The organism is Mesorhizobium sp. NFR06 (genome assembly GCF_900115245.1).
Lineage (GTDB): Bacteria > Pseudomonadota > Alphaproteobacteria > Rhizobiales > Rhizobiaceae > Mesorhizobium.
In genome coordinates this window covers 53,868-103,783 of record NZ_FOVT01000020.1, presented here as the reverse complement: position 1 = coordinate 103,783, position 49,916 = coordinate 53,868, and the positions used below count along the sequence as shown (strand labels likewise).

The 49,916-nt window shown below is 64.9% G+C and carries 51 protein-coding genes and 1 pseudogene (1 of these 52 only partly in view); 29 read left to right on the top strand and 23 right to left on the bottom strand.

From position 1 onward, the window contains the following. Positions 1–329: transposase (locus F3H96_RS26575; protein WP_149802847.1), on the top strand; the 329-nt coding region annotated here is incomplete at its 5' end. Positions 330–348: 19 nt separating this feature from the next. Continuing rightward, on the top strand, positions 349–642 hold the full coding sequence (locus tag F3H96_RS26570) for a type II toxin-antitoxin system RelE/ParE family toxin (protein WP_149804635.1): 294 nt from the start codon (positions 349–351) through the stop codon (positions 640–642). Positions 643–678: 36 nt separating this feature from the next. Here F3H96_RS26570 and gmk read toward each other — a convergent pair whose 3' ends face one another. From gmk to fabD, 7 genes are all read right to left on the bottom strand, one after another. Next, positions 679–1,353 (bottom strand): guanylate kinase, encoded by a 675-nt coding sequence (gene gmk, locus F3H96_RS26565; protein ID WP_149804634.1) that lies wholly within the window; start codon positions 1,351–1,353, stop codon positions 679–681. 4 nt (positions 1,354–1,357) lie between these two features. Further along, complete coding sequence (locus tag F3H96_RS26560; RefSeq protein ID WP_149804633.1) at positions 1,358–2,248, bottom strand: YicC/YloC family endoribonuclease; 891 nt, start codon at positions 2,246–2,248, stop codon at positions 1,358–1,360. Positions 2,249–2,487: 239 nt separating this feature from the next. Continuing rightward, the gene (gene mltG, locus F3H96_RS26555; RefSeq protein WP_149804632.1) at positions 2,488–3,756 is read right to left on the bottom strand and encodes an endolytic transglycosylase MltG; all 1,269 of its coding nucleotides are present in this window, start codon (positions 3,754–3,756) and stop codon (positions 2,488–2,490) included. Positions 3,757–3,913: 157 nt separating this feature from the next. Next, a complete protein-coding gene (fabF, locus tag F3H96_RS26550) occupies positions 3,914–5,176 on the bottom strand; it encodes a beta-ketoacyl-ACP synthase II (RefSeq protein WP_149804631.1) in 1,263 nt (420 codons plus the stop codon). 34 nt (positions 5,177–5,210) lie between these two features. Further along, a complete protein-coding gene (locus F3H96_RS26545) occupies positions 5,211–5,447 on the bottom strand; it encodes an acyl carrier protein (RefSeq protein WP_006203723.1) in 237 nt (78 codons plus the stop codon). A 204-nt stretch (positions 5,448–5,651) separates the two neighbouring features. After that, positions 5,652–6,389: a 3-oxoacyl-[acyl-carrier-protein] reductase gene (gene fabG, locus F3H96_RS26540; RefSeq protein WP_149804630.1), complete on the bottom strand. Its 738-nt coding sequence runs from the start codon at positions 6,387–6,389 to the stop codon at positions 5,652–5,654. 59 nt (positions 6,390–6,448) lie between these two features. After that, positions 6,449–7,390, bottom strand: coding sequence for an ACP S-malonyltransferase (gene fabD / locus F3H96_RS26535; protein WP_149804629.1), 942 nt, complete (start codon positions 7,388–7,390; stop codon positions 6,449–6,451). A 277-nt stretch (positions 7,391–7,667) separates the two neighbouring features. Between fabD and F3H96_RS26530 the strand changes: the two genes are divergently transcribed. Then, positions 7,668–9,596 (top strand): LTA synthase family protein, encoded by a 1,929-nt coding sequence (locus tag F3H96_RS26530; RefSeq protein ID WP_149804628.1) that lies wholly within the window; start codon positions 7,668–7,670, stop codon positions 9,594–9,596. 110 nt (positions 9,597–9,706) lie between these two features. On the opposite strand, the gene F3H96_RS26525 is transcribed toward F3H96_RS26530, so the two are convergent. Then, a complete protein-coding gene (locus tag F3H96_RS26525) occupies positions 9,707–11,335 on the bottom strand; it encodes a pilus assembly protein (RefSeq protein WP_149804627.1) in 1,629 nt (542 codons plus the stop codon). Between the two features lie 445 nt (positions 11,336–11,780). Here F3H96_RS26525 and rpsF point away from each other — a divergent pair, with 445 nt between their 5' ends. From rpsF to F3H96_RS26460, 13 genes and pseudogenes are all read left to right on the top strand, one after another. Continuing rightward, entirely contained in the window at positions 11,781–12,266 is a 486-nt protein-coding gene (rpsF, locus tag F3H96_RS26520) for a 30S ribosomal protein S6 (RefSeq protein WP_149804626.1), read from the top strand. After that, complete coding sequence (gene rpsR / locus F3H96_RS26515; protein WP_006203718.1) at positions 12,266–12,514, top strand: 30S ribosomal protein S18; 249 nt, start codon at positions 12,266–12,268, stop codon at positions 12,512–12,514. The genes rpsF and rpsR overlap by 1 nt, the downstream gene beginning before the upstream one ends. Positions 12,515–12,725: 211 nt before the next feature. After that, positions 12,726–13,310 carry a 50S ribosomal protein L9 gene (rplI, locus tag F3H96_RS26510; protein WP_149804625.1) on the top strand — a complete coding sequence of 195 codons (585 nt, stop codon included), beginning with the start codon at positions 12,726–12,728 and terminating at the stop codon, positions 13,308–13,310. 233 nt (positions 13,311–13,543) lie between these two features. Beyond that, positions 13,544–14,833: a cyclopropane-fatty-acyl-phospholipid synthase family protein gene (locus tag F3H96_RS26505; protein WP_149804624.1), complete on the top strand. Its 1,290-nt coding sequence runs from the start codon at positions 13,544–13,546 to the stop codon at positions 14,831–14,833. 68 nt (positions 14,834–14,901) lie between these two features. Continuing rightward, positions 14,902–15,222, top strand: coding sequence for a YnfA family protein (locus tag F3H96_RS26500; protein ID WP_149804623.1), 321 nt, complete (start codon positions 14,902–14,904; stop codon positions 15,220–15,222). A 111-nt stretch (positions 15,223–15,333) separates the two neighbouring features. Next, positions 15,334–16,299 carry a small ribosomal subunit Rsm22 family protein gene (locus F3H96_RS26495; protein WP_149804622.1) on the top strand — a complete coding sequence of 322 codons (966 nt, stop codon included), beginning with the start codon at positions 15,334–15,336 and terminating at the stop codon, positions 16,297–16,299. Between the two features lie 577 nt (positions 16,300–16,876). After that, positions 16,877–18,367, top strand: coding sequence for a replicative DNA helicase (locus F3H96_RS26490; RefSeq protein WP_149804621.1), 1,491 nt, complete (start codon positions 16,877–16,879; stop codon positions 18,365–18,367). A gap of 78 nt (positions 18,368–18,445) precedes the next feature. After that, the gene (gene radA / locus F3H96_RS26485; protein ID WP_149804620.1) at positions 18,446–19,849 is read left to right on the top strand and encodes a DNA repair protein RadA; all 1,404 of its coding nucleotides are present in this window, start codon (positions 18,446–18,448) and stop codon (positions 19,847–19,849) included. Positions 19,850–19,896: 47 nt separating this feature from the next. Further along, positions 19,897–20,586, top strand: a complete 690-nt coding sequence (locus tag F3H96_RS26480; protein ID WP_149804619.1) for a CvpA family protein — start codon at positions 19,897–19,899, stop codon at positions 20,584–20,586. Between the two features lie 113 nt (positions 20,587–20,699). After that, the gene (purF, locus tag F3H96_RS26475) at positions 20,700–22,181 is read left to right on the top strand and encodes an amidophosphoribosyltransferase (RefSeq protein WP_149804618.1); all 1,482 of its coding nucleotides are present in this window, start codon (positions 20,700–20,702) and stop codon (positions 22,179–22,181) included. A 51-nt stretch (positions 22,182–22,232) separates the two neighbouring features. Beyond that, complete coding sequence (locus F3H96_RS26470; RefSeq protein ID WP_149804617.1) at positions 22,233–22,976, top strand: SDR family NAD(P)-dependent oxidoreductase; 744 nt, start codon at positions 22,233–22,235, stop codon at positions 22,974–22,976. Between the two features lie 78 nt (positions 22,977–23,054). After that, positions 23,055–23,695, top strand: a pseudogene (locus F3H96_RS26465) (hypothetical protein). A 139-nt stretch (positions 23,696–23,834) separates the two neighbouring features. Continuing rightward, on the top strand, positions 23,835–24,059 hold the full coding sequence (locus F3H96_RS26460) for a hypothetical protein (RefSeq protein ID WP_149804616.1): 225 nt from the start codon (positions 23,835–23,837) through the stop codon (positions 24,057–24,059). A gap of 140 nt (positions 24,060–24,199) precedes the next feature. On the opposite strand, the gene F3H96_RS26455 is transcribed toward F3H96_RS26460, so the two are convergent. Beyond that, positions 24,200–24,706 carry an OsmC family protein gene (locus F3H96_RS26455; protein WP_149804615.1) on the bottom strand — a complete coding sequence of 169 codons (507 nt, stop codon included), beginning with the start codon at positions 24,704–24,706 and terminating at the stop codon, positions 24,200–24,202. A 313-nt stretch (positions 24,707–25,019) separates the two neighbouring features. Here F3H96_RS26455 and aguA point away from each other — a divergent pair, with 313 nt between their 5' ends. Then, entirely contained in the window at positions 25,020–26,126 is a 1,107-nt protein-coding gene (gene aguA, locus F3H96_RS26450; RefSeq protein WP_149804614.1) for an agmatine deiminase, read from the top strand. Between the two features lie 92 nt (positions 26,127–26,218). After that, a complete protein-coding gene (locus F3H96_RS26445) occupies positions 26,219–27,319 on the top strand; it encodes a polyamine ABC transporter substrate-binding protein (RefSeq protein WP_149804613.1) in 1,101 nt (366 codons plus the stop codon). Between the two features lie 13 nt (positions 27,320–27,332). Here the strand turns inward: F3H96_RS26445 and F3H96_RS26440 are convergent, their stop codons facing one another. After that, complete coding sequence (locus F3H96_RS26440; RefSeq protein ID WP_149804612.1) at positions 27,333–28,088, bottom strand: helix-turn-helix transcriptional regulator; 756 nt, start codon at positions 28,086–28,088, stop codon at positions 27,333–27,335. A gap of 191 nt (positions 28,089–28,279) precedes the next feature. Between F3H96_RS26440 and F3H96_RS26435 the strand changes: the two genes are divergently transcribed. After that, positions 28,280–29,782, top strand: coding sequence for a peptidase S10 (locus F3H96_RS26435; protein ID WP_149804611.1), 1,503 nt, complete (start codon positions 28,280–28,282; stop codon positions 29,780–29,782). Positions 29,783–29,937: 155 nt separating this feature from the next. Here the strand turns inward: F3H96_RS26435 and F3H96_RS26430 are convergent, their stop codons facing one another. Beyond that, positions 29,938–30,369, bottom strand: a complete 432-nt coding sequence (locus tag F3H96_RS26430) for a nuclear transport factor 2 family protein (protein ID WP_149804610.1) — start codon at positions 30,367–30,369, stop codon at positions 29,938–29,940. Between the two features lie 346 nt (positions 30,370–30,715). Between F3H96_RS26430 and F3H96_RS26425 the strand changes: the two genes are divergently transcribed. Beyond that, positions 30,716–31,600: a DMT family transporter gene (locus F3H96_RS26425; protein ID WP_149804638.1), complete on the top strand. Its 885-nt coding sequence runs from the start codon at positions 30,716–30,718 to the stop codon at positions 31,598–31,600. Between the two features lie 168 nt (positions 31,601–31,768). On the opposite strand, the gene F3H96_RS26420 is transcribed toward F3H96_RS26425, so the two are convergent. Continuing rightward, entirely contained in the window at positions 31,769–32,623 is an 855-nt protein-coding gene (locus F3H96_RS26420) for a LysR substrate-binding domain-containing protein (RefSeq protein WP_149804609.1), read from the bottom strand. Positions 32,624–32,735: 112 nt separating this feature from the next. Between F3H96_RS26420 and F3H96_RS26415 the strand changes: the two genes are divergently transcribed. Together F3H96_RS26415 and F3H96_RS26410 are read left to right on the top strand one after the other, a co-directional pair. After that, a complete protein-coding gene (locus F3H96_RS26415) occupies positions 32,736–33,143 on the top strand; it encodes a 4-oxalocrotonate tautomerase family protein (protein WP_149804608.1) in 408 nt (135 codons plus the stop codon). Positions 33,144–33,443: 300 nt separating this feature from the next. Next, positions 33,444–35,666, top strand: a complete 2,223-nt coding sequence (locus tag F3H96_RS26410) for an AMP-binding protein (RefSeq protein WP_149804607.1) — start codon at positions 33,444–33,446, stop codon at positions 35,664–35,666. 135 nt (positions 35,667–35,801) lie between these two features. Here F3H96_RS26410 and pssA read toward each other — a convergent pair whose 3' ends face one another. Then, entirely contained in the window at positions 35,802–36,545 is a 744-nt protein-coding gene (gene pssA, locus F3H96_RS26405; RefSeq protein ID WP_244620162.1) for a CDP-diacylglycerol--serine O-phosphatidyltransferase, read from the bottom strand. A 75-nt stretch (positions 36,546–36,620) separates the two neighbouring features. Continuing rightward, positions 36,621–37,319 carry a phosphatidylserine decarboxylase gene (locus F3H96_RS26400; RefSeq protein WP_149804605.1) on the bottom strand — a complete coding sequence of 233 codons (699 nt, stop codon included), beginning with the start codon at positions 37,317–37,319 and terminating at the stop codon, positions 36,621–36,623. Between the two features lie 177 nt (positions 37,320–37,496). On the opposite strand from F3H96_RS26400, the gene F3H96_RS26395 reads away from it, so the two are divergent. After that, positions 37,497–38,387, top strand: coding sequence for an SMP-30/gluconolactonase/LRE family protein (locus F3H96_RS26395; RefSeq protein ID WP_149804604.1), 891 nt, complete (start codon positions 37,497–37,499; stop codon positions 38,385–38,387). On the opposite strand, the gene F3H96_RS26390 is transcribed toward F3H96_RS26395, so the two are convergent. The 4 genes from F3H96_RS26390 to F3H96_RS26375 all read right to left on the bottom strand — a co-directional run bounded on the left by F3H96_RS26390 (position 38,363) and on the right by F3H96_RS26375 (position 42,724). Next, positions 38,363–38,704 carry an antibiotic biosynthesis monooxygenase gene (locus F3H96_RS26390; protein WP_149804603.1) on the bottom strand — a complete coding sequence of 114 codons (342 nt, stop codon included), beginning with the start codon at positions 38,702–38,704 and terminating at the stop codon, positions 38,363–38,365. The two genes, F3H96_RS26395 and F3H96_RS26390, sit on opposite strands and share 25 nt — an antisense overlap. Positions 38,705–39,021: 317 nt before the next feature. After that, positions 39,022–40,905, bottom strand: coding sequence for an ABC transporter ATP-binding protein/permease (locus F3H96_RS26385; RefSeq protein ID WP_149804602.1), 1,884 nt, complete (start codon positions 40,903–40,905; stop codon positions 39,022–39,024). Between the two features lie 25 nt (positions 40,906–40,930). Further along, entirely contained in the window at positions 40,931–41,248 is a 318-nt protein-coding gene (locus F3H96_RS26380) for a metalloregulator ArsR/SmtB family transcription factor (protein ID WP_149804601.1), read from the bottom strand. A gap of 99 nt (positions 41,249–41,347) precedes the next feature. Further along, positions 41,348–42,724 carry a LysM peptidoglycan-binding domain-containing protein gene (locus F3H96_RS26375; protein ID WP_149804600.1) on the bottom strand — a complete coding sequence of 459 codons (1,377 nt, stop codon included), beginning with the start codon at positions 42,722–42,724 and terminating at the stop codon, positions 41,348–41,350. A gap of 120 nt (positions 42,725–42,844) precedes the next feature. On the opposite strand from F3H96_RS26375, the gene F3H96_RS26370 reads away from it, so the two are divergent. Continuing rightward, a complete protein-coding gene (locus F3H96_RS26370; RefSeq protein WP_149804599.1) occupies positions 42,845–43,456 on the top strand; it encodes a TIGR00730 family Rossman fold protein in 612 nt (203 codons plus the stop codon). A gap of 46 nt (positions 43,457–43,502) precedes the next feature. On the opposite strand, the gene F3H96_RS26365 is transcribed toward F3H96_RS26370, so the two are convergent. Then, complete coding sequence (locus tag F3H96_RS26365) at positions 43,503–44,393, bottom strand: LysR family transcriptional regulator (RefSeq protein ID WP_149804598.1); 891 nt, start codon at positions 44,391–44,393, stop codon at positions 43,503–43,505. A 115-nt stretch (positions 44,394–44,508) separates the two neighbouring features. Between F3H96_RS26365 and F3H96_RS26360 the strand changes: the two genes are divergently transcribed. The 4 genes from F3H96_RS26360 to F3H96_RS26345 all read left to right on the top strand — a co-directional run bounded on the left by F3H96_RS26360 (position 44,509) and on the right by F3H96_RS26345 (position 46,909). Continuing rightward, a complete protein-coding gene (locus F3H96_RS26360; protein ID WP_149804597.1) occupies positions 44,509–44,799 on the top strand; it encodes a muconolactone Delta-isomerase family protein in 291 nt (96 codons plus the stop codon). Positions 44,800–44,938: 139 nt separating this feature from the next. Continuing rightward, complete coding sequence (locus F3H96_RS26355; RefSeq protein WP_149804596.1) at positions 44,939–45,709, top strand: pyrroline-5-carboxylate reductase; 771 nt, start codon at positions 44,939–44,941, stop codon at positions 45,707–45,709. Between the two features lie 233 nt (positions 45,710–45,942). Further along, positions 45,943–46,140 (top strand): hypothetical protein, encoded by a 198-nt coding sequence (locus F3H96_RS26350; RefSeq protein ID WP_149804595.1) that lies wholly within the window; start codon positions 45,943–45,945, stop codon positions 46,138–46,140. Then, the gene (locus F3H96_RS26345; protein ID WP_149804594.1) at positions 46,127–46,909 is read left to right on the top strand and encodes a glucose 1-dehydrogenase; all 783 of its coding nucleotides are present in this window, start codon (positions 46,127–46,129) and stop codon (positions 46,907–46,909) included. The genes F3H96_RS26350 and F3H96_RS26345 overlap by 14 nt, the downstream gene beginning before the upstream one ends. A gap of 18 nt (positions 46,910–46,927) precedes the next feature. Here the strand turns inward: F3H96_RS26345 and F3H96_RS26340 are convergent, their stop codons facing one another. The 4 genes from F3H96_RS26340 to F3H96_RS26325 all read right to left on the bottom strand — a co-directional run bounded on the left by F3H96_RS26340 (position 46,928) and on the right by F3H96_RS26325 (position 49,572). Continuing rightward, positions 46,928–47,410 (bottom strand): DoxX family protein, encoded by a 483-nt coding sequence (locus F3H96_RS26340; RefSeq protein ID WP_149804593.1) that lies wholly within the window; start codon positions 47,408–47,410, stop codon positions 46,928–46,930. A 235-nt stretch (positions 47,411–47,645) separates the two neighbouring features. After that, positions 47,646–48,107, bottom strand: coding sequence for a tetratricopeptide repeat protein (locus F3H96_RS26335; protein ID WP_149804592.1), 462 nt, complete (start codon positions 48,105–48,107; stop codon positions 47,646–47,648). 49 nt (positions 48,108–48,156) lie between these two features. After that, positions 48,157–49,128, bottom strand: a complete 972-nt coding sequence (locus F3H96_RS26330) for an MBL fold metallo-hydrolase (RefSeq protein ID WP_149804591.1) — start codon at positions 49,126–49,128, stop codon at positions 48,157–48,159. 237 nt (positions 49,129–49,365) lie between these two features. Continuing rightward, a complete protein-coding gene (locus tag F3H96_RS26325; RefSeq protein ID WP_149804590.1) occupies positions 49,366–49,572 on the bottom strand; it encodes a DUF680 domain-containing protein in 207 nt (68 codons plus the stop codon). Positions 49,573–49,818: 246 nt separating this feature from the next. Between F3H96_RS26325 and F3H96_RS26320 the strand changes: the two genes are divergently transcribed. Continuing rightward, positions 49,819–49,916: the start of a transporter gene (locus tag F3H96_RS26320; protein WP_149804589.1), read on the top strand. The gene runs 898 nt beyond the window's last position; the window shows 98 of its 996 coding nt (coding positions 1–98); its start codon is at positions 49,819–49,821; its stop codon lies off the right edge, out of view.

Below are 49,916 nucleotides of genomic sequence, written 5' to 3'. Positions count from 1 at the left end.
AGGCGCGTTTCGAACTCTATGTCGAGACCCAGCTTGCACCCGAGCTCAAACCGGGCGACGTCGTCATCCTCGACAACGTCGCCTTCCACAAGAGCGAGCGGGCGGCCGAACTGGTGCGCCAACGCGGTGCTTGGCTGCTGCCGCTGCCGGCCTACTCGCCCGATCTCAATCCAATCGAAATGGCCTTCTCGAAACTCAAGGCGCTGCTCAGAAAGAAGGCCGCGCGATCTTTCGACGCTTTATGCTGCGCTCTCAAGGACATATGCGACCTGTTCGATCCGATACAGTGCAGAAACTTCTTCAAAGCTGCCGGATATGAGGCCAATTAAACGCGACATGCTTTAAATCTTGAAAATCGTCTGGTCGGTCCTCGCGCTTTCGGATCGCGACGGGATATTCACGCATATTGAGGCTGACAGCCCCACGGCCGCGATCGCAATCGACGAGCGGATCGTCGCCGCTATCGGCCGCCTTCAAGACTTTCCCGAGAGTGGCAGGCTCGGCAGGGTTGCACAAACCCGAGAGCTTGTCATCGTCGGGACGCCGTATGTCGCAGCCTATCAGCTGACCGAAAATAGCGTTCGAATTCTGCGCGTGCTTCACGGAGCACAGCGTTGGCCGGACGACCTGCCAGACAGCTGATGCGGCCGTATGACCGAATAGCGGAAACGCGGCTGCCTACTGCGTCTTCTCGTCCAGCAAGCCAGAGACGAAATCGAACAGGCCCGGCCGCCTGTCGCGGCGCAGGCGCTCGGCGGCGACGATGGCTCGAACCTCGGCGAAGGCGCGGTCGAGGTCGTCATTGACGATGACGAAATCGTATTCCTTCCAATGTTCGATCTCGAGGCGAGCATTCTTCAGCCTGGTCTCGATGACGGATTCCTGGTCCTCGGCGCGACGCTTCAGGCGCGCCTTCAATTCCTTCATCGACGGCGGCAGGATGAAGATCGAGACGATGTCGGCGCGCATCTTCTCCTTGAGCTGCTGGGCGCCCTGCCAGTCGATATCGAACAGCATGTCGCGGCCTTCGGCCAACGCCACCTCGGCCGGCTCGCGCGGCGTCGCGTAGTAATTGCCGTGCACTTCGGCCCATTCGAGCAGCGCATCGGAATCGCGCAGCCGCTCGAACTCGCGCATGGTGCGGAAATGATAGTGGACGCCTTCGATCTCCGAGCCGCGGCGCGGCCTCGTGGTGACGGACACCGAAAGCTCGAGGCTGGGATCGCTTTCCAGAAGATTGCGCGCGATCGTCGACTTGCCGGCGCCCGACGGCGACGACAGCACCAGCATCAATCCGCGGCGGCGGATGCGCGATCCCAGATCCCTGGCGGCCGTCGGTTCCTTGGCAACCATCCCGTCACTCCAGATTCTGAACCTGTTCGCGAAACTGATCGACCACCGCCTTGAGCTCCAGTCCGATCGCGGTGACCGCGGCGGCGTTCGACTTGGAGCACAAGGTATTCGATTCGCGATTGAATTCCTGCGCCAGAAAATCGAGCTTGCGGCCGACGGCGCCGCCGCTGCCGAGGAGCACCCGCGCGGAAGCGACATGCGTCTTCAGCCGATCGATCTCCTCGCGGATATCGGCCTTGGTGGCGAGGAAGGCCGCCTCCTGATGCAGTCGGACCGCGTCGAGGTTGGCCGAGGCATCCATCAACAAACGCAGTTGCTCGGCGATGCGCTCGCGGATTGCAGCTGGCTCCCGCGACGGATCGGCCTCCGCCTTCAGCGTCAGCACCTCGATGGCGTCGATATGGCCGCCAAGCAGGGCGCCCAGCGCCGCGCCCTCGCTACGGCGCGCGTGCTCCAGCCCGGCAAGCGCTGCCTCGAGCGCCGACAGGATCGCGGCGTCAAGCGCGGCACGCTCCTCGTCGGTCTCGACGGCTTCGGGAATGTCGAGCACGCCGCGCAGCGACAACAGGCCGTCGGCGGTGGCGGGCTCGGCGCCGAACTGCTCCTGCAGGCGCTTCGCCAGCCCTGCCAGGTCCTCGAGGAAGGCCTCATTGACCACCGGCAGAGTTTGCCTGGCGGCGGCGCGTGCAACGGTCAACGTCGCCTGGAAGTTGCCGCGCGCGAAACGCTTCTGAACGGTCTGCCGGACGGCGGTCTCCAGCCGGTCGAAACCCTGCGGCAGCCTGAGCCTCACCTCGGCGCTCTTGCCGTTCACCGATTTCACTTCCCAGGCGATGGAAGTGCCCTCGCTTTCGGCGGCGCACCGCGCGAAGCCGGTCATGCTTTGCAGGTTCATTGCCGCTGTCGTTCCCCTTTCGCCGGCCAGGGCGTGCAAGGCCCGGCGCTAAGCACCCCAATAATCGCCGGACGATCGGCCGGCGCTCCCTCAAAACATGAATACGGCTTCGCGTCAAAGGACGCGTGCGGCAGGCTTGAAAGCGCATCGCGCCGAAACGGATTCAGGCGACGCGCTTTTGTTTTGATGCCTGTCGTCTTCCCAAAACCGCCACGGAACCTGGGCGACATGGATCGAGCCTACTGCGCGGCGTCGCCGTTCTCGTCGCCGTCGCCGCCGGAGCCCGCGCCGGCATCGCCATCGCCGGCATTGTCGTCATGCGCCGCCGGCGCCGTCGTCTGGCCGGAAGCCTTGGCGGCCGCATCCGACTGCTTTTTCTGCAGCGTCCGATAGCGGGCGACGTTTTGATTGTGCTCTTCCAGCGTCGCGGCAAAGACATGGCCGCCATTGCCGTCGGCGACGAAATAGAGATCGTCGGTCTTCGACGGATTGGCCACGGCCTCGAGCGCGGCACGGCCCGGATTGGCGATTGGCGTCGGCGGTAGGCCCTTGATCATGTAGGTGTTGTAAGGTGTCTGCTTGTCGAGGTCCGACTGGTAGATCGGCCGGTCGGCAGGCTTTCCCTTGCCGCCGAAGAGACCGTAGATGATGGTCGGATCGGACTGCAACCGCATGCCCTTGGCCAGCCGGTTGAGGAAGACGGCGGCGACACGCGAGCGCTCGTCGCTGCGGCCGGTTTCCTTCTCGACGATCGAGGCGAGCGTGACGAAATCATCGATATTGGCGATCGGCAGGTCGGGCGCGCGATGCGACCAGACGTCGTCGACCAGCTTCTTCTGGTCGGCGACCAGCTTTTCGACCATCTGCTGCCTGGTGGCGCCGCGGGTGAAGCGCAGCGTGTCGGTGGCGATGCTGCCCTCCGGCGGCAGGGTCGCCGGCATGTCGCCGGTCAGCGCCTCCTGATCGGCCACGCGCTGCAGCGCCTGCTCGACCGTCAGCCCTTCGGGGATGGTGAGCGAGTACATTACCGACTTGCCGCTCTTGAACAGTTCCATGATGTCGCGCATCGAGGCGCGTGGCTTGACGGCGTATTCGCCGGCCTTCAGCGCCGTTTCATTGCCGGTGGCGCGCACGCCGAGCCGGAAGATGCGGGCATCGCTGATCAGGTTGCGACGTTCCAGCTGATCGGCGATTTCCTGCACGCCGGTGTTCGGCTTGATCAAGAAGGTGTCGCCATTGGCGGAAGGTCCGGGCTCGACGAAAGCCTGCATGCCGAAATAAAGCGCGGCGCCCGAGGCGAGCACGACCAGGATCGCCACGGAAAGGAAGAAATTCAGGAACACGACGACCTGGCTGCGCGAGGCGCGCGAACGCTTCGACGGCGGCGGCGTGCCGGCTTCCGGGCGCAACGCCTCGGCCGCCGTCTTGGGCACGATCGGGCCATTTGTGCCTTGCCGTCCGATATCCCCGCCGCCGCCCGGATTTGTGCTCCCCGGATTTGTCCTCATGGCGCCCTACCGTCTGATCTTGCAACGAATCCCCTGGCCACAAGCTAGGGGAGAATTTGGCAAAAATGACGGCAGGTGGCGGGACTGCCGGCTGGTTGTCTGTTTCCGGGCAATCCCGGGCGCAAAGGCGCTTGCCTGGATTGCTCCGGCTGGCCCGTCAGCCATTGTAACGCTGGAACACGAGCGAGGCGTTGGTGCCGCCGAAGCCGAAGGAATTCGACAGCGCGATATCGATCTGGCGCTGGCGCGGCTTGTTCGGCACGAGATCGATCGCCGTCTCGCGTTCCGGATTGTCGAGATTGATGGTGGCGGGCGCGACGTTGTCGCGGATGGCAAGGATCGAGAAGATCGCCTCCGCGGCGCCCGCGGCGCCCAGCAGATGGCCGACCGACGACTTCGTCGACGACATCGAAATCTTGGAGGCGGCATTGCCGACCAGCCGCTCGACCGCGCCGAGCTCGATCGTGTCGGCCATGGTCGACGTGCCGTGGGCATTGATGTAGTCGATGTCGGCCGGCGAAAGCTTCGCCCGGTTCAACGCCGCGGTCATGCAGCGGAAGGCGCCATCGCCATCCTCGGCAGGAGCGGTGATGTGATAGGCGTCGCCGGTCAGCCCGTAGCCGGTGACCTCGGCGTAGATCTTGGCGCCGCGCGCCCTGGCATGCTCGAGCTCTTCCAGGACCACGACGCCGGCGCCTTCGCCCATGACGAAGCCGTCGCGGTCGCGGTCATAGGGCCGTGACGCTGTTTGGGGACTGTCGTTGCGCTCGGTGGAGAGCGCGCGGCAGGCGGCAAAGCCCGCAATCGACAACCGGGTGATCGGCGCCTCGGCGCCGCCCGCCACCATGACATCGGCATCGCCCCACATGATCAGCCGTGCCGCGTCGCCGATGGCGTGCGCGCCGGTCGAGCAGGCGGTGACGACCGCATGGTTCGGGCCTTTCAGGCCGTGGCGGATGGAGACCTGGCCCGAGACCAGGTTGATGATCTGCCCGGGGATGAAGAAGGGGCTGATGCGGCGCGGACCGCGTTCCTTGAGGATCATCGCATTTTCGGCGATGCCGTCGATGCCGCCGATGCCGGAGCCGATCAGCACGCCGGTGGCGCACTGGTCCGCATGCGTCTCTGGCTTCCAGCCGGAATCGGCCAGCGCCTCGTCGGCGGCGGCGATGCCGTAGAGGATGAAATCGCCGATCTTGCGCAGTTCCTTCGGCTCGAGCACGGCCTCCGGATTGAAAGTGCCGTTGGAGCCGTCGCCGCGCGGGATGATGTGGGCGATCTTGCAGGCAAGATCGTCCACCTCGAATTCGGTGACGCGGCGGGCGGCGCTGCGGCCGGAGAGCAGTTCGCGCCAGCTGTGCTCGACGCCCATGCCGAAAGGCGAAAGCAGGCCAAGGCCCGTGACGACGACACGCCTCATCGCAGGTCCTCCCCGATAATGCCTGCGAAATAACTCAGGCCGAGGCCTTGTCGATATACTTCACGGCGTCGCCGACGGTCAGGATGGTCTCGGCCGCATCATCCGGAATCTCGACGCCAAACTCTTCTTCGAACGCCATGACGAGTTCAACCGTGTCGAGGCTGTCCGCGCCCAGATCGTCGATGAAGCTCGCCTGCTCCGTCACCTTGTCGGCATCGACGCCCAGATGCTCGATGACGATCTTCTTGACGCGCTCTGCGGTGTCACTCATTTGGGGCAATCCTCGTCTTAGGTTGTCTATCTTCGTTAGCGGGCGGAATGCCGCTAATCAAGCTGAAAGATGGTCTTGCGGGTAACGCAACGCCACAGGACCGGTTTTTGCCCGAACCGCCGGGTTGCGGGCCGCATTACACGAAAAATGACGGGCGTCCAAGCCGAAATGGCGGTTTTCACAGGTGCTCGGCCCGTCGCCCAATCAGATCATCGCCATGCCGCCATTGACGTGAATGGTCTGGCCGGTGACGTATGCCGCCTCGTTGGAGGCGAGGTAGGCGACGGCGGAAGCCACCTCTGCGCTGGTGCCCATGCGCCGGGTCGGGATGGCGGCCATGATCGTCTCTTTCTGCTTGTCGTTGAGCTTGTCGGTCATGGCCGATTCGATGAAGCCCGGGGCGACGCAGTTGACGGTGATGTTGCGGGTGGCGATCTCCTGCGCCAGCGACTTGGAGAAGCCGATCATGCCGGCCTTGGAGGCGCAGTAATTGGTCTGGCCGGGATTGCCGGTGACACCGACCACGGATGTGATGTTGATGATGCGGCCATGGCGGCGACGCATCATCGGATGGGTCAGCTCGCGGGTGAGCCGGAACACGGCGGTGAGGTTGACCTCGATCACCGAATCCCAGTCGGCGTCCGACATGCGCACGAACAGGCCGTCCTTGGTGATGCCGGCATTGTTGACCAGGATGTCGACGCCCTCGAGGTCGGCTTCCGCCTTCTGGCCGAGCGCCTTGACCTCGTCACGGTTCGTCAGGTCCGCCGGAAACAGTTTTACGCGGTCGCCGAGTTCGCCCGCCAGCGCCTCAAGCTTCTCGACGCGGGTGCCGTGCAGGCCGACGATCGCGCCCTGGCCGTGCAGCACCCTGGCGATCGCCTCGCCGATGCCTCCCGATGCGCCGGTGACGAGCGCCTTGCGGCCGGTCAATTCGAACATTTTTATCTCCCGATTTCAGAGAGCACCCTTCGCACGGATGCGGTCAAATCGCCAGCGTGTCAGCCCAAAGCAGCCAGCGCCGCCTCGACATCCGCGGCCGTGCCGACGGCGCCGGTGGCGATATCGCGGTTGATGCGCCGCGCCAGGCCCGACAGCACCTTGCCGGCGCCAACCTCGTAAAGCGTCGTGACGCCATTGGCGCCGAACCATTCCACCGTCTCGCGCCAGCGCACGCGGCCGGTCACCTGAGCGACCAGGCGGCGGGCGATCTCGTCCGGATCGCTGGTCGGGGTCACGGTGACGTTGGAGACGACCGGGGCGAGCGGCGCCTGCTTCGCCACGCCTGCCAGCGCCTCGCGCATGATGTCGGCGGCCGGGGCCATCAGCGCCGAGTGGAAGGGTGCGGAAACCTGCAGCATCAGCGCCCGCTTGGCGCCCTTTTCGGTGCACAGCTTGGCCGCCAGCTCGACCGCGGCCCTGGCGCCCGAAATCACCAGCTGGCCGCCGCCATTGTCGTTGGCGACCTGGCAGACCGAGCCTTTGGCGGCTTCCGCGCAAGCGGCTTCGACGTCGGCCTGTTCCAGCCCGATAATGGCGGCCATGGCGCCCTCGCCCGCCGGCACCGCCGCCTGCATGGCGTTGCCGCGGGTCCTGAGCAGCCGCGCCGCGTCGCCCACCGAAACGAAGCCGGCCGCGGCAAGCGCGGAATATTCGCCCAGCGAGTGGCCGGCCACGTAGGCGACCTTATCCTTCAGCGAGAAACCCCGCGCTTCGAGCGCCCGCATCGCGGCCAGCGACACCGCCATCAGCGCCGGCTGGGCGTTGGCGGTCAGCGTCAGCGTTTCTTCCGGTCCTTCCCAGATCAGCTTCGACAGTTTTTCGCCTAGTGCTTCGTCCACTTCCTCGAAGACGCGGCGCGCTTCGGGGAATGCGTCGGCGAGGTCCTTGCCCATGCCCACGGCCTGGCTGCCCTGGCCCGGAAAGGTGAATGCGACGGCCATTTTGAAGTCTCTCCAAGAGGCTGGTGTCCCTGCCTCTGGCGCAAGGCGGACGGCCAAGTCAAGCCCGCGGGCGGCTATTCGGCCCGCATTTCAGCCGCAAAACCGCGCCGGTTGCCTGTTCCAAAAGGCTTTTTGACGATCACACCTGATGAAAACCGCTCACGAATCGTTTGCTGGCTCTTCTTATTTCCGCCACAGGCGCTAGCTTTGCGTGACAATTCAATGACACAACCGTGACGCGAGCGGAAGGCGTGTTGCGTGGGCCGGGGGAACCAGAGTGGCAAGGATCAGAAAAGGCGCGGCCAAGCCCGTGCCGCAATTTTTGGAAGACGATCCGTCCACCGGCTATCTGCCGGGGCGAACCTGGCCGACCGTACGCTACGGCCTGGCGACACTTCTTGCCTCAGCCCTGCTTGTATTCGCGATCGAATGGATCGTGCGCGGCGATTTCTTCGGCACGGTCGATTTCTTCCTGCAGCCCTTCAAGCCCGGCTGGACCACCATCGCGGTCTTCGCGCTGGTCATGGTCGGGCTGGACGCCATACTCGGCCGCAGCCATCAGAGCCTGATGATCGTGGCGCCGCTGACCTTGGCGCTGGCCTTTGTCGGCCACCAGAAATCGCGTTATCTCGGCGATCCGCTCTATCCGACGGATTTCCTGTTTGCCCGCCAGATCATGGCGCTGATGCCGCTTCTGGTGCGCGAGCGCCCCTGGACCGCCGTCATGCTGGCTTCCGGCATCGTCGGCGGCCTGACGCTGCTCGTCTATGGCTGGCGGCTCTGGCGCCGGCGGGTGCCGATCCTCAGCCGCAAGGGTCGCCTGGCGCGGCTGGCGCTTGCGGTGCCGCTACTCGCCTTCTTCGTCTCGATCATGGACTACGCCACCTTCTCGTGGACGCGCGACCGGCTGCAGATCATCCCGATCATGTGGGACCAGAAGGAAAACTACGCCTCCAACGGCTTTGCGCTCGCTTTCGCACTCAACGTGCCGATGGCGCATGTCTCGGCGCCGCCCGGCTATTCGCAAAAGACCATGGACGCGATCATGCGCCCGGACGTCGTCGCCTCGGTCCCGGACGAGAAGCCCGACATTATCGTGGTGATGAGCGAATCCTTCTGGGATCCGACCAAGCTGCCCGGCGTCACCATCAAGCCGGACCCGATCCCGACGGTGCGCGCGCTGCGCTCCGGGTCGATGTTTTCGCCCGAATTCGGCGGCATGACCGCCAATATCGAGTTCGAGGCGCTGACCGGCTTTTCCAACGCCTTCCTGCCGGCAGGCTCGATCCCCTACCAGCAATATGTGCGCACGCCGACGCCGTCGCTGGCGACCTTCCTGAAGAGCGAAGGCTACCGGGCGCGCGCCATCCACCCGGGCACCAACTGGTTCTGGAACCGGGGCGCCGTCTATGCCGATTTCGGCTTCAACGACTTCCGTTCGGAGGAGACGCTGCCGCCGATGGAGAAGCGCGGCCCGCTCGCCTCCGACGCGGCCATGACCGACGAGATCATGCGCGAAGCCGACGCCAGCGACGATCCGGTGTTCCTGTTCGCAGTCAGCCTGCAGAACCACGGTCCCTACGAGCCCTATCGCTACTATAACCCGACGCATTCGGTCGACGCGGCGATCAGTTCGTGGGCACGGGAATCGCTGCTTTCCTATGCCGAGGGCTCGGCGGACGCAGACCACGGCCTGCAGCGGCTGATCGACTGGGCGAAGGCGCGCCAGCGCCCGACCGTCATTGCCTTCTTCGGCGACCATCTGCCGCCGCTGGGACCCGTCTATGTCGAGACCGGCTTCCTCAAGGACAATGTCGCGCCCCGTAAGGAGCCGAGCGCCGACGCCGCGCTCGAGCACCACAACACGCCTTTGATCATTTGGTCGAACCGTTCCGGCCCGGTGGAAAATCTCGGCGCCGTGAGCCCGGCCTTCCTGCCCTACCACATCCTGACCACGGCCGGCATCACGCACCCCTACTACACCGGCTTCCTCGGCGCGCTGCGCGAACACTACCGCGTGGTCGACCGCAATCTGCTGTTGTCGCCCTCGGGCGAGGCGACGGCGGACTGGGGCAGGCAAAAGCAGATCGATCCTAAGATCAACGACTTCCGCCTCATCCAGTACGACATGATGTTCGGCAAGCGTCACACCGCGCCCGACTTCTTCCCCGAGACAGTGGCCAAGCTCGTCGCGCATACGAGTTGAGCAGGTGGGCCGGATCGGCCCAGCTGATGGCCGATCATTGAAGCGAAACAGAAGTTGAAAAGCTGGCGGACCATTCCGCCACGACCGCCCTCATCCGGGCGCAACCCTCGTCAGTTCGTCAGCTGCAGCCTGGAGAACTTGTTGGCGATCTGCAGGAACACGTTCGGCAGTTTGGCGGGATCGTTGACGGCATAGTAGTCGCTCGGATCCGAAGCGCACGCGCTATAGAGCGTGCGGTTGGCGGCGGTGTCGGCCTGCAGCACCAACGTGTAGATCTGCACGCCGCCGTTCTTCAATTGCGTACAAACGCTTTTGGTCCATCCATCGACATTGCGGGCCGCCGCCGTCTGGTTGTCCGACCCGAAGCGGCCATCCGCCAGATAGCCATAGGGCGTGTAGTCGGACTTGGTCGCCTGTTCGCTGGCGCCATAGACGACATTTTCACCGTCGGTGAGCAACAGCACGATCTTGCTGACGCCGCGCGTCTTCCACGGTGCAGCATCGGTGTAGGGCGGGCTGGGCGACAGCACCCGCATGCCCCATGACAGGCCTTCGGAGACATTGGTGCCCGAACCGTTCCACTCGGTCATCGCACTTGCCGCCTTGCGCAGCTTGTCGAAATCGTCCGTGAGGGGAACGATGGGTGTAGGGCAAGCGCGGTTCGGGCCGACAGTAATGGTGGAGCCCGTCTCGGTGATGAGCTCCTTGGCGGGCGCGACATATTTGGCGACCTTTTCCTTGTTGGCATCGCCGGCGGTCCCACTGAGATCGATGCCGAGAATATTGCTGTCCTGCTTGGAGAGCTTGGTCTTGTCGCTGATGTCATCGAGATAGGAATTGTTGTAGTATCTAGGCGAATTGCCGTAGGAATTGGACGGCCTCTGGGCATCTCCCGGATCGTCCGGTGCAAAATACGGAACAAACAGCGTGTCTGGCCTGGCCGGGTCGGGCGCGACGTCGGAAATGTTGTAGGCGCCCGGCCGCGCCTCGACGCAACCTTTCCATCCGGTGCCGTTCCATCCAGCGTCGGTCCATCCGGTCTTCTTGAGCTGCTTGAAAAGCGCCATGTGATTGGGACGTTTGCCCTCAATGACGGGGAAGTTGATGCCGTTGGTGGAGGACTTGCCGTCCATGTCGATCCAGGACGGATCGAATTCGTCGCCGTTGACGTTGACCGCGGTCACGAAGGGAACCAGCGAGGCACGCACCTGGCGCGTCGGCGATTTCGTCGCTTCGAGGGTGTCGAGCAAGGAGTTCGTCGCCGTTCTCAACGCCGTCATGCGCGCTCCGGCCATCGAGCCGGTATTGTCCAGCACCAGAACGACCTCCAGTTGATTGTTCGATTCGACAGCCGAGGCATCGACGACGATGTGCTTGTTTTGGCCAAACAGGAAGGCGAAATTCAGATTGACGTCCGCCGAGGCAACCGCCTTGGTCTTGATGAAGTTAACGCCCTTCTCGACGGTCAACGTCGCCTGGGCGTTCGCAAGTTCGCCATGCCCGACGATGTTGGCCTGAAAATAGCGGTCAAAGGCGTCGGTGCGGGTAATGTCGAGATCGCCGAGATGCGAGGAGGCCAGATTTGCGGCGTCGAGCGCGTTCTGCAGGTTGCTCTTGGCTCGCATGACGGTGGAGACGTCGGCCGCGAAGGCCACGGCAGACAGGATGGCAGGCAGGCCCAAGCCCGTCAGAAGCGCCAAGTTGCCGCTCTTCGAGCGCCAGAATTTGTTGAGAAGCATCTTACCCCCGGAAAAGCTGGCCGTTTGTGGTGCGCCTGCTTGCTCGGCATTTGCGCCTTCCATGATGAAATGACCGTTGACGGCGGGGCTCAATCCCATGCAGCCTGACATTGTGGTTAAGGGCCGGTTTCCGGAAAATCGCCGCGCTCTGCTGGCGCTGCCGCTTGCTTTTCCGCCCCTGCGGCATCAAGAACGCCACTTGCCCTTGCCTTATCAGCGAATTGCTGTATGAACGCCGCCAATCTGCCGGTCCCAGCTGGGGGCTGAACGGAGGGCCGGAGGTTTTTAACCTTCGTGTGAAGCCAGAAGTGCTTCCGCCTCCCGTGTCTCCGCTCTCGACCGTCTCGTCATGCTCCTTTCTTCCCCGATTTTCCGGGTCAGAGAAGTTGCAGAGGCTTTTGCCGCCGGGAACCGGGAGAGAAACGAAGAAAGGCACTTAAACATAATGGCTCTTTACGAACATGTGTTTCTTGCCCGGCAGGACCTGTCGCAGCAGCAGGTTGACGCGCTTGTCGAACAGTACAAGGGCGTCATCACCGCGAATGGCGGCTCGGTCGGCCGGATCGAGAACTGGGGACTGAAGTCCCTCACCTACCGGGTCAAGAAGAACCGGAAGGCTTACTACACGCTGATGGACATCACCTGCCCGCCGGCCGCGCTCAACGAAATGGAGCGCCAGATGGGTCTGTCGGAAGACGTCCTTCGCTTCCTCACCATCAAGGTTGAGGCGCATGAGGAAGGCGCCTCGGCGATGATGCAGAAGCGCGAAGAGCGTTCCGAGCGCGGCGGCTTCGGCGACCGCGATCGTGGCCCGCGCTCCTTCGGCGACCGCGACCGCGGCGACCGTGGACCGCGTTCGTTCGGCGACCGCGAAGGCGGCGACCGTGGCTCGCGCCGTCCGCGCGAAGGCTTTGAAGGGGGTGCAGAATAATGGTCGACATCAATCAGATCCCGACCCGGCGCCCGTTCCATCGCCGCCGCAAGACCTGCCCGTTCTCCGGCGCCAACGCACCGAAGATCGACTACAAGGACGTGCGTCTTTTGCAGCGCTACATTTCCGAGCGCGGCAAGATCGTGCCTTCGCGCATCACCGCCGTCAGCCAGAAGAAGCAGCGCGAGCTCGCCAAGGCGATCAAGCGTGCGCGCTTCCTCGGCCTGCTGCCCTACGTGGTTCGCTGATATTTCGAGCGGGCGGCTTGCCGCCCGCTCTTTCCGACGCTTCGGGTGCGTCGAGCAGATAGCAAATCCCGAGTTGGGGCCAATTGCCTCTAACTGCCTACAGACAGGCAGGACAGCGACAAAAGCGGCGACGCCGCGCCAAGCTTCCTGACCTGTTCCAATTCATTCAGCCTCGATCGAACGGTCGGCGCACAGACGAAGGAACAAAACCATGGAAGTCATTCTCCTCGAGCGTATTTCCCGCCTCGGCCAGATGGGCGAGACCGTCAAGGTCAAGGACGGGTTCGCCCGCAATTTCCTTTTGCCGCAGGGCAAGGCGTTGCGCGCCAATGAAGCCAACAAGAAGAAGTTCGAGGGCCAGCGCGCCCAGCTCGAAGCCCGCAACCTCGAGCGCAAGTCGGAAGCCGCGCAGATCGCCGAGAAGCTCGACGGCAAGAGCTTCATCGTCGTTCGCTCGGCCGGCGAGACCGGCCAGCTCTACGGCTCGGTGTCGACCCGCGACATCGCCGACCTCTTGACCGCCGAAGGCTTCACGGTCAACCGCAACCAGGTCGAGCTCAACCAGCCGATCAAGACCATCGGCCTTTCCAATGTGGCGATCGCGCTGCATCCGGAAGTCGAGGTCACCGTGACGCTCAACGTCGCCCGCTCGGCCGACGAGGCGGAGCGCCAGGCCAAGGGCGAGACGCTCACCACCGCCGAAGCCATCTATGGCGACGACATCAACGACAACGCCCGGCCGGAGAATTTCTTCGACCCGAACGCCGAGTTCGAAGGCGGCGAAGAGAACGCCTGATCGGCACGTCTTCCGAAGCATCGCTTCGGTTCGCCAAGCCTCCAGAATTTTCTGGACTAACGCCCGGGTCTTCGACCCGGGCTTTTTTGTGCCAAACGGAACTTTCCGACACCCTATATCTTGTGCACATTACAGCGTGGCGCGTCGATTGGACGCGGGCGACGCGCTGTGGCACTTTCGTTCTGGCATTCCAGTCCGATTACCGGGTGATCCGACTGAGGGGACATTTGGTCATGAATATCCTGTTGAAACACGTTCTCGAGCGCCTGGTGCGGGCCGGCGACCTGAAGGTGACCGGACCGAAGGGCACGACGCACAAGTTCGGCGACGGCAGCGGCGAGCCGGTGCATATCCACATCAAGACCATGCATGCCGAGCGCGCCATCAGCTTCGACCCGATGCTGGCGGTGCCCGAAGCCTATATGGACGGCGAGCTGGATGTGCTCGAGGGTGGCGTTCTCGGGCTGATGCGCATCGCGTTCCAGAACATGGGCTCGAGCGGCATCGACGTGTCCTGGTCGAAGGCGATCGAGGGTCTGCGCCATGCCTTCCGCCGGCTGCAGCAGATCAATACCGCCGCCCGTTCGCGCCGCAATGTGCAGCGCCACTACGACCTGTCGGGCGAGCTCTACAAGCTCTTCCTCGACGAGGACATGCAGTATTCCTGCGCCTATTTCGAACAGCCCGACATGACGCTCGACGAAGCGCAGCTGGCCAAGAAGCGCCACATCGCGGCCAAGCTCCGGCTCAAGGCCGGCCAGACGGTGCTCGACATCGGCTCCGGCTGGGGCGGCCTCGGTCTCTATCTCGCCAAGGCCTTCGACGTCGACGTGCAGGGCGTGACGCTGTCGACCGAGCAGCATGGCGTCGCCACCGACCGCGCGCATGCGCAAGGCCTGCAGGACCGCGTGCATTTCGAGCTCAAGGATTACCGCGCCCTCAACGAGCGCTTCGACCGCATCGTCTCGGTCGGCATGTTCGAGCATGTCGGCGTCAACCATTACCGAACCTTCTTCGACAAGGCGGCGACGCTTCTGAAGCCGGACGGCGTTATGCTGCTCCACACGATCGGCCGTTCCGGCGTGCCGTGGGCGACCAGCGCCTTCGTACGCAAGTATATTTTCCCCGGCGGCTACGTCCCGGCGATGTCGGAAGTCCTGCCGGCGATCGAGAAATCCGGTCTTGTCGTCACCGACGTCGAGATCCTGCGCCTGCACTACGCCGACACGCTCAAGCATTGGGGCCAGCGCTTTGCCGTCAACCGCGACAAGGCCAAAGCGATCTATGACGAGCGCTTCTGCAGAATGTGGGAATTCTACCTCGCCGCGTCGGAAGCCGCCTTCCGCTGGCAGGACCTGGTGATCTTCCAGTTCCAGATCGCCAAGACGAACGACTCGCTGCCGGTGACGCGCGACTACATGGCCAAATGCGAGAAGGCGCTGGAACTGCGCGACATCGGCCACCAGGAGCCGGCGCCGCCAACCCGCGCCAAGCCGACCCGCCGCCGCAAGGCGGTGGAATAGACGCGCATTTGCCGCTTGCCATCGCGGCTTGACGCCATGACAAAGGTCTCGTTCGCGAGACCTTTTTCATGACCTACCTCATCTACACCGCAGCCGCCCTCGCCGAGATCGCCGGCTGCTTCTCGTTCTGGGCCTGGTGGCGGCTGGAGAAGTCGCCGCTCTGGCTTTTCCCCGGTCTCGTCTCGCTGGCGCTGTTCGCCTTCCTGCTGTCGCTGGTCGACACCAATGCGGCAGGCCGCGCCTACGCCGCCTATGGCGGCATCTACATTGCCGCCTCGCTCGGCTGGCTATGGCTGGTCGAGAGCCTGCGCCCCGACCGCTGGGACCTGGCGGGGGCGGCGCTCTGCGTCGTCGGCGCCTCCGTCATCCTGCTCGGGCCCAGAGCATGATGCCGAAACGTGTGAAGCGGCTTTCGGACGACAACATGCTCTATCTCTTTCACTTAGAATTGGATGATCTCAGGTCGATTCGACCTGAAATCATTTAAGGAGCCTTGGCCAATGGAACTCCCCGCACAATTGCGGCAAGGCGTCGACAGCATGCTGGAGAAGGTGCCGATGCCGGCGCTGAAGCAGGCGGCACGCACGCTTTCGGAGCGCTACCGCGCCGAGTTGCGCGACGGCCGCCTGCACATGGGCGAGGACATGGCGGTCAAGGCCTATCTGGCGACGCGGTTGCCCGCCACCTATGCCGCCGTGCGCGCCAGCCTCGAGGCGCTGACCGGGGCCCGCCCCGATTTCCGGCCGGCGAGCCTGCTCGACATCGGCGCCGGACCTGGCACCATGCTTTGGGCCACGACAGACGCCTGGCCCGCGCTCGAACGGGCGGTTCTGGTCGAGGCAAGCGCGGCTGTGCGCAAGGCCGGGCAGTCGCTTGCCGAGGGCGCAATCGCGACCCGCACCGACTGGATCGCCGGCGACGCTACGATCGATCTCGACGGCATCGAGCCCGCCGACCTGGTCAGCGCCGCCTATGTGCTGGACGAGATCGCTCCCGCATCGCTGCCGAAGCTCATCGACCGCCTCTGGCGGCTCGCGGCCGACACGCTTCTCATCGTCGAGCCCGGCACGCCTGCCGGCTGGCAGCGCATCCTCGCCGCCCGGCAGCAACTGATCGCGGCCGGCGCGCATGTGCTTGCGCCTTGTCCGCACGGTTCGCCCTGCCCGCTCGCGCCGCCCGACTGGTGCCATTTCGCGCGCCGTGTCGCCCGTTCGCGCCTGCATCGCCTGGTCAAGGAAGCCGACGTGCCGTGGGAGGACGAGAAGTTCATCCACCTCGCCGCTTCGCGCCAGCCGGCCCCGGCGCGCCCGGCGCGGGTGATCGCGCCGCCAAAGGGCGGCTCCGGCAAGGTGGTGCTGAAACTGTGCCGGCCGGACGGCAGCGCCGGCGAGCAGCTGTTCAGCAAGCGCGACGGCGATGCCTTCAAGGTAGCGCGGCGGACGGACTGGGGCGATTCGCTGGCCTAGGCCGCCGCCCATGACGACGACGTCAGCATCGAAAAGGATCGCGGCGTCGATGCGTCGACAGCTGGCTTTGAAGATTGGCCGACGCGCCCGTGTCGTCGCCAACCTTCGAGATTGGCCGAAACGCCCGTCAAGTCGTCATCCACGGCGGAGCAAGGAGCGAAGCGACGCGGCGTAGACCCGAGGATCCATGCCGTTACCTATGAGCTTCGCAGGGGCGCAGAACGACCTCTGTTCTGCACCGCCTTTACTCGTCGCGGGATGTCACGGCATGGATCCTCGGGTCTGCGCGTCCGCTTCGCTCCCGCTCCGCCCGTGGATGACGAAGGTCGGACGGCGAGACCTCCCAACAGCACCCGCTCAACCAAATTGTTCTTGCTTCGTTCTGTATTTGCAACTAAGAATCGCAACTTGCCGAGTCAACCGGAATCGAGCCACCGGAATTCTGTCCTGTGGACGATGCACGGCTCCTGTGAACAACGGGAATCCAGCCCTCATCGACGCGCAGTGTTGCAGAAAGGTCAGCACCGAATCTTCCCGCTCTGATATCGAGGAAGGCGGGATCGAAATCGGGGACATCATGGCAGAGGCGGCACGAAAATTCGGCGTGGCGGAAACACCGCTTTATCGCGAGGCACCGAACAACATCGAGGCCGAGCAGGCGTTGCTCGGCGCCATCCTTGTCAACAACGACGCCTTCTACCGCGTCTCGGATTTTTTGAAGCCGGCGCATTTCTACGAGCCGCTGCACCGCAGGATCTTCGAGGTCGCGGCCGAGCTGATCCGCATGGGCAAGATCGCGACGCCGATCACGCTGAAGACCTTCCTGCCGGCAGACGAGAAGGTCGGCGACATGACTGTGGCGCAATATGTCGTGCGGCTTGCGGTCGAGGCCGTCACCATCGTCAACGCCACCGACTATGGGCGCGCAATCTACGACCTTGCCACGCGCCGCGCGCTGATCACCGTCGGCGAGGACATGGTCAACATCGCCTATGACGCGCCCGTCGACATGGCGCCTTCCGAGCAGATCGAGGACGCCGAGCGGCGGCTGTTCGAGCTGGCCGAAACCGGCCGCTACGATGGCGGTTTCGAAAGCTTCAACGACGCGGTCAAGACCGCCGTCGACATGGCCAACGCCGCCTTCATGCGCGACGGCCACCTGTCGGGCATCGCCACCGGTCTGCGCGACCTCGATCGCCGCATGGGCGGCCTGCAGCCATCCGACCTGATCGTGCTTGCCGGCCGCCCCGGCATGGGCAAAACCTCCTTGGCCACCAACATCGCCTTCAACATCGCCGAGGCGTATCAACCGGCGCAGCAGGCCGACGGCAGCTTCAAGGCGGCCAATGGCGGCGTCGTCGGCTTCTTCTCGCTCGAAATGTCGTCGGAGCAGCTCGCCACCCGCATCATCTCCGAGCAGACCGAAATTTCGTCATCCAAGATCCGCCGCGGCGAGATCACCGAGATGGATTTCGAGAAGCTGGTCGCCTGCTCGCAAACGATGCAGAAGATCCCGCTGTTCATTGACCAGACCGGCGGCATCTCGATCGCGCAGCTCTCGGCCCGCGCGCGGCGGCTGAAGCGCCAGCGCGGCCTCGACCTCATCGTCATCGACTATATCCAGCTGATGCAGGGATCGAGCGCGCGCGCCTCGCAGAACCGCGTGCAGGAAATCACCGAGATCACCACGGGCCTGAAGGCTTTGGCCAAGGAGCTCGCGGTCCCGATCATCGCGCTGTCGCAGCTGTCGCGTCAGGTCGAAAGCCGCGACGACAAGCGCCCCCAGCTCTCCGACTTGCGCGAATCCGGCTCCATCGAGCAGGACGCCGACGTGGTGCTGTTCGTCTATCGCGAGGAATACTACCTCAAGAACCGCGAGCCGAAGCTCGGCACCGACGAATACATCAAGTGGGAAAACGAGATGAACGAGGCGCGCGGCAAGGCCGAGGTGATCGTCGCCAAGCAGCGCCACGGACCGACCGGCTCGGTCAGCCTCGCCTTCCACGGCGAGTTCACCCGGTTCTCGGACCTGGCGGAAGAGCATCATCTGCCGGAGAGGTTCGAGTAGGCGCTTGGTAGCGACTGCTACAAGAATGACGGGCGTCGGCGCTCTAGGGCGCGCGTCGCTCAGGGAGAAGGTAGCAGAGTGGCCAAATCGCGCGTTCAGTTCATCTGCCAGAATTGCGGCTCGGTGCATCAGCGCTGGGCAGGCAAATGCGATGCCTGCGGCGAGTGGAACACGCTCGTCGAGGAAGGCACGTCCGGCGGCATCGGCTCGGGGCCGGCGAACACGCGTAACGCCCGCAAGGGCCGCGCCGTCGTGCTCACCAGCCTGTCGGGCGACATCGAGGATGCGCCGCGCATCGTGTCGGGCATCGGCGAGCTCGACCGCGCCACCGGCGGCGGCTTCGTGCGCGGCTCGGCGCTGCTGGTCGGCGGCGATCCCGGCATCGGCAAGTCGACGCTGCTGACGCAGGCAGCCGCCGCGCTCGCCTCGAAGGGCCATCGCATCGTCTATGTCTCGGGCGAGGAAGCGGTGGCGCAGATAAGGCTCAGGGCGCAACGCCTCGGCGTCGCGAACACACCGGTGGAGCTTGCCGCCGAGACCAACGTCGAGGACATCCTGGCGACCATCGCCGACGGCAAGCGGCCGGACCTCGTCATCCTCGATTCCATCCAAACGCTGTGGACCGACCTTGCCGATTCGGCGCCAGGCACCGTCACCCAGGTGCGTGCCGCCGCCCAGGCGATGATCCGCTACGCCAAATCCACGGGTGCCGCGATCGTGCTGGTCGGCCACGTCACCAAGGAAGGCCAGATCGCCGGACCGCGCGTCGTCGAGCACATGGTCGACGGCGTGCTCTATTTCGAAGGCGAAGGCAACCACCACTTCCGCATCCTGCGCACGGTGAAAAACCGTTTCGGGCCGACCGACGAGATCGGCGTGTTCGAAATGTCGGACAAGGGCCTGCGCGAAGTCTCCAATCCTTCCGAGCTGTTCCTCGGCGAACGCCACGCGAAATCGCCGGGCGCCGCGGTTTTCGCCGGCATGGAAGGCACCAGGCCGGTGCTGGTCGAGATCCAGGCGCTGGTCGCGCAATCCTCGCTCGGCACGCCGCGCCGCGCCGTCGTCGGCTGGGACGGCGCGCGGCTGTCGATGGTGCTTGCCGTGCTCGAGGCGCATTGCGGCGTCCGCTTCGGCCAGCACGACGTCTATCTCAATGTCGCCGGCGGCTACCGGATCTCGGAGCCGGCGGCCGATCTCGCGGTCGCCGCCGCATTGGTTTCGTCGCTCACCGGTCTTGCCCTTCCCGCCGATTGCGTCTATTTCGGCGAAATCAGCCTATCGGGCGCGGTGAGGCCGGTTGCGCATGCGCAACAGCGCCTCAAAGAAGCCGAAAAGCTGGGTTTTGGAAGCGCGGTGCTGCCGCTTGGCAGCGAGGAAGTTGCCGGGGGGATCGGGGCCGGCGCGTTCCAGCCCACCGAGCTTGCCGACCTTGTGGCGCGCATAGCCGGCTCACGGCGCGGCCGCGCCGATGAGGGGGAGTGATACGGCTCGTCGGGCCGTGAACAAGAGATCGGAGTGGGGCCAAAGACATGCCGATTACGCTGCTTGACGGAATCCTCGTCGGCTTCACCCTGGTCTCGGCGATGCTGGCCATGGTGCGCGGCTTCTCGCGCGAGGTGCTGTCGGTGATTTCCTGGGCGGCGGCGGCGGCGGCGGCGTTCTTCTTCTACAAGCCCGTCCTGCCCTATGTTCAGCCCTATATCGACAACGACAAGATCGCGATGGCGGCTTCCGCGGGCATCGTCTTCGTCATCGCGCTGATCGTCGTCTCGGTCATCACCATGAAGCTCGCCGACTGGATCATCGATTCGCGCATCGGCGCGCTCGACCGCACGCTGGGCTTCCTATACGGCGCGGCGCGCGGCATCCTGGTGGTTGCGGTGGCGCTGCTGTTCTTCAACTGGCTGGCCGGCGCCAAGGCGCCTGCCTGGATCGCCAACGCCAAGTCGCGGCCACTGCTCGAGGCGATCGGCGCAAAGCTCGAAAGCGTGCTGCCGGAAAACACCGAGGAACTGGTCAACAAATACACGCATAAGGGCACGCCGCAGGCCGGCGCGCCGGCGACGACCGACCAGCCCGCTGCCGAGCCGCCGGCTACCGGCGACGACAACGCCACCGCGCCCGACGACAGCGAGGGCGAGGCCCCGGCCGACAACGAGCCGGCGCCAGCCCCGGCTCCCGCTCCGGCCCCGGCTCCCGCTCCGGCGCCGGCTAACTGAAATCGGGCCGGCCGCAGCGCTGGCCCGGGGCATTTTGTGAATGGTTTAGGACTTGCGTTGCGTTCTGCGAGAGATCGCCCTATATGGCGGCTTTAGCGGAGCTTGAGCACCAGATGGCAGACTCAGCGGCAGACGCAGGCAAAGTCCTTTCCGCCGAGGCCGACGATCATTTCCACGACGAATGCGGCGTGTTCGGCATCTTCGGCCGCCAGGACGCGGCGGCCATCGTCACGCTCGGCCTGCACGCCTTGCAGCACCGCGGCCAGGAGGCGGCCGGCATCGTTTCCTATGACGGGACTCAATTCCACGTCGAGCGCCATGTCGGCCTGATCGGCGATACCTTCACCAAGCAACGCGTCATCGACAGCCTGCAGGGCAACCGCGCCATCGGCCATACCCGCTACGCCACCACCGGCGGCGCCGGCCTGCGCAACGTCCAACCTTTCTTCGCCGAGCTGGCCGAAGGCGGCCTTGCGGTCGCCCACAACGGCAACCTCACCAATGCGCTCACCGTGCAGCGCGCGTTGCAGAAGCAGGGCTCGATCTTCTCATCGACCTCCGATACCGAAACGCTGCTGCATCTGGTCGCGACCAGCAAGGAGCGCGACTTGAACTCGCGCTTCATCGACGCGATGCGCCAGGTCGAGGGCGCGTTCTCGCTTGTCGCGATGACGGCCAAGAAGATGATCGGCTGCCGCGACCCGCTCGGCATCCGCCCGCTGGTGCTTGGCGACCTTGACGGCGCCTGGATCCTCGCCTCCGAGACCTGCGCGCTCGACATCATCGGTGCCCGCTTCGTGCGCGACATCAAGCCCGGCGAGATGGTGGTGATCACGTCCAAGGGGATCGAGAGCCTGTTCCCGTTCGAGCCGCAGAAGACCCGCTTCTGCATCTTCGAATATGTCTATTTCGCCCGGCCGGATTCCTCCGTCGAGGGCCGCAACGTGTACGAGGTGCGCAAGCGCATCGGCGCCGAGCTCGCGCAGGAAAACCCGGTCGAGGCCGACATCGTGGTGCCGGTGCCGGATTCCGGCACGCCGGCCGCGATCGGCTTCAGCCAGGCTGCGGGCATTCCCTTCGAGCTCGGCATCATCCGCAACCATTATGTCGGGCGAACCTTCATCCAGCCGGGCGATTCGATCCGCCACATGGGCGTCAAGCTCAAGCACAACGCCAACCGCCACATGATCGAGGGCAAGCGCGTGGTGCTGGTCGACGATTCCATCGTGCGCGGCACCACCAGCCAGAAGATCGTGCAGATGGTGCGCGACGCCGGCGCCAAGGAAGTGCATATGCGCATCGCCTCGCCGCCGACTAGCGCGTCTTGCTTCTACGGCGTCGACACGCCGGAGAAGTCGAAGCTGCTTGCCTCGCGCATGTCGGTCGAGGAGATGGCCGAGTTCATCCGCGTCGATTCGCTCGGCTTCCTGTCGATCGACGGGCTCTATCGCGCCGTCGGCGAGGCCGGGCGCGACAACGAGCAGCCGCAATTCTGCGACGCCTGCTTCACCGGCCAGTACCCCACCCGCCTGCTCGACTTCGAAGGCCACGACAATGTGCGCACGCTGTCGCTGCTGGCGAACAGCGGGGCGTAGGGTTGCCGGACTGAATTTGCCTGCGCGCGCCCACCTTACGAAGGCTTGCATATGACCCTCGACCTTTCCGGCCGCGTGGCGGTCGTTACCGGCGCCTCGCGCGGCATCGGCTACTTCATCGCCAGGGAGCTGGCGGCGGCCGGCGCGCATGTGATCGCGGTTGCCCGCACCGTCGGCGGACTGGAAGAGCTGGACGACCAGATCAAGGCCGATGGCCGCGGCCAGGCGACGCTGGTGCCGCTCGATCTTTCCGACATGGCCGGAATCGACCGGCTGGGCGGAGCAATCCATGAACGCTGGGGCAAGCTCGACATCCTGGTCGCTAACGCCGCCGTGCTCGGCGTGATCTCGCCGATCGGCCATGTCGAGGCCAAGACCTTCGAGAAGGTGATGACCATCAACGTCACCTCGACCTGGCGGCTGATCCGTTCGGTCGACCCGCTGCTCAGGCTCTCCGATGCCGGCCGCGCCATCATCATGTCCTCCAACGCGGCGCACTCGGCGCGCGCCTTCTGGGCGCCGTATGCTGCCTCGAAGGCGGCGGTCGAAACGATGATGCGTTCCTGGGCGCATGAGACCGAGACCCTGCCCCTGAGGGTCAACGCCGCCGACCCGGGCGCCACCCGCACGGCGATGCGCGCGCAGGCCATGCCCGGCGAAGATCCGGAGACGCTGCCGCATCCTTCCGAGATCGCCCGCCGCATCGTGCCCCTGGCAAGCCCGGAGCTGAAGGAAACCGGGCTGATCTTCCAGGCCAGGCACAACCGCTTCGTCGCCTACAGGCAGCCGGAATAAGACGCGACCCGGGACGGATGAAATAGGCCTTCGGCTACGTTCTTCGAACGTAGAACATTCGAAAACCGGAGGACCGATATGCGCAGACTTCTTCTCGTTGCGGCCATCGCGACAGCCGTAGCTCTTGCCGCCACGGCGGGCGCCGCGTTCTCGCAAGACGCAAAGATGAGCTTCTTCGTCACCAGCGTCGGCTCCGGCAAGGGCGCCGATCTCGGTGGGCTGAAGGGCGCCGACGCGCATTGCGCCTCGCTGGCTGAAGCGGCCGGCGTCACCGGCAAGACCTGGCATGCCTATCTCTCCTCCAGCACGCAGGATGCGCGCGACCGCATCGGCAAGGGCCCATGGTTCAACGCCAAGGGCGAGAAGATCGCCGACGATGTCGCCTCGCTGCACGGCAGCGCCAACGGCATCACCAAGAAGACGGCGCTCGACGAGAAGGGCGAAGTGGTCAACGGCCGCGTCGACACACCGAACCGTCACGACATGCTGACCGGCTCCAAGCCCGACGGCACCAGGATCGCCGACCAGACCTGCGGCGACTGGACCATGAGCGGCGGCGAGGGTGCTGCGATGATGGGCCATCACGATCGCACCGGGCTCGACGATTCGGCGGCGGCGAAATCCTGGAATTCCTCGCATGCCCGCGCGGCGGCTGCAGCCAGGAGGCGCTCAAGGGTACCGGCGGCGACGGCCTGTTCTACTGCTTCGCCGTGGAGTGAGCCCGGGGGCCTGATTGCTCTTCTTCACGGGTCTGTGAACGGGGCGGTGGAAGCGTGTGCCGCCGCCCCGCTTTCGCCATCCCCGTGGAGTTGGTAGGATCGGTCCGACTCCGACATTCGAGCAAAGCGAGGAATTTCCATGGCTGCCACCCCCAGCGTAGCGTTGGTCTGGTATCTGGTGATCGCCGGCCCGCAAGGCGGCATGGTGGTGCTGCCCAGCACCTTCGACACCCGCGAACAGTGCACCAACGCCGTCGCCGAATATCAGAAGCAGCCGACGCCGCAGGGCTGGGCAGTGCAATGCGTGCCGAGCGCCTCGCCGTTTACCGATGAAGGGGATGCCGAAGAGCCCTCGGCGCAGTAGGGCTGCCCTAACCCGACCTCCGCCTCGCTCGGCAGACCTCTCCCCGGCGGGGAGAGGAGTTTGCCAACGCTGGCGCCAACCTCTTCTCCCCACCGGGGAGAAGGTGGCCGCGTGGCGGCCGGATGAGGGGGCGTCGGGCTTTAGCGTTCAGCACTCACTTTCAATGCCGGCTTGCTGTTGATCGTCTGGAGCACCACGCAGTAGCGCTCGGTGAGCTTTATGAGCGAATCGATGCGCTCCTGTGGCTCGTCGGTGTCGAGACCGAATTTCAGCCTTATTTCGCGGAAGCCGACCGGCGCGTCCCTGGCGACGCCGAGCGTGCCGCGAAAATCGAGGTCGCCCTCGGCCTCGACGGTGGCGTTGCCGAGCTTGAATTCCAGCGCCGTCGCCACCGCTTTCAGCGTCACGCCGGCGCAGGCGACCAGCGCTTCGAGCAACATGTCGCCCGAGCACAGCTCGAGGCCCGAACCGCCGGTGGCCGGATGCAGCCCCGCAATGGCCAGTGCCCTGCCCGTCTCCACCTTGCAGGCGATCGACTGATCATCGAGCGTGCCGCGAGCTCTCAACGTGATCAGCGCCCTTGCGGCGTCCTCGCGATAGGCATCCTTCAGCGGCGCCTGCATGGCCTTGAGTGCGGTCGCGTCCATTGCCTGTCCTTTTCGTCGACTGCTTCCTGTATCGGCATCCACCGTCCGGCCGAGATTTGCCTCGATCGGCCTGGAAGGCAATCGCATTTATCCCGTTGCTGTTCAGACCTGTTGCGCTTGATCTTTTCAAGAAGACGGTCAAGCGCTGCATCTCTTTGTTTCGGCGCGATTTTCCGGGCCGTGAACGTTCCAGATTCTCCATGAACTGCTTTTCCCGGCGGCGCGCCCATATCCCAAATGGGACATTGACGGACGATGCCCCGAAAACGTCTCATCCAGGCGAATGTCGTCTTCCATTTCCGGTGATCCCGCAATGCCACGTACCCTTTCGACGAAGCCGAAACAGGATGGGTTTCGCGCGCCCGGCGAGTTCGAACCCAAATCGGGCTGCTGGCTGATCTGGCCGGAGCGGCCCGACACCTGGCGTCTCGGCGCCAAACCGGCGCAGAAGCTGTTCGCCAACGTCGCCGCGGCGATCGCACAAAGCGAGCCGGTGACGGTGGCGGCTTCCAGCCGGCAGTGGCAGAACGCCAGGGCCCGGTTGCCCGACCACGTGCGCGTGATCGAGATGTCCACCAACGATTCCTGGCTGCGTGACAGCGGTCCGAATTTCGTCATCAACGATCAAGGCGCCGTGCGCGGCGTCGATTGGACCTTCAACGCCTATGGCGGTTTCGACGGCGGGCTCTACTCGCCATGGGACCTGGACGACCTGGCGGCGCGAAAAGTGCTCGAAATCGAGCGGATGGATCGCTATCGCGCGCCGCTGATTGCCGAAGGCGGGGGGCTGCAGTGCGACGGCCAAGGCACGCTCATCACGACGGAGCAATGCCTTCTCAATCGAAATCGCAACGCCCATCTCGGCAAGGCCGAAGTGGAACGGCAACTGGGCGACTATCTCGGCGTCGACGCCATCATCTGGCTGCCGCGCGGCTTCGCCTTCGACGAGACGGACGGCCATATCGACGATGTCTGCTGCTTCGTGCGGCCGGGTGTGGTCGCGTTGAGCTGGACCGACTACCGGGAAGACCCACAATATGAAATCGTGCGCGAGGCCGAGGAGACATTGCGCTCAGCCCGTGACGCGCGTGGCCGCGCCCTCGAGGTGCATCGCCTGCCGCATCCCTTGCCGATCGAGATGACGCCGGAAGAAAGCGAAAGCGTCGATCAGCTCGATTCGACCTGGGCGCGGCCGGCCGGCAACCGGATCGCGGCGAGCTACATCAACTACTATCCGGGCAACAGCGTCGTGGTCGTGCCGGAGTTCGGTTCCGATCTCGACCTTAAGGCGAAGGCAAAGCTGGCCGAACTGTTCCCCGACCACAAAATAGTCGGCATCGAGAACTCGCGCGAGATCCTGCTTGGCGGCGGCAATGTCGCCTGCATCACCCTGCCGGTCTATGCGCCGCAACGGCGGTGAGAGAGGAAGCCGCCGGCCAGACCGGCAGCGAAAAGCGGAATGGAGGCTGCGCAATCAACCCATGCCAGCCTGAAGCGAGAAGGAGGACACTCATGCGCGCCCTAATCCTGTCAACGCTGCTCGCCGGGCTTGCCTGCGGCATCGCCAGCACGGCCTCGGCGGACGAGGAAAAAGTCGTCAATGTCTACAACTGGTCGGATTATATCGCGCCGGACACAGCCGAAAAGTTCGAGAAGGAGACGGGCATCAAGGTCCGCTACGATGTCTATGACGGCAACGAGGTCCTCGAGACAAAGCTGCTCACCGGCGGCTCCGGATATGACGTGGTCTATCCTTCGGCCTATCCGTTCCTGAAGAACCAGGTGAAGGCGGGCGCTTTTCTCGAACTCGACAAATCGAAGCTCGCAAATCACGCGAAGATCGATCCGCAAGCGCTTTCGCTGATCGGGGGCGCCGACCCGCAAAACAAGCATGCCGTGCCATACATGGCCGTCACCGACGGCATCGGTTACAACGTCACCGCAGTCAAGCAACGGCTGCCCGACGCGCCGACGAATTCCTTCGCCATGGTCTTCGACGTCGACGTCGTCAAGAAGCTCTCCGATTGCGGGGTGGCGATGATCGATGCGCCGGCCGAAGTCATCCCCATGGCGCTCAACTATCTGCATATCGACCCAAGATCGACCAATCCCGACGACCTCGCCAAGGTCGAGGAATTGATGGGCAAGGTGCGGCCTTACATCCGCTATTTCCATTCGTCGAAATACATCAACGACCTGGCGAACGGCGACATCTGCGTCGTGCTGGGCTGGTCAGGCGACATCCTTCAGGCAAGAACCCGTGCCGCCGAATCCGCCAAGAAGCTGGAGATCGCCTATTCCATTCCGAAAGAAGGCACGCTCATCAACTACGATACGATGGCAGTGCCGAAGGATGCGCCGCATCCCGACAACGCCATGGCCTGGATCAACTTCAACCTGCGGCCCGATATCGCCGCGGCCAACTCCAGCTATGTCTCCTACGCCAACGCGATCCCTGACTCCCTGCCGTTGATGGACAAGGCGATCGCCAGTGATCCGGGCGTCTTTCCTCCCGATGACGTGAAGGCCAAGCTGTTCGTGGTCACCATCAGCGACGCAAAGCTGCTGCGGTCGCAAAACCGCATGTGGACGCGCGTCGTGACGGGTCAGTAGGCCCGTACGGACGTCAGTCTCGCGCGGCGTCACGAACGGCCGCCAGCAACTCCACCTGGGAGTGCACGCCGAGCTTGCGGTAGACCTGTTTGATGTGGTTGCGGGCCGTGCCCGATGAAATGGAGAGGCTTCGCGCAATGGTCTTGGCGTTGCCGCCGTCGATCAGGTGCCGCGCGATCTCGCTCTCGCGCGGGCTCAGCCGCGATCGCGCGACCTCGATTGCCGCGCCCTTGTCCCGGAGGCGGCACAAGTAAAACAACTTTTCCAGGATGAGCTTGGTCGCACTGCTCGCGGCGCAGGCGAGCGCCAGATCCCGCTCGCCGAAGGGCGGCGCCCCGTTGCGGCGCAGAAAGGTGACATAGCCAGCTGTCAGCCTGTCGAGATTGAACACGCCGGTTATCTCGTCGAAGCTGTCGGAAGGGCCGTAGAATTCGCGATAGTAAGGCGTGAGCTGGAAATCGCCCTTGCGGAGAGCCGATAGCGGCAACAGGAAATCCTGACGGGTGCTGGCGAAGCGCTGGAAGAAGGGATCCAGTCGATAGACGCGGGCATCATAGTCGCGGTTCCAGCGATCGGGGCCGGCGTCGTCGATTGTCAGGGACGTGATGTCGCGGCGATAGAAGCCGACATAGACGCGATCGGAATCGAACAGCACGCCGGCCGCCGCGGTGAAGCGGGCCGACAGTTCTTCGGGCGTCGCGGCGCCAGCCGCGGCAGCGACACCACCGCTCCAGCGCCCAAACTGGTCGAGAGAGAAATTCGAGAGCATTCACACCTAGCGTAGCGCGTGCCGCCGCAAGTTCAACCTGGCCGAATGCCAGCAAGGCCAAGCGGTGCGGTGGCGGTAGAGTTGCTGCGCGGAACTCGACTTGGCGACGCCGAACCGCCGACCATCCGTCATTGCCTTTGACTTCGATCGCCCTGACCATACTTTGCAGGAGTCGTTCCTGCGGAGGCGTCATGCGGCTTACTCTAAAACTTGTCCCCCTCGTTCTACTGATGCTCGCCGCCTTCGCGCCGCCGGCCCTGGCTGAAACCGCGGAACGGCCGGCGCCGACCGGCGGCGTGCTGTCGCTGTTGCCACCGCCGCAGGTGACCGAGCATTCGCTCACCCTCGCCGGCCGGAAGCTCGATTACCAGGCCAAGGCCGGCACGCTGTCGCTCTTATCCGGCAAGGGCGAGGTCACGGCCGAGATCTTCTACGTCGCCTACACGCAGCAGTCGCCCACCCCGGCGAAGGATCGGCCGATCACCTTCGTCTTCAACGGCGGACCGGGCGCGGCGTCGGCTTACTTGCATCTCGGCGCGATCGGGCCGCGCATCGTCGAGACGGCCGCCGACGGCGAGTTCCTGCGGCCGCCGCAAAAGCTCATCGACAATCCCGACAGCTGGCTCGACATGAGCGACCTCGTCTTCGTCGATCCGGTCGGCACGGGCTACAGTCGCGAGGCGCCGGGACATGAGCCGAAGGAATTCTGGAGCGTGGACTCGGACGCCAGTTCGCTCGGCGCCTTCATCCGGCTCTATCTGGCGCAGAACGGCCGCACGGGATCGCCGCTGTTCCTCGCCGGCGAGAGCTATGGCGGGTTTCGCGCGGCGCTGCTTGCCCGCACGCTGCAGGAGGATGTGGGCTTGAGCCCCAGCGGCATCGTTCTGATCTCGCCGGCGTTGGAGTTCATGCTGGTGCGCCCCGATCAGTTCGACCAGTTGCACTGGGCGCTGGAGCTTCCCTCGCTGGCGGCGACCCGCCTGAAGGGCGATGGCCTGACCGGCGACGCGCTGCGCGACCGGCTGGCCGAGGTCGAGCACTACGCGCTCGGCGATTACCTGACGGCGCTGAACAGTGGGCTGGAGCAAGGCGGCAAGCTGGCCAGCGGGCGCGTTTCGGAGATCACAGGCCTGCCGCTCGACCTTGTCGAGCGCAATTTCGCCCGCATCCCCACCGGCCTTTTCGTCAAGGAATTCCAGCGCGCCACGGGCAAGGTGCTCAGCCCCTATGACGCCACCATCGGCACCGCCGACATCGCGCCGCAAAGCGCGCGTGACGCCGGCCCCGATCCGGTGCTTGACCGCAGCGTTCCGGCGCTCACCTCGGCCTTCGTCGCCTATGCTCGCGATGAATTGAACTACCGCACCGACGTCAGCTACCGGCTGCTCAATGGCGAGATCAGCCGCAACTGGGACTACGGCGGTTCGGGGCAAGGCTATGCCGGCGTCATGGACGACCTGCAGCGGGCGCGCTCGCTCAACCCTGCCCTTGGTGTCGTCATCGTCAACGGCTATACCGACCTCGTCACGCCCTATCTCGCCTCGCGCTACCTGGTGAACCAGCTTCCTTCGCTGTCCGACGCCAAGCCGATCCGCCTCGACGTCGTCGATGGCGGCCACATGATGTATCTGAGGCCGGACGGGCGGCGCGCGCTGAAGGAGGCCGCATCGGAGCTCTATCAGGCGACGCAGTGAGATCGCGGCGTTCCCCTATCGGAGGAGCGCGCGAGTCATCATCGCGATAGACCAATGGCGGCATTCGGAAACGACTCTGTGCCAGATTTCGCGAGCTTTGAGCGCATAGCCCAGGCCAAGCCACTGGCGATCTCCGCCGCGATGCGGTGGTGAGGTCACGAACCGGTTCCACTGCCGGCCGTTGAGGGACGGCGCCCGGAAAGGGTTTCAACCGCGTCTTCGATGCCGACAATCTGCCGCTCGACGTCCTCCAGATACAGTCGCCCGGCCACAATCTGACCGTCAATGATCTCGAACAGCGTGACCCCACGCACCTCGAAGGGTTGCCCGTCGGAGCGAGTACCTGACCAATGCCATTCGATCCAGGTCGTGTCACCGTCTTGGACCGAGCGCGTGACCGCCGCGTGGAAGTCAGGTATTCCGGTGAACATGGCCTCCCAGTTGGCGCGCATCCGGTCGCGGCCGACGAAGGCTCTGCCTGGGTGCGCCGGCTGTACGCTTCGATAGTTCTCGTGGATGAGAGCGGTGACGGCGTCGAGATGATGCGCATTCATCGCCGTCACCAGTCGATCGATCACCTCAGTCATCGAAACTCCGGGACTTATGCAGCGCACGCACTAGCGCGCCCTCTCCGTGGTCCGCGCCGATCAAGCCTCAAAACTACCTGATTGGGCTGTGACCGTCCAGCATTGCAAGGCGCCGCACATGCGCGGCCGCCTCCTCAGCGACCACTGCCAAGTGGCTTTGTTCGTGCAAGCGTAAGCATCAGGCGAAAGTAGGCTCGCCGGCCCCTGCCCCAACGCAAGGCCGAAGCTGGCGCAGCGGCATGCCGGTTGGCCGTGGGATGATGATCCCCTGCTGACAGAAGGGTGTCAGGACAGAAAGCGTAGTCTGGCGACAATGACGGACTCTCTCGACAAGCCCGACACATTTATGCATGGCGCGGCCAGCATAGCCGCCGAACGCACGCTCGGCATCGTGCTGGTCTCGGCTTCGGCTGTCGCTTTCGCGCTCACCGGCGTGCTGACCAAGTCGATCCATGCCGATCCGCTGACCATCACCTGCTGGCGCGGTTTCTTCGGCTCGATCCTGATCACGCTCTACGTGCTGTGGCGCCGGCGCCGCTCGGGCGGGCGCGAGAGCCTGCGGCTCGGCTGGCGCGGCTGGCTGCTGGCGGTCGAGGGCGCCGCCGCCAGCATCGCCTTCATCTCGGCCTTCAAATTCACCTATGTCGCCAACGTCGCGGTCATCTACGCGACCTCGCCCTTCATCGCGGCACTGCTCGCCTTCCTTTTGGTGCGGGAGAAAATCCGGCTGCAGACGATGGTTGCCGCCGCGGTGTCGCTCTGCGGCGTCGCCATCATGGTGGGCGCCGGTCTCGGCAGCGGGCATCTGTTCGGCGACGGACTGGCGCTTTTGATGACGGCCGGCAGCGCGCTCTACATGATCATGGTGCGCGCCTTTCGCGATTCACCCGTCGTCTGGGCCGGCGCCGTCTCTGCCTTCCTGCTTTTCGTGCTCGGCTGGTTCGTCACCGATCCGCTGGCCGTCTCAACCCGCGACGTGCTGCTGCTTGCCGCCTTCGGCTGCTCCTTCGCGCTTGCCTCGATCCTGTGGACGGAGGGTTCGCGGCTGATACCGTCCGCCGAAGCCGGCCTGCTCGGCTCGGCCGAGGTGCCGTTCGCCATCCTGTTTGCCATGCTGTTCCTCGGCGAAGTTCCGCCGATGGCCAGCGTTCTCGGTGGCGCCATCGTGCTTTGCGCGGTATTCGCCCATGCCGGACGCGATTGGCTGAGAGCGAAATCGGCGCGTTCGTAAAATTATTTTGCAAGTCACGGAACCATCATTGGCGTGAGGCATTATCGCATCGACGGGTCACCCCCCAAGTCCCCCCAAACCCCTCGACCCGTCCGACTAGAAGCCGACCCGCAAAAAGGTCGGCTTTTTCTTTGGGCGATTGCTGGGCTGACGTGCTGCAGTTTGCGTTCAGGACGGCAAGGCCAGGCCGCCGCCAAGAAGCTCCGCCAGATCCCGCGCCGGACGGCTGGCCTCGCGGCCGAGCCGGATGGCAAAGTCGGTCACCGGCAATGACGGGAGGTCGAGATCGGCAGACGCCTCCACGATGCCGGAATGGGCGAAACGCCGGGTGCGCGGCGTCAGCGCGATGCCGGCGTTGACCGCGGTCCGCAGCCCGGCAAGGCTGGCGCTGCCGGCGGCGATGCGATAGCGGCGGCCGGCGGCGTCGAGCGCATTGAGCGCGGCCTCCCGGAAGCCGCAATAGGGGTCGAGCAGCGCCAGCGGCACCGCTTCCTGCCGCGTTGCCAATCCTTTTTCCGAGCAGAGCCACAGCATCGGCTCGCTGATGAGGGCCGTTTCATCCGGCGATGGGGCATGGCGCATGGTGATCGCAAGGTCCAACTGGCCTGCCTGCAAGGCCGACCCAAGCTCCAGGGAGCGGCCGACGCGCAGCTCGATCCTGACGCGCGGGTGGCTGGCGGCGAAGGCCCTGAGCAGGTCCGGCAGGCCCTGATCGGCAAAATCCTGCGTCGTGCCGATGGCGATGCGGCCGCCGGCGCGCGCGCCTTTCAGCGCCAGCCAGGCCTCGGTGTGGACGGCAAGGATGCGCCGCGCATGGCCGACAAGATCCTCGCCCGCCGGCGTCAGCCCGCGACCCCTGCCCTGTGGAACCAACAACGGCTCGCCGACGATCTCTTCCAGCCGCTGCATCTGCGCGGTCACCGCCGACGGTGTGCGGCCGACTGCGGATGCGGCCTTCGCGAGCGAGCCCGCGTCGACGAAGGCGAGGAAGGTTTTCAGGAGATCGGGATCGAGCGCTTCCATACTTCGATGATATCGAATCATTTATCAAAAACAATTCGATTTTATTGATGTAAAGACAGTGACATGATCCTCCCATCGAAGGCGCAAGGCGCCCACCACGAAGGAGAGAAAGATGCCGATCATCAATGTCAGCGCCACCGGCAAGCCGGACGCCAAACTGTCCGCAGCGATTGCCAAGGAGGTCACCGAGACCACCGCAAAGCTGCTGCGCAAGGATCCGACCATTACGGCGGTCGCTGTCAATTACATCGATCCGCAGCACTGGTTCGCCGGCGGCAAGTCGTTGGCCGAACACGGAACCAACACGTTCTGGCTCGACATCAAGGTCGTCGACGGCACCAACACCAAGCTCGAGCTCGAAGCCTATCTCAAGGCGATCTTCGAGGCTTTCGACGGGCTGCTGGGCGGCGTGCATGAGGAAAGCTACGCCTTGGTGCATGAGGTGCCGGCCGCCGCCTATGGCTTTGGCGGCAAGAGCCAGGAGTTCCGTTTCATCAGCGGCAGGCTGAAGGCGGCGTAGCGCCGTCTTCCTCTTCTCCCCTTGTGGGAGAAGGTGGCCGAGCGAAGCTCGGTCGGATGAGGGGGTGTTGGACGGAGTGCCGCATCGCAAGCTAAGCGCCTCAAAGTGCTTGATTTTCCAGCGCCTCATTTCTTCCAACACTCCTCATCCGTCTCGGCGCTATCGCGCCGATCCACCTTCTCCCACAGGGGGAGAAGAGGGCGTCGCGCCCCCAACATTGACGTTACCCCCCATTCCGCTACCCTCTACCGCCGAAGCGGTCGCTCAAGAGCCGCGCTGGAGGAGACTGGGAGAAGCGGCATGATCCTGACCTTGGCGCTGCTGGCGGGCCTTGTCTTTGCCTGGCTGCTGATCGCGGTGATCGAAAGGTTCCGGCTCGACCTGCGTTTCACCCAGGCGCTGCTCTACGTGCCGTTCAAGCTCGCCTATCGCATCGCCGACAACCGCATCCGCATCGCCCGCAGCGCGAAGACACCGGTGATCTATGTGGTCTCGCACCAGTCGCGCATCGAGCCGGCGCTGATGCTGTCGCTGCTTCCCGACGACACGCTGCACATACTGGACGAGGCTTCGGCGCGCTCGCCCTGGCTGGAGCCGTGGCGCGAGCTTGCCCGTACGATCGCCTTCAATGCCGAGCACGTCTTCGTCAGCCGCCGGCTGGTGCGCGTGCTGAAGGGCAAGGGACGGCTCGCGGTCTATCTGCCCGACAACGTCGAGCCAGACGTCAAATCCTTCCGGCTGTTTCGCGCCATCACCCGCATCGCCATGCAGGCCGACGCGCGCATCGTGCCGATCTTCGTCGCCGGCACGCGCGACCTACCGCTATCGATGACGCCGGCCGACAAGGCGCCCCGGCACTGGTTCCCGCGCCTGTCCGTGAGCGTGCTGGAGCCGATGACCATCGCCGAGCTGGTGGCGCGCAACCCCGACATGGCCTCCAACACCAACGCGCTGTTCGACCGCTTTGCCGAGGCGCGGCTCTACGGCACCAATCTCGATCGTGGGCTGTTCCTCGCCATGCGCGACGCCGCCGACCGCATCGGCCCTTCGCAGCCGATCATCGAGGATGTGATTTCGGGCTCGCTCAGCTATCGCAAGCTGTTCATCGGCGCGCGCGTGCTCGGCCGCCATTTCGAAACCGTGACGGCGCCCGGCGAAGCGGTCGGCGTGCTCTTGCCCAACGCCAATGGCGTGGTGCTGTCCTTCGTCGGCCTGATCTCGGCGACCCGCGTGGCGGCAATGATCAACTACACGGCCGGCCCGGCAAGCGTGACCGCGGCGATCCGCACCGCCGTCATCAGGACGGTCGTTTCCTCCCGCGCGTTCATCGAGAAGGCGGGCATCGACGACATCGTCGCAGCGGTCGAGGCGGGTGGCGCGAAAATGCTGTGGCTGGAGGATGTGCGCGCCGGCGTCACCGTCCTGGACAAGGTCGCCGCCGCGCTTCTGTGGCGCTTCCCGCTGCAGCGGCAGCAGGCGGGCAAACCGGCGGTGATCCTGTTCACCTCCGGCTCGGAAGGCACGCCGAAGGCAGTTGTCCTGTCGGACCGCAACCTGCTTGCCAACGTCATGCAAGCGGAGGCGCGCGTCTCCGTCTCGCCGGCCGACATCCTGCTCAACGTGCTGCCGGTGTTTCATTCCTTCGGCCTAACCGGCGGCACCATCCTGCCGCTGGTGCTCGGGATAAAGCTGTTCCTCTATCCTTCGCCGCTGCACTACAAGATCATCCCCGAGATCGCCCGCAAGGTGAAGCCGACCGTGATGTTCGGCACCGACACCTTCCTCGCCAACTACGCCCGTACCGCAAAGGACGGCGACTTCTCCAGCCTGCGCTTCGTCGTGGCGGGCGCGGAAGCCGTCAAGCCGGAGACGCGGCGCACCTACCGCGAGCGCTTCCAGGCGTCGATCGTCGAAGGCTTCGGGCTGACCGAGGCCGCGCCGGTGGTGGCGGTCAACACCGCCATCCACAGCCGTGACGGCACGGTCGGGCGGCTGCTGCCGGCCATCCGCATGAAGCTGGAGCCGGTCGAGGGCATCGCCGAGGGCGGCCGGCTGTGGCTCGACGGGCCGAACATGATGATGGGCTACATGACCGCCGACCGCCCCGGAGAACTGCAGCCGCTCGAAGGCTGGCACGACACCGGCGACATCGTCTCGATCGACCGCGACGGTTTCATCACCATTCGCGGGCGAGCCAAACGCTTCGCCAAGATCGCCGGCGAGATGGTCTCGCTCGGCGCCGTCGAGATGCTGGTGCAGTCGCTGTGGCCGGAAGAACGCCACGCGGCGGTGGCGGTGCCCGACAAACGGCGCGGCGAGCGCATCGTCCTGGTCACCACCGCCGGTGACGCCAATCCGGAAGAGCTGCGCCAGTTCGGCAAGAAGGCGGGCGCGGCCGAATTGATGGTGCCCAACGACATCATCAAGGTGGACGAGATCCCGGTGCTGGGCTCCGGCAAGACGGATTATGTCTCGGCGCGCAAGCTGGCGATCGACCGGCTGGGACTGGACGTGGCGGCGTAGCTGGGACGTGGGAGAGACAGTATTCCGAGCGCTGGCGGGGCAGCGCCCCCCCTCTGGCGGTATCAGAATTCGTTCGTGGTGGTCGTCGGCGCGCGCAGGAACTCGGCGACTCGAAGTCGCGCGTCTCCAACAGATTCAGCCAATATCCGAAGGCGGCACCTTCTCGCCTTCGCGCATAGCACGCTTCGAATAGGCGCGCACCGAAAACGGCAGGAAGAGCAGATAGCCGGCGACCGAGGCGGTCAGCGTGTACCAGGGATAGGCCATCAGAAGCAGGATGTAGAGCACGACGCCCAGGATGACCGGCAGCACCCTGTCGCCCGGCACCTTGACGCTCTTGCCCGAATAGACCGGCAGCCGGCTGACCAGCAGAAACGCGATCAATACCGTGAAGCCGGTGGCGACGAAGGCGGCCGGCCGGGTGGGCTCCAGCCCAAGCCGCAGGAAGTAGAGATAGAGCGGCAGCATGACCAGCACGGCTCCCGCCGGGGCCGGCACGCCGACGAAATATTCGGTCTGCCAGGCCGGCTGATCGTGGTCTTCGGCCAGCACGTTGAAGCGGGCAAGCCGCATGCCGCAGGCGATGGTGAACAGAAGTGCTGCGATCCAGCCCGGCGAGCCGGCGCGGTCGAGCAGGAAGGCATAGAGCACCAGGGCCGGCGCCACGCCGAAATTGACAATATCGGCCAGCGAATCCATCTGCGCGCCGAATTTCGAGGTCGCCTTCAGCATGCGCGCGAGCCGCCCGTCGATGCCGTCGAGGAAGGCGGCAAGCAGCACCATCACCACCGCAATCTCGAAGCGGTTCTCGAAGGCGAAGCGGATGCCGGAAAGGCCGGCGCAGATGGCAAGCACGGTGACCAGATTGGGCAGCACCATGCGCATCGGGATCTCGCGGATGCGCGGGCCGCCGCTGGCATGGGCCTCGAATTTCTTGAACGGCGCGCCCACCGTTCAGGAAACCCTGACCAAAGGGGTGACCGCGGCGCCGCCGAATTCGGCCAGCACGGTCTCGCCGCCCACCGCCGTCTGGCCGACGGCGACGCGCGGCACGGCGTTCGTCGGCAGGAAGACATCGACGCGCGAGCCGAAGCGGATCAGCCCGAAGCGCTCGCCGATGGCGATCGAGCCGCCCGTTTCGGCCCAGCAGACGATGCGGCGCGCCACCAACCCGGCGATCTGGACGGCGGCGATGGTGCCATTGGGGCTGTCGATGACCAGCCCGTTGCGCTCATTCTCGGCGCTTGCCTTGTCGAGCTCGGCGTTGAGGAATTTGCCCGGCTTATGCTCGATGCGCGTGATCCGGCCGCGCACCGGCGCGCGATTGATGTGGCAGGAAAACACGTTCATGAACACCGAAATGCGGGTCATCTCGCCCGATCCGAGCCCGAGCTCGGCCGGCGGCACAGCAGGACCGACCGCCGAAATCACGCCGTCGGCCGGGCTCACCACCAGCCGGTCGTCGACCGGCGTGACGCGCTCGGGATCGCGATAGAAATAGATGCACCAGGCGGTCAGGATCAGCCCGATCCAGAACAGGACCGAGGAGAAATAGCCGAGAAACAGCGTCGCCGCGCCAAAAGCCGCGATGAAGGGATAGCCTTCGCGATGGATCGGGACGAACGTATTCTTGACCGAGTCGAGAAGCGTCATAGGGCTTGGGCGGTCCCTGTTTCAGGTTGCGCCTCAATAGCGGAAAGGTCCCCTCCCCGCAACGCAACAATGGGGGTGGCGGGCGTCGTCGCTAATAGTCATGACTTTCAGCGCCTACTGTAGGAACCTGGCCATCTCATCCGTCCTAGGCTGGACAACGCGCCCAGGAGCCAGCCAATGTCGTCATCAAACAGCGCCAGGAAAGCCAATCTCATCACCGAAGGGCTCGCCTTTGGCGAGTCGCCGCGCTGGCATGACGGCCGGCTCTGGCTCTGCAACTGGGGCACAGGCGAGATTGTCGCCGTGGAAAACGGCAAGGGCGAGGTCATGCTCACGGTGCCGGCGGTCCTGCCCTATTCGATCGACTGGCTGCCAGATGGACGATTGCTTGTCGTGTCCGGCCGGGAAGGCCTTCTGCTGCGGCAGGAAGCGGACGGAACGCTGGTCACCCATGCCGATCTGCGGGGGTTGTCTAAAAACCCCTGGAACGAAATCGTCGTCGATGGGCGCGGCAACATCTACGTCAATGGCGGCGGGCCGACAGCGGCGCCGGGCGACCATTTCGGACCGGGCACCATCGTGCTGGTCACGCCGGACGGCGCGGTGCGGCAAGTGGCCGACAACATTGCCTTCGCCAACGGCATGGCGGTGACGCCGGACAACTGGACGCTGATCGTCGCCGAATCCCACGCCAGGCGGCTGACTGCATTCGATATCGGCGAAGACGGGAGCCTAGCCAACAGGCGCGTCTGGGCGGATCTCGGCGACGACTATCCCGATGGCATCTGCATCGATGCCGAAGGCTGCGTATGGTATGCCGACGTGCCCAACCGGCACTGTATCAGGGTCCGCGAAGGCGGCGCCAAAATCGACCGCGTCGAGGCCGATCGAGGCTGCTTTGCCTGCATGCTGGGCGGAGCCGACGGCAGGACACTGTTCATCCTCGCCGCCGAATGGCGCGGTTTCGAGAACATGGTGAGCGATGCCCGCACCGGTCAGGTGCTGAGCATCGCCGTATCCGCGCCGGGAGCCGGATGGCCTTCTTACAATTCCGGCACGCGCCGATAGTTGGCGATGTCGGCCTTGACGCCGAGGCGCTGGATCGTTTCCTGGGCGCTGAAGGCGATGCGCTCATGCGCCGCCTTGACGATCGGCACCACCTTGTCGACCGCGGCCTGGCTTTCCCATTCGACCATGGTCACGAGGTTGAATTCACCGGGGCCGGAGAATTGCTCGAGCAGGAAATCCTGCACGAAGCCCTCCTGCCGGCGCAACAGTTCGTGGGTCATCCTGGCCTTGGCGAGGATTTCCTCGCGCGCTTGCGCCGGCACGACGAACTTATCGACCCGGAACACGCTGCCGGTGCGGTGGTTATTGGTGTTCATTTTTTGTCCATCTCCGTTTGCCTGGCAGGTGGCTCGGAGACGGTTTGCAAGCTCAAGGTAGGTTCAGGTCAAGGGGAATTTTCGACTGTCAGGAGGCGCGGCGCCGAAGCTGCTGATCTCCCCCCTTGTGGGGGAGATGTCCGGCAGGACAGAGGGGGGCGCGAAGGAACGGGGCCTTTCTGATTTCAGCGAGGACGAACCGCGAGCCGGCAGATGTTTGTGGATCTGGAAAGCGTCGACAGGGTCGGCGGAACAGCGCCCCCCTCTGCCCTGCCGGGCATCTCCCCCACAAGGGGGGAGATTAGCGCTCCATCGTCTCAGCTCACCTCCGACGTCCTTCTCCTCACAATAACTCCCAGCTCGTCGCCCTCGCGGGCAAGGCGCAGCCGCTCCTCGGCTTCGGTCGCCTCGCGCTGGCGGTCCCACATCGAGGCGTAGAGGCCGTGCCTGGCGAGCAGCGCGGCATGGGTGCCGCGCTCGGCGATCTGGCCGTCTTTCAACACTATGATCTCGTCGGCCGAGATCACCGTCGACAACCGATGAGCGATCACGATGGTGGTGCGGCCCTTGCTGACCAGGTCGAGCGCGGCCTGGATCTCCTGTTCGGTCTGGGTGTCCAGGGCCGAGGTCGCCTCGTCGAGCATCAGAATCGGCGGCGCCTTGAGGATGGTGCGGGCTATCGCGACGCGCTGCTTCTCGCCGCCTGAGAGCTTCAGGCCGCGCTCGCCGACCATCGAGCGGTAGCCTTCGGGCAGCTTGGCGATGAACGGTCCGATCTGGGCAAGCTCGGCCGCCTTGCGCACCTCCTCCTCGCTGGCGCCGACGCGGCCGTAGCGGATGTTGTAGGCGATGGTGTCGTTGAAGAGCACCGTGTCCTGCGGCACCATGCCGAGCACGGCACGCAGGCTCGCCTGCGTCACATCGCGGATGTCCTGGCCGTCGATCAGCACCTGGCCGGACTGCACGTCATAGAAGCGGAACAAGAGCCTCGAGATCGTCGATTTGCCGGCGCCGGAGGGGCCGACGATTGCCACCGTCTTGCCGGCCGGCACCTCGAAGGAGACGCCCTTCAGGATCTTGCGGTTCGGATCGTAGGAGAAGTGCACGTCGCGGAACTCGACCTTGCCGGAGCCGACCTTCAGCGGCCTGGCGCCCGGTTTGTCGACGATCTCCTGCGGCACGTCGAGCAGGTCGAACATGTGCTCGATATCGGTCAACCCTTGCCGGATTTCGCGATAGATAAAGCCGATGAAGTTGAGCGGCACCGAGAGCTGCATCAGCATGGCGTTGATGAAGACGAAATCTCCGACCGACTGCGTGCCAGCCTGCACTTCCAGCGCCGACATGCACATGACGACGACGGTACCGAGACCGAAGATGAAGCCTTGGCCGAAGTTCAGCCAGCCGAGCGACGTCCAGGTCTTTGTGGCCGCGATCTCGTAGCGCGCCATCGAGCGGTCGAAGCGCTCGGCCTCCATGCGCTCGTTGGTAAAATATTTGACCGTCTCGAAGTTGAGCAGGGAGTCGATCGCCTTGGTGTTGGCGTCGGTGTCGCTGTCGTTCATGTCGCGGCGTATCGAGATGCGCCAGTCGCTCGCCTTGACCGTGAACCAGACATAGATCCACACGGTGACCGCCACCACGGCCACATATTTCCAACCATAGGTGTAGGCGAAGATGCCGGCGGTCAGGGCGAATTCGAGGATGGTCGGCGCCGTGTTCAGCATGACGAAGCGCACGATCGTCTCGATGCCCTTGGTGCCGCGTTCGATGATGCGCGACAGCCCGCCGGTGCGGCGCTCGAGATGGAAGCGCAGCGACAGCTGGTGCATATGCACGAAGGTGCGGAAGGCGAGTTGGCGCACCGCATACTGGCCGACGCGGGCAAATAGCGCATCGCGCAGCTGGTTGAAGCCGAGCTGCACCAGCCTGAGCACATTATAGGCGATGACCAGCATCACCGGCGCGAGCATGAAGGCAGGCAGCGGCGGCGGCGTCTTCGAGCCGTGGGCCAGCGCATCGGTCGCCCATTTGAAGAAATAGGGACCGGCGACCAGCGTGACCTTGGCGACGACCAGGAGCAGGGTCGCCCAGGTGACGCGCGCCCTGAGGTCGGCCCGGTCGGCGGGCCACATATAGGGCCACAGGTTGCGCAGTGTGGTGAGGGTGCCGGATTCGGCGGAGACTGTCTTGTCGGCCACTATTCTTGCCTTTTGGGTGGGAGGGTCAGCGGCTGGCGCAGCAGGAATTGACGAGTTCACGGAGCGAGGCGGAGACGCCCGCCAGTGCGGCATGATCAACCGCGTAGCGCGAGCGCTGGCGATCGGCCTCGAAGCTGACGAGCCCGGCCTCGACCAGGATTTTCAGATGTTGCGAAACCGTCGACTGGGCGAGATCGAGATGGTCGACCACCTCGCGGCAAGAGCAGCAACGGCTGGCCGAAAGATGCTTCAGGATCTCGATGCGCGCCGGATGCGAGAGCGCGGCGAGGCGCAGCGCCATGGCGCGGCTGTCGGCGCAGCGGCTTTCGAGGGATTCGGTCATCGTCCATCGGCGATAGACGATGAAGGGTGACAGGGCAAGCTAGGCGGATGGGTAGCAAGGGCAATCTCCCCACAAGGTGGGAGATCGGCCAATCACCCCCTACTCCGTCTTCGGCGTGGTCACCTGGTCGCCGATGGCCTTCATGTCGGCCGGTTCGCCTTCCTTCGACTTGCCGGGCACCTTGAAGACCTGGCCGGGCCAGATGCGGTCGGGATCGCGGATCTGGTCCTGGTTGGCGAGGTAGATGGTCGAGAAGCGCGTGCCGTGGCCGTAGACGCGGCGCGAGATGCGCCAGAGGGTGTCGTTGCGGCGGATGATGACGGTGCCGTCGGCATGCTCGAGCTTCGGCGCGACGGTCTCCGACACGCCGGTCGACGGTGTTGCCTCGGCGACCTTGGCGGGCGCCTCGGCGGGCTTGGTCCCCGCAGTGGCCGAAGCCGCGGGCGCCTCGGCATCGGCGGTCGCCGGCTTGGTCTCGCCCGTCTTGGTCTCACCTGGCGCGACGGCGGCGATCGATTCGCCGGGCTCGCGCTCGAACGGCACGGCGGCGCGGGCGACGACCTTGACGCCGTCATTGTCGAGGCCATCGACATGGATGGTGTAGTTGCCGACCGGAATGTCGCGCTTCGCCTCGATCAGGAAATGACCGTCGCGCGAGGTCTGCGCATCGCCGAGCAGGATGGCATCGGCATAGGCGCGCACCTTGCGGCCGGGATCGGCCGTGCCTGCGACGAAGATCTTGCTGCCGTCGATCTCGACCGCTTCGACAACGATCTTTGGTTCACCGGTCGCCGGCGCGGACGCCTGGTCGCCGGTGGCGGTCGTTCCCGGAGCCGCCGCCTGCTTGGAGGCTGCTGGCGCGGCCGGCTTGGTTCCGGCTTCAGGAACGGTGATCAGTTGCGCGGCCTTGCCCGGTTCCTCGACCATCGCCAAGACCTGGCCCGTCGGGCTCTGCGGCACGGAGACGACAGCGGTCTGGGCCGAGGCGACGGCAGCGCCGCCGACCGTCTGGCGCAGCGTGATCGTATAGTCGCCCGGCTTCAGCGGATCGTCGAGCACGATGGCGAAGGCGCCGTCAGGGCCGGAATCGGTCGAGCCGAGCACCGTTGCGCCATTCAGGATCTCGACCTTGGCGTTGGGCGCGGCGCTGCCAGCGACGACGATCGAGCCGTTGCCTTCGACGCGCACCACATCGAAGGTCGGCAGCGTCGGACCGGCGGCGGCCGGTGCCGTCGCGCCGTCGGCGGGTGCCATCGTGTTGGCCGGCGCCATCGTAGCAGGAGCCTGGGGCACGCGCCCCTCGGTGGTCGTGCCCGAGGATTCGGCCGGTTTCGCATCGGTCTGCGGAAGTGCCGCGACCTGCGCCGGTTTCTGACCGACATAAGGATCGAGCGCACCCGACCCATAGGCGACCGCCGCAACGACGACGATGCCGCCCGTCGCGAACAAAAACGCCCTAGAAGGATTGATAGCCATAACTCTGTATTGCCCCCTTAGCCACCTAACGCTCGGTCTAGCGTGTTTTCTCCAAGCTCACAAGAAAAAGCCCGTCCGCGGGCTTGACCCGGCCAACCGTCCCCATCACCAATCATCGTCATGAACACGATTCGATCCGTCTGCGTCTATTGCGGCTCGTCTCCGGGCCGCGACGAGGCCTATATCAAGGCCGGCCACATACTCGGCCGCTCGCTTGCCAAATCCGGGTTGCGCCTGATCTATGGCGGCGGCACCAAGGGTATCATGGGCGCTGTCGCCGACGGCGCGCTCAAGGCCGGCGGCAAGGTCACCGGCATCATCCCGCGCTTCCTGATCAACAAGGAGGCGACCGAGACTGCCCTCGACAAGCTCGACGAGCTTTTGATCACCGACAACATGCACGAGCGCAAGCACAGCATGTTCGAAAAATCCGACGCCTTTGTGGCGCTGCCCGGCGGCATCGGCACGGTGGAGGAAATCGTCGAGATCATGACCTGGGCGCAGCTCGGCCATCATCGCAAGCCGATCGTCTTTGCCAATGTAAAGGGATTCTGGGACCCGATGATGGCGCTCCTCGAGCACATGTCGGGGGAAGGCTTCATCCACACCGCGCACCGGGTGAAGCCGCTAGTGGTCAACGACCCCGCGGCAATCGTCGCCGCCATCATGGTGGCCGGCTCGTCGGTCGACGCGCCGACCGAGGGGGTGCGGGCGGTGATAGACAAGATGTAGGCAGTAGGGATCGGGCAGTAGGCAAATAGGAAAGAGCACCTACTGCCTACTGCCTACTGCCTGCTGCCCTCCTCAAATCCCCAATCACTGCCCGCCGGTCATTCTTCCGCCAGGCGAGATGGATCGACACGCTGCGCTTGAACCACGGCAGGTCGCGGAAGATCACGCCGGGGGGTGCCGCGCTTCGCAGGCTTTCCTGCACCGTCGCCAGGCCGAGGCCGGCGCTGACCAAGCCGAGCGAGGTCAAGGGATCGGCCGTCTCGTAAACGATATCAGGAACGAAGCCGGATTCGGCGCAGGCCGCCAGGAACTGCGCTCGGTTGGTGTCGCCGGGCTGGCGCACGACGGTGATCCAGACGCGCCCGTCGAGCTGGCCCGGCGCGATGTCGGCTACATCGACCAGCGGATCGCCCTCGGGGATTGCCAGAACCAGCGGCTCGCGCCGCACCAGCTCGCTCTCAAGATCCGGATCGCCCTCCGGCGCCGGCGCATAGACGAAACCGAGGTCGAGCACGCGCTGCCTCAGATCCTCGAACTGCGCCGCCGTGCGACGGCTGCGCAGCTGCAGATGGAAATCCGGCCGCGCGCGGCGGAAATCCTTCAGCATGGTCGCGACCAGCCCGGCATGCACCGCGCCCTCAACATAGCCGATGGCCAGACTGCCTGTGGCGCCGCTGGCGAGGTTGCGGCCGAGCTCTTCCAGCCGCGCCGCATTGGCAAGCAACGCGCGGGCTTCGGCAAGGAAAGCCCTGCCCTCGGCATTGAGATGGACGCGCTGCTTCGCCCGCTCGAACAATGTGACGCCGAGCTGTTCCTCGAGCTGCATGATCTGCCGGCTCAAGGGCGATTGCGAAATGTGCAATTGCTCGGCGGCGCGGCCGACATTGCCGGCCTCGGCGACGGCGATGAAATATCTTATCTGGCGCAGGTCGAGCATCTTTCGCCTCCACGGATCAAGACTCTGAAGGTCTCAACTATAGCCTAATCAGTCTTGGACAGTCTGGTCAGGCGGCGCGATATCTCCCTCAGAAACCGGCCACAAGGAGATCGCCATGCAGTTCTTTGCCCTACTCACCCGCAACACCCAGAAGTTCAGCGACGCCGATTTTGCGCCGCTGCTGCCACCCGAGTCCGAACAGCGCAAGACGCTTTATGCGCAAGGCGCGGTGCGCCAGATCTGGAATCGCGGCGACGTCCCCGGCAGCGGCATGATGTTCGAGGCGGCCGACGAAAACGAAGTGCGCGGCCATCTCGCCACCTTGCCGCTGATCGAGGCCGGCATGATGGACATCGCGTCGATCGTGCCGCTCAACCCTTATCCGGGGTTCGGACCGAAGCGCTAACTGGGCATCAGGGAGAGGCTGTCGCCTTGTGCTGCAGCCTCACCACCTCGGAGCCGTGATCGCGCCAATCGTTCCCCTTGCCGGTAACGGAACCGTCGTTATTGTCGCGCCGATCCGAAATACAGGGACGAGAGCATCTATGAAACTTGGCTTTGTCGGCACGGGCGCGTTGAGCTCGGCGATCGTCACCGGGTTGAAATCGCTGCCGGGCGAGACGACGCCAGTGGTGATCTCGCCGCGCAACGAGGCGATCGCGGCCGACCTCGCCGCGCGCTTCCCGGATGTGCGCATTGCCGCCGACAACCAGGCGGTGCTCGACCAATCCGACACCGTCATGCTCGCGGTGCGGCCGCAGATCGCGCGCGAAGTGCTGCGGGAATTGCGGTTCCGGCCGGACCATCATGTCGTCAGCCTGATCGCCACGATATCGCGCGGGGAGATCGCCGCGCTTGTCGCGCCGGCGACACAGGTGACGAAAGCCCTGCCCATGCCGATGATCGCCCGCTTGCAGGGCGCGACGATCATCTGTCCGCCGGACCCGATCGTGACGGCCTTCTTCGGTAGGCTGGGCGGCGTGATCGAGGTCGAGGATCAGGACGAGTTCGACGCGCTCAGCGTCGTCACCGCCACCTATGCCAGCTATTTCAAATATCTCGACACGATCCACGCGTGGGTGCGGAGCCAAGGTGTTTCGAGCGACAAGGCACGCGCCTACATCGCCAGCATCTACAAGGCGTTGGCCAACGCGCCGGACACGGCGCCGGACGAAGATTTCATGCATCTTTCGCAGGACTATGCGACGCGCGGCGGCATCAACGAGCAGGTGCTGCGCGAGTTGAGCGAGCGCGGCACGTTCGATGCCTTTGCCGAGAGCCTGGGGCGCGTGCACAAGCGCATCGCGGGCGAGTGATCGCAAGCCGGCGCCAATCGCAGGAACATCGTCTTTAGACAAAATGGCCACAAGGCCTTAGGAGACCAATCCAGATCGCCAACGGCGCGCGCTCAAGGACCGAGCCCGTCGTTCGACAGCCGTGCGCACGCGGGCGGGCACTTCGCTCAGCATGTCGTGCATGGCCACGACTTTCCTGCTAGCTGTGGGCGAGAAAATTTCCGACAAGGCGCGACGGCGGGCTTTCGGCCTCGATGATCGTCAGCAAGGAAATCCAATTGAAGGGCAGCTTCCGCTTCGACACGCAATTCACCCCTGGCCGTCGACCTGATCGGCCGGCACGGATCGATGTTGCCCCGCTGCCCGGCGACAGGCCGCCGATCGCCGCGGCTCGAAAAGTCTTCGAGCCGGCGAGCGACAAATCGATGAAGGTGCAAATTGCATTCGACTGATTATCTCGGCCGCCTGTTCGGCCTCGAAGGCAGGCATGCCTTCATCACCGGCGCCAGCCGCGGCCTGGGCCTCGCCTTCGCCGAAGCGCTGGCCGGCGCCGGCGCACGCGTCACCATCGGCGGCCGCAAGGCGCAGGAGTTGAAGGCGGCCGGCGATCGCTTGCGCGCCGAGGGCCACACCATCGCGGAATCGGTGATCGACGTGACCGATACGCAGTCGGTCGAGCAGGCAATCGCGGCTGCGGAAGCCGGCATCGGGCCCATCGACATCCTGGTCAACAATGCCGGCATCCAGCGCCGCGCGCCGCTGGAAACGTTCAGCGACGCCGACTGGGACGCGCTGATGGCGACCAATCTCGACGGCGTGTTCAAGGTGAGCCGCGCTGCCGTGAAGGGCATGATCGCGCGCCGCAAGGGCGTCATCATCAACGTCTCCTCGGTGCAGAGCGCGCTCGCCCGCCCCTCGATCGCGCCTTACGCGGCGAGCAAGGGCGCCATCACCATGCTGACCAAGTCGATGGCCGGCGAATGGGGCCAGTACGGCGTGCGTGTCAACGCCATCGCGCCGGGTTATTTCAAGACCGAGCTCAACGCCGCCCTGGTCGCCGACGAGACATTCTCGACCTGGCTCACCGGCCGCACGCCGATGCGGCGTTGGGGCGACGTGGAGGAACTTGCGGGCGCCGCGGTGTTCCTGGCGTCGGACGCCGCGAGCTTCGTGACGGGGCAGACGCTGCTCGTGGATGGCGGGATCACGAGTGTATTGTGAGAGGAGTGGCGACGCCCGTCAAAGGGGCAGGTTCGCCTCCCCCACCGACAGATGCTGCTCGACGGGCGGATCAATCTTGGGACCCCTGGCGAATCCGGCCAACACCCGATCCACCGCCAGCCTGCCCGCCCCGCTCAGCGCCAGGATGAACATGCCGCCGGCGATGGCGAGGTCCTTCTCGAAATGCAGCAGTTCGTTCTGGCTGGCAAAATTGGTGTGGAAGAGGCCGGCCGTCATCAGGCAGAACAAGCCGAGCCCGATCGCGCCCAGCCGCGCCAGTATGCCGAGCGCCACCGACAGGCCGGCGCCAAGCTGCAGTGCAATGGTGGCGACAAGCAGCGGCGTGCCGACGCCGAGTGCTGCCATCGCCTTCTGGGCGCCCTCGAAATGGGTCGCCAGCTCCAGCCCCTCATGCACGAAGATCAGGGACAAAAGCAGCCGGCCGGCAAGCAAGGCCACGTCCCTGGCGCGCAGCTTCCCGGCGAGTTCGGTCGGTGTCATGGGTCCGCTCCATTTGCTGGAAACAGGCAGCGTCGCGCCCCGATGGACGCGCGTTGAGGTTGAATAGGTCGGAGCCGGCGCGAGGGAGAGGAACGCCGGCTCCGGTTTTCGGGCGCTGCCGCCGTGGCGCCCAAAAATTCAGTGCTCATGGGGGCAAGGTCGGCGCCAGGTCCCCCTCTCCGGCCGCTTCGCGTCCACCTCTCCCCCACTTTGTGGGGGCGAGGAAACGGGCCGCCTACTTCGTCACCTTGGTGTCAATCGCCTGCTTGAGGTCGGAAAGCTCCTCGCAGCCCGCCGGGCAAAGCTTTTGCAGCGAGGCGAGCTGGTCATTGGCCTTGGCCATGTCGCCGGTCTCGACATAGAGCTCGCCCAGATATTCATGCGCCGCCTTATGGTCGGGCTTAAGCTCCAGCGCCTTGGTGTAGTAGGTCAGCGAGGTCTGGTAGTCGCCGGTCTTGCGCAGCGTGAAGCCGAGCAGATTGTAGACATCGGCCTGCTGAGTGTCCTGCGCGAGGTCGCGCAGGTCGGCCAGCGCGCCCTTGTAGTCCTTGGCTTCGATCTTGGCCTTGACGGCGGTCAGGTCGGGCGCGTCGGCGCCCTCGATGTCGTCCACGGCATAGGCCGGAACGGCAATGGCGATCGGGGCCGCGGTCAAGACCGCAATGGCGCCGAGCACCGCGAAAAGTGCGTGTTTCATTGGAGTTGTCGCTTTCTCGTCAGGATCTGATTCAGATCGGATTTTCCGGTCAGATCTCGGTTGGGGTGAAGGCGTAGGCGTTGCCGTCCTTGACGAAGCTGCCTGTGCCCGGGAACGGGAAGTGCGAGCCGCAGATGCGGACATTGTCGGCAATCACCTGGTCGATGATCTTGTGGCGCGTCGTGATCGCCATCGGTCCGTCCTGGTCGTAGCTGCCCTGCCATTCGGGATGCGGAGCAAGCAGCGCCGGCACGTACATGGTGTCGGCCGAGACGAGGAACTGCTCGGAGCCGGCGTCGACATGGTAGACGGAATGGCCGGGCGTGTGGCCGGGCGCCGCCATGAGGCGGATGCCGGGCACAGCTTCGGTGCCGTCATCGACCAGCTTCCAGTTCTTCCATTTCGGGAAGTTTTCGGCGATGCGCTTGCCCGCCGGCTTGCGGCCCTCGGGCAGCTTGGCGAGCCGGCTCGGATCGGTCCACCAATTGTATTCGGTGGCGTTGACGATCAGCTCGGCATTGGGGAACACCGGGTCGTTGGTGCCCTTCTCTATCAGGCCCCAGACGTGGTCCGGGTGGAAGTGCGAGATCATGATGGCGTCGATCGACTTGTAGTCGATGCCGGCGGCCTTCATGTTGGCCGGCAGATGCGTGGCGTTGGCCTGCCACTGGCCGACGCCCGAGCCGGCATCCATCATGATGGTACGGCCGTTCATCTTGAGAACGACGACGGTGAGCGGGATCGGCATGAATTCGGTGGTCAGCCCCGCCTTGGCGAGCGCTGCCTTGGTGTCGTCGACCGACACGTCCTTGATGAAGGCCGGATCGTGCGGCTTGCGCCAGATGCCGTCATAGACGGCGGTGACCTCGAGCGAGCCGACCTTGTATTTGTAGAAGCCGACCAGCGGCTCGACCGGGGTCTCGGCGTGAGCGGCCGGCGCGAATTCGAGCTTGCCGGCAATGCCGAAGGCGGCCGCCGCGGCGGCGGATCCGAGCACCATGCGACGCGTCATATTGAACATCAGAAATCTCCTCTAATGGCTTGCGGGTTGCTGCAGGTTTCAGGCGGCAGTTCATTGGTTTGCCGCATGTCGTTGCCCCGAAACCGCTGCGCAGGGTGACATGCGCGGATATGGCGGAGGGCCTCCGACGGCTGCGGAAACCGGAGCCGGCCCTCATTGGGATCAGGACCTCTGTCCTGACTCCTGGGGAGGACCTTGAGTCCCACCGGGATCAGGACCTGCGGTTCTGACCCATGGTCAGCGACCCCAGATGCCCTGGCCGGGCTCTTCCGCAGCAGACTTGGCCGCCGCGTCGCGGCGGGCCGTTTCGGGCTTGGCGATCGAAGCGGTGGTGGCGGCGGCGGCCTGCTGGCCGGCATTCGTCGCGGTGAAGTGGTCGCTGCCGGCGAAGGCGCCGCCGGTGGCGACGAGGATGGCGGCCGCGGCGAAGACGATCATGTTCATGTGGGTGTTCCTTCCGGGTTGGTTGCTGCGTGCCTTGGAGGATGGCCTCGCTACACAGCAAGACCCGGACGGCCCGGGCTTTATTCCCGGAGCGCGGAAGAATTTTGGGATTCACGAAATCAGGATATGGACCGCCCGGGCGCCGGCCGTCATCGAAGTGTCGCACGCAAACGGGTCGCGCATGCTAGAAACGCTGCCTGGCCGCCCCCCGCGACCCCGACTGCATCAAGAGCCGGCGAAGCCGCCATGAACATCTCCCTCCCCGCCGAAGGGACCGACCTCTCGCCCTACCTGCCGGACGAGCACGGGCTGTTCTTCATCTACCATTTCAAGGCCGATGGTTC

Excerpts from the sequence above, each read along its gene's own strand:
- gmk (WP_149804634.1), bottom strand. The coding sequence starts at position 1,353 with ATGGTTGCCAAGGAACCGACGGCCGCCAGGGATCTGGGATCGCGCATC.
- F3H96_RS26560 (WP_149804633.1), bottom strand. The coding sequence starts at position 2,248 with ATGAACCTGCAAAGCATGACCGGCTTCGCGCGGTGCGCCGCCGAAAGC.
- mltG (WP_149804632.1), bottom strand. The coding sequence starts at position 3,756 with ATGAGGACAAATCCGGGGAGCACAAATCCGGGCGGCGGCGGGGATATC.
- fabF (WP_149804631.1), bottom strand. The coding sequence starts at position 5,176 with ATGAGGCGTGTCGTCGTCACGGGCCTTGGCCTGCTTTCGCCTTTCGGC.
- F3H96_RS26545 (WP_006203723.1), bottom strand. The coding sequence starts at position 5,447 with ATGAGTGACACCGCAGAGCGCGTCAAGAAGATCGTCATCGAGCATCTG.
- fabG (WP_149804630.1), bottom strand. The coding sequence starts at position 6,389 with ATGTTCGAATTGACCGGCCGCAAGGCGCTCGTCACCGGCGCATCGGGA.
- fabD (WP_149804629.1), bottom strand. The coding sequence starts at position 7,390 with ATGGCCGTCGCATTCACCTTTCCGGGCCAGGGCAGCCAGGCCGTGGGC.
- F3H96_RS26525 (WP_149804627.1), bottom strand. The coding sequence starts at position 11,335 with ATGCTTCTCAACAAATTCTGGCGCTCGAAGAGCGGCAACTTGGCGCTT.
- rpsF (WP_149804626.1), top strand. The coding sequence starts at position 11,781 with ATGGCTCTTTACGAACATGTGTTTCTTGCCCGGCAGGACCTGTCGCAG.
- rpsR (WP_006203718.1), top strand. The coding sequence starts at position 12,266 with ATGGTCGACATCAATCAGATCCCGACCCGGCGCCCGTTCCATCGCCGC.
- rplI (WP_149804625.1), top strand. The coding sequence starts at position 12,726 with ATGGAAGTCATTCTCCTCGAGCGTATTTCCCGCCTCGGCCAGATGGGC.
- F3H96_RS26505 (WP_149804624.1), top strand. The coding sequence starts at position 13,544 with ATGAATATCCTGTTGAAACACGTTCTCGAGCGCCTGGTGCGGGCCGGC.
- F3H96_RS26500 (WP_149804623.1), top strand. The coding sequence starts at position 14,902 with ATGACCTACCTCATCTACACCGCAGCCGCCCTCGCCGAGATCGCCGGC.
- F3H96_RS26495 (WP_149804622.1), top strand. The coding sequence starts at position 15,334 with ATGGAACTCCCCGCACAATTGCGGCAAGGCGTCGACAGCATGCTGGAG.
- F3H96_RS26490 (WP_149804621.1), top strand. The coding sequence starts at position 16,877 with ATGGCAGAGGCGGCACGAAAATTCGGCGTGGCGGAAACACCGCTTTAT.
- F3H96_RS26480 (WP_149804619.1), top strand. The coding sequence starts at position 19,897 with ATGCCGATTACGCTGCTTGACGGAATCCTCGTCGGCTTCACCCTGGTC.
- purF (WP_149804618.1), top strand. The coding sequence starts at position 20,700 with ATGGCAGACTCAGCGGCAGACGCAGGCAAAGTCCTTTCCGCCGAGGCC.
- F3H96_RS26470 (WP_149804617.1), top strand. The coding sequence starts at position 22,233 with ATGACCCTCGACCTTTCCGGCCGCGTGGCGGTCGTTACCGGCGCCTCG.
- F3H96_RS26460 (WP_149804616.1), top strand. The coding sequence starts at position 23,835 with ATGGCTGCCACCCCCAGCGTAGCGTTGGTCTGGTATCTGGTGATCGCC.
- F3H96_RS26455 (WP_149804615.1), bottom strand. The coding sequence starts at position 24,706 with ATGGACGCGACCGCACTCAAGGCCATGCAGGCGCCGCTGAAGGATGCC.
- aguA (WP_149804614.1), top strand. The coding sequence starts at position 25,020 with ATGCCACGTACCCTTTCGACGAAGCCGAAACAGGATGGGTTTCGCGCG.
- F3H96_RS26445 (WP_149804613.1), top strand. The coding sequence starts at position 26,219 with ATGCGCGCCCTAATCCTGTCAACGCTGCTCGCCGGGCTTGCCTGCGGC.
- F3H96_RS26440 (WP_149804612.1), bottom strand. The coding sequence starts at position 28,088 with ATGCTCTCGAATTTCTCTCTCGACCAGTTTGGGCGCTGGAGCGGTGGT.
- F3H96_RS26435 (WP_149804611.1), top strand. The coding sequence starts at position 28,280 with ATGCGGCTTACTCTAAAACTTGTCCCCCTCGTTCTACTGATGCTCGCC.
- F3H96_RS26430 (WP_149804610.1), bottom strand. The coding sequence starts at position 30,369 with ATGACTGAGGTGATCGATCGACTGGTGACGGCGATGAATGCGCATCAT.
- F3H96_RS26425 (WP_149804638.1), top strand. The coding sequence starts at position 30,716 with ATGCATGGCGCGGCCAGCATAGCCGCCGAACGCACGCTCGGCATCGTG.
- F3H96_RS26420 (WP_149804609.1), bottom strand. The coding sequence starts at position 32,623 with ATGGAAGCGCTCGATCCCGATCTCCTGAAAACCTTCCTCGCCTTCGTC.
- F3H96_RS26415 (WP_149804608.1), top strand. The coding sequence starts at position 32,736 with ATGCCGATCATCAATGTCAGCGCCACCGGCAAGCCGGACGCCAAACTG.
- F3H96_RS26410 (WP_149804607.1), top strand. The coding sequence starts at position 33,444 with ATGATCCTGACCTTGGCGCTGCTGGCGGGCCTTGTCTTTGCCTGGCTG.
- pssA (WP_244620162.1), bottom strand. The coding sequence starts at position 36,545 with ATGGTGCTGCCCAATCTGGTCACCGTGCTTGCCATCTGCGCCGGCCTT.
- F3H96_RS26400 (WP_149804605.1), bottom strand. The coding sequence starts at position 37,319 with ATGACGCTTCTCGACTCGGTCAAGAATACGTTCGTCCCGATCCATCGC.
- F3H96_RS26395 (WP_149804604.1), top strand. The coding sequence starts at position 37,497 with ATGTCGTCATCAAACAGCGCCAGGAAAGCCAATCTCATCACCGAAGGG.
- F3H96_RS26390 (WP_149804603.1), bottom strand. The coding sequence starts at position 38,704 with ATGAACACCAATAACCACCGCACCGGCAGCGTGTTCCGGGTCGATAAG.
- F3H96_RS26380 (WP_149804601.1), bottom strand. The coding sequence starts at position 41,248 with ATGACCGAATCCCTCGAAAGCCGCTGCGCCGACAGCCGCGCCATGGCG.
- F3H96_RS26375 (WP_149804600.1), bottom strand. The coding sequence starts at position 42,724 with ATGGCTATCAATCCTTCTAGGGCGTTTTTGTTCGCGACGGGCGGCATC.
- F3H96_RS26370 (WP_149804599.1), top strand. The coding sequence starts at position 42,845 with ATGAACACGATTCGATCCGTCTGCGTCTATTGCGGCTCGTCTCCGGGC.
- F3H96_RS26365 (WP_149804598.1), bottom strand. The coding sequence starts at position 44,393 with ATGCTCGACCTGCGCCAGATAAGATATTTCATCGCCGTCGCCGAGGCC.
- F3H96_RS26360 (WP_149804597.1), top strand. The coding sequence starts at position 44,509 with ATGCAGTTCTTTGCCCTACTCACCCGCAACACCCAGAAGTTCAGCGAC.
- F3H96_RS26355 (WP_149804596.1), top strand. The coding sequence starts at position 44,939 with ATGAAACTTGGCTTTGTCGGCACGGGCGCGTTGAGCTCGGCGATCGTC.
- F3H96_RS26350 (WP_149804595.1), top strand. The coding sequence starts at position 45,943 with ATGATCGTCAGCAAGGAAATCCAATTGAAGGGCAGCTTCCGCTTCGAC.
- F3H96_RS26340 (WP_149804593.1), bottom strand. The coding sequence starts at position 47,410 with ATGACACCGACCGAACTCGCCGGGAAGCTGCGCGCCAGGGACGTGGCC.
- F3H96_RS26335 (WP_149804592.1), bottom strand. The coding sequence starts at position 48,107 with ATGAAACACGCACTTTTCGCGGTGCTCGGCGCCATTGCGGTCTTGACC.
- F3H96_RS26330 (WP_149804591.1), bottom strand. The coding sequence starts at position 49,128 with ATGTTCAATATGACGCGTCGCATGGTGCTCGGATCCGCCGCCGCGGCG.
- F3H96_RS26325 (WP_149804590.1), bottom strand. The coding sequence starts at position 49,572 with ATGAACATGATCGTCTTCGCCGCGGCCGCCATCCTCGTCGCCACCGGC.